This is a genomic window from Stenotrophomonas sp. 10L48, assembly GCF_056395105.1.
In genome coordinates, this window is record NZ_JBFTIX010000001.1 from 110,505 (window position 1) to 161,619 (window position 51,115).

62 protein-coding genes (2 of these 62 only partly in view) are annotated in these 51,115 nt (G+C 62.6%); 27 read left to right on the top strand and 35 right to left on the bottom strand.

Annotated elements, in window-relative coordinates:
• A protein-coding gene (locus AC1DCU_RS00550; protein WP_032976218.1) for a type IV secretory system conjugative DNA transfer family protein crosses the window boundary here: on the bottom strand, window positions 1-135 show its beginning. The gene continues 1,545 nt to the left of window position 1, outside the view; only the first 135 of its 1,680 coding nucleotides appear in the window; the start codon lies at window positions 133-135; the stop codon falls past the left edge of the window.
• A gap of 36 nt (window positions 136-171) precedes the next feature.
• The gene (locus AC1DCU_RS00555; RefSeq protein WP_025878723.1) at window positions 172-429 is read right to left on the bottom strand and encodes a hypothetical protein; all 258 of its coding nucleotides are present in this window, start codon (window positions 427-429) and stop codon (window positions 172-174) included.
• Window positions 430-551: 122 nt separating this feature from the next.
• On the opposite strand from AC1DCU_RS00555, the gene AC1DCU_RS00560 reads away from it, so the two are divergent.
• Complete coding sequence (locus tag AC1DCU_RS00560) at window positions 552-1,004, top strand: phosphohydrolase (protein WP_032976219.1); 453 nt, start codon at window positions 552-554, stop codon at window positions 1,002-1,004.
• Window positions 1,005-1,081: 77 nt separating this feature from the next.
• Window positions 1,082-2,290 carry an MFS transporter gene (locus tag AC1DCU_RS00565; RefSeq protein WP_032976221.1) on the top strand — a complete coding sequence of 403 codons (1,209 nt, stop codon included), beginning with the start codon at window positions 1,082-1,084 and terminating at the stop codon, window positions 2,288-2,290.
• A gap of 91 nt (window positions 2,291-2,381) precedes the next feature.
• Here the strand turns inward: AC1DCU_RS00565 and AC1DCU_RS00570 are convergent, their stop codons facing one another.
• Window positions 2,382-2,669: a barstar family protein gene (locus AC1DCU_RS00570; protein ID WP_032976222.1), complete on the bottom strand. Its 288-nt coding sequence runs from the start codon at window positions 2,667-2,669 to the stop codon at window positions 2,382-2,384.
• A 177-nt stretch (window positions 2,670-2,846) separates the two neighbouring features.
• Here AC1DCU_RS00570 and AC1DCU_RS00575 point away from each other — a divergent pair, with 177 nt between their 5' ends.
• From AC1DCU_RS00575 to AC1DCU_RS00590, 4 genes are all read left to right on the top strand, one after another.
• Complete coding sequence (locus tag AC1DCU_RS00575) at window positions 2,847-3,095, top strand: hypothetical protein (RefSeq protein WP_025878727.1); 249 nt, start codon at window positions 2,847-2,849, stop codon at window positions 3,093-3,095.
• Window positions 3,096-3,104: 9 nt separating this feature from the next.
• Window positions 3,105-3,281 (top strand): hypothetical protein, encoded by a 177-nt coding sequence (locus AC1DCU_RS00580; RefSeq protein ID WP_165780900.1) that lies wholly within the window; start codon window positions 3,105-3,107, stop codon window positions 3,279-3,281.
• A 144-nt stretch (window positions 3,282-3,425) separates the two neighbouring features.
• Window positions 3,426-3,695 (top strand): hypothetical protein, encoded by a 270-nt coding sequence (locus AC1DCU_RS00585; protein WP_032976223.1) that lies wholly within the window; start codon window positions 3,426-3,428, stop codon window positions 3,693-3,695.
• Window positions 3,696-3,823: 128 nt separating this feature from the next.
• Window positions 3,824-4,072: a hypothetical protein gene (locus tag AC1DCU_RS00590; RefSeq protein WP_032976225.1), complete on the top strand. Its 249-nt coding sequence runs from the start codon at window positions 3,824-3,826 to the stop codon at window positions 4,070-4,072.
• Between the two features lie 38 nt (window positions 4,073-4,110).
• Here AC1DCU_RS00590 and AC1DCU_RS00595 read toward each other — a convergent pair whose 3' ends face one another.
• Window positions 4,111-5,646, bottom strand: a complete 1,536-nt coding sequence (locus AC1DCU_RS00595; protein WP_032976226.1) for an FAD-dependent monooxygenase — start codon at window positions 5,644-5,646, stop codon at window positions 4,111-4,113.
• An 82-nt stretch (window positions 5,647-5,728) separates the two neighbouring features.
• Here AC1DCU_RS00595 and AC1DCU_RS00600 point away from each other — a divergent pair, with 82 nt between their 5' ends.
• Complete coding sequence (locus AC1DCU_RS00600; RefSeq protein ID WP_081794560.1) at window positions 5,729-6,433, top strand: TetR/AcrR family transcriptional regulator; 705 nt, start codon at window positions 5,729-5,731, stop codon at window positions 6,431-6,433.
• 11 nt (window positions 6,434-6,444) lie between these two features.
• On the opposite strand, the gene AC1DCU_RS00605 is transcribed toward AC1DCU_RS00600, so the two are convergent.
• Both AC1DCU_RS00605 and AC1DCU_RS00610 read right to left on the bottom strand, forming a co-directional pair.
• Complete coding sequence (locus AC1DCU_RS00605; protein ID WP_235189945.1) at window positions 6,445-7,023, bottom strand: hypothetical protein; 579 nt, start codon at window positions 7,021-7,023, stop codon at window positions 6,445-6,447.
• Between the two features lie 106 nt (window positions 7,024-7,129).
• Entirely contained in the window at window positions 7,130-7,411 is a 282-nt protein-coding gene (locus tag AC1DCU_RS00610) for a hypothetical protein (protein ID WP_032976229.1), read from the bottom strand.
• Between the two features lie 211 nt (window positions 7,412-7,622).
• Here AC1DCU_RS00610 and AC1DCU_RS00615 point away from each other — a divergent pair, with 211 nt between their 5' ends.
• From AC1DCU_RS00615 to AC1DCU_RS00645, 7 genes are all read left to right on the top strand, one after another.
• Window positions 7,623-8,297 (top strand): response regulator transcription factor, encoded by a 675-nt coding sequence (locus AC1DCU_RS00615; RefSeq protein WP_032976230.1) that lies wholly within the window; start codon window positions 7,623-7,625, stop codon window positions 8,295-8,297.
• Window positions 8,297-9,646 carry a sensor histidine kinase gene (locus tag AC1DCU_RS00620; protein WP_032976231.1) on the top strand — a complete coding sequence of 450 codons (1,350 nt, stop codon included), beginning with the start codon at window positions 8,297-8,299 and terminating at the stop codon, window positions 9,644-9,646. Before AC1DCU_RS00615 ends, AC1DCU_RS00620 begins: the two co-directional genes overlap by 1 nt.
• Before the next feature lie 321 nt (window positions 9,647-9,967).
• Window positions 9,968-10,390 carry a hypothetical protein gene (locus tag AC1DCU_RS00625; RefSeq protein ID WP_032976232.1) on the top strand — a complete coding sequence of 141 codons (423 nt, stop codon included), beginning with the start codon at window positions 9,968-9,970 and terminating at the stop codon, window positions 10,388-10,390.
• 136 nt (window positions 10,391-10,526) lie between these two features.
• Complete coding sequence (locus tag AC1DCU_RS00630; protein WP_282280519.1) at window positions 10,527-11,717, top strand: efflux RND transporter periplasmic adaptor subunit; 1,191 nt, start codon at window positions 10,527-10,529, stop codon at window positions 11,715-11,717.
• On the top strand, window positions 11,714-13,678 hold the full coding sequence (locus AC1DCU_RS00635) for a MacB family efflux pump subunit (protein ID WP_282280520.1): 1,965 nt from the start codon (window positions 11,714-11,716) through the stop codon (window positions 13,676-13,678). The genes AC1DCU_RS00630 and AC1DCU_RS00635 overlap by 4 nt, the downstream gene beginning before the upstream one ends.
• Before the next feature lie 90 nt (window positions 13,679-13,768).
• Complete coding sequence (locus AC1DCU_RS00640) at window positions 13,769-14,161, top strand: hypothetical protein (protein ID WP_282280521.1); 393 nt, start codon at window positions 13,769-13,771, stop codon at window positions 14,159-14,161.
• Between the two features lie 31 nt (window positions 14,162-14,192).
• The gene (locus tag AC1DCU_RS00645; RefSeq protein WP_282280522.1) at window positions 14,193-14,570 is read left to right on the top strand and encodes an EF-hand domain-containing protein; all 378 of its coding nucleotides are present in this window, start codon (window positions 14,193-14,195) and stop codon (window positions 14,568-14,570) included.
• Between the two features lie 45 nt (window positions 14,571-14,615).
• Here AC1DCU_RS00645 and AC1DCU_RS00650 read toward each other — a convergent pair whose 3' ends face one another.
• The 3 genes from AC1DCU_RS00650 to AC1DCU_RS00660 all read right to left on the bottom strand — a co-directional run bounded on the left by AC1DCU_RS00650 (window position 14,616) and on the right by AC1DCU_RS00660 (window position 17,176).
• A complete protein-coding gene (locus tag AC1DCU_RS00650; RefSeq protein ID WP_282280523.1) occupies window positions 14,616-15,941 on the bottom strand; it encodes a Smlt3024 family type IV secretion system effector in 1,326 nt (441 codons plus the stop codon).
• A 26-nt stretch (window positions 15,942-15,967) separates the two neighbouring features.
• Window positions 15,968-16,831, bottom strand: coding sequence for a Smlt3025 familytype IV secretion system inhibitor (locus tag AC1DCU_RS00655; RefSeq protein WP_032976239.1), 864 nt, complete (start codon window positions 16,829-16,831; stop codon window positions 15,968-15,970).
• Between the two features lie 129 nt (window positions 16,832-16,960).
• Complete coding sequence (locus AC1DCU_RS00660) at window positions 16,961-17,176, bottom strand: hypothetical protein (protein ID WP_032976240.1); 216 nt, start codon at window positions 17,174-17,176, stop codon at window positions 16,961-16,963.
• Window positions 17,177-17,352: 176 nt separating this feature from the next.
• On the opposite strand from AC1DCU_RS00660, the gene AC1DCU_RS00665 reads away from it, so the two are divergent.
• The gene (locus AC1DCU_RS00665; RefSeq protein ID WP_032976241.1) at window positions 17,353-17,712 is read left to right on the top strand and encodes a helix-turn-helix domain-containing protein; all 360 of its coding nucleotides are present in this window, start codon (window positions 17,353-17,355) and stop codon (window positions 17,710-17,712) included.
• 73 nt (window positions 17,713-17,785) lie between these two features.
• Here the strand turns inward: AC1DCU_RS00665 and AC1DCU_RS00670 are convergent, their stop codons facing one another.
• On the bottom strand, window positions 17,786-18,193 hold the full coding sequence (locus AC1DCU_RS00670) for a hypothetical protein (protein ID WP_442251183.1): 408 nt from the start codon (window positions 18,191-18,193) through the stop codon (window positions 17,786-17,788).
• 535 nt (window positions 18,194-18,728) lie between these two features.
• Here AC1DCU_RS00670 and AC1DCU_RS00675 point away from each other — a divergent pair.
• Window positions 18,729-19,160, top strand: a complete 432-nt coding sequence (locus AC1DCU_RS00675) for a hypothetical protein (RefSeq protein WP_235189947.1) — start codon at window positions 18,729-18,731, stop codon at window positions 19,158-19,160.
• A 129-nt stretch (window positions 19,161-19,289) separates the two neighbouring features.
• On the opposite strand, the gene AC1DCU_RS00680 is transcribed toward AC1DCU_RS00675, so the two are convergent.
• Entirely contained in the window at window positions 19,290-19,706 is a 417-nt protein-coding gene (locus tag AC1DCU_RS00680; RefSeq protein WP_032976245.1) for a hypothetical protein, read from the bottom strand.
• A gap of 308 nt (window positions 19,707-20,014) precedes the next feature.
• Here AC1DCU_RS00680 and AC1DCU_RS00685 point away from each other — a divergent pair, with 308 nt between their 5' ends.
• The 3 genes from AC1DCU_RS00685 to AC1DCU_RS00695 all read left to right on the top strand — a co-directional run bounded on the left by AC1DCU_RS00685 (window position 20,015) and on the right by AC1DCU_RS00695 (window position 21,980).
• Window positions 20,015-20,275 (top strand): DNA methyltransferase, encoded by a 261-nt coding sequence (locus AC1DCU_RS00685; RefSeq protein ID WP_425602690.1) that lies wholly within the window; start codon window positions 20,015-20,017, stop codon window positions 20,273-20,275.
• A 69-nt stretch (window positions 20,276-20,344) separates the two neighbouring features.
• Window positions 20,345-20,566, top strand: coding sequence for a helix-turn-helix transcriptional regulator (locus AC1DCU_RS00690; RefSeq protein ID WP_152543303.1), 222 nt, complete (start codon window positions 20,345-20,347; stop codon window positions 20,564-20,566).
• A gap of 223 nt (window positions 20,567-20,789) precedes the next feature.
• Window positions 20,790-21,980, top strand: a complete 1,191-nt coding sequence (locus AC1DCU_RS00695) for a tyrosine-type recombinase/integrase (RefSeq protein WP_442251182.1) — start codon at window positions 20,790-20,792, stop codon at window positions 21,978-21,980.
• A 35-nt stretch (window positions 21,981-22,015) separates the two neighbouring features.
• Here AC1DCU_RS00695 and AC1DCU_RS00700 read toward each other — a convergent pair whose 3' ends face one another.
• Window positions 22,016-23,131, bottom strand: a complete 1,116-nt coding sequence (locus AC1DCU_RS00700; protein WP_478014089.1) for a DNA cytosine methyltransferase — start codon at window positions 23,129-23,131, stop codon at window positions 22,016-22,018.
• A gap of 183 nt (window positions 23,132-23,314) precedes the next feature.
• On the opposite strand from AC1DCU_RS00700, the gene AC1DCU_RS00705 reads away from it, so the two are divergent.
• Together AC1DCU_RS00705 and AC1DCU_RS00710 are read left to right on the top strand one after the other, a co-directional pair.
• Window positions 23,315-24,673 (top strand): ATP-binding protein, encoded by a 1,359-nt coding sequence (locus tag AC1DCU_RS00705; RefSeq protein ID WP_442251181.1) that lies wholly within the window; start codon window positions 23,315-23,317, stop codon window positions 24,671-24,673.
• Window positions 24,666-25,610, top strand: a complete 945-nt coding sequence (locus AC1DCU_RS00710; RefSeq protein WP_442251180.1) for an O-methyltransferase — start codon at window positions 24,666-24,668, stop codon at window positions 25,608-25,610. The genes AC1DCU_RS00705 and AC1DCU_RS00710 overlap by 8 nt, the downstream gene beginning before the upstream one ends.
• 114 nt (window positions 25,611-25,724) lie before the next feature.
• Here AC1DCU_RS00710 and AC1DCU_RS00715 read toward each other — a convergent pair whose 3' ends face one another.
• Complete coding sequence (locus tag AC1DCU_RS00715) at window positions 25,725-26,192, bottom strand: hypothetical protein (RefSeq protein WP_442251179.1); 468 nt, start codon at window positions 26,190-26,192, stop codon at window positions 25,725-25,727.
• A gap of 166 nt (window positions 26,193-26,358) precedes the next feature.
• Between AC1DCU_RS00715 and AC1DCU_RS00720 the strand changes: the two genes are divergently transcribed.
• Window positions 26,359-26,658, top strand: a complete 300-nt coding sequence (locus AC1DCU_RS00720) for a hypothetical protein (protein WP_442251178.1) — start codon at window positions 26,359-26,361, stop codon at window positions 26,656-26,658.
• On the opposite strand, the gene AC1DCU_RS00725 is transcribed toward AC1DCU_RS00720, so the two are convergent.
• Window positions 26,644-27,258 (bottom strand): hypothetical protein, encoded by a 615-nt coding sequence (locus AC1DCU_RS00725; protein ID WP_442251177.1) that lies wholly within the window; start codon window positions 27,256-27,258, stop codon window positions 26,644-26,646. The two genes, AC1DCU_RS00720 and AC1DCU_RS00725, sit on opposite strands and share 15 nt — an antisense overlap.
• A gap of 64 nt (window positions 27,259-27,322) precedes the next feature.
• Between AC1DCU_RS00725 and AC1DCU_RS00730 the strand changes: the two genes are divergently transcribed.
• The gene (locus AC1DCU_RS00730; protein ID WP_442251176.1) at window positions 27,323-27,616 is read left to right on the top strand and encodes a hypothetical protein; all 294 of its coding nucleotides are present in this window, start codon (window positions 27,323-27,325) and stop codon (window positions 27,614-27,616) included.
• A 64-nt stretch (window positions 27,617-27,680) separates the two neighbouring features.
• Here the strand turns inward: AC1DCU_RS00730 and AC1DCU_RS00735 are convergent, their stop codons facing one another.
• Window positions 27,681-28,133, bottom strand: coding sequence for a BLUF domain-containing protein (locus AC1DCU_RS00735; RefSeq protein WP_442251175.1), 453 nt, complete (start codon window positions 28,131-28,133; stop codon window positions 27,681-27,683).
• Window positions 28,134-28,681: 548 nt separating this feature from the next.
• Between AC1DCU_RS00735 and AC1DCU_RS00740 the strand changes: the two genes are divergently transcribed.
• The 4 genes from AC1DCU_RS00740 to AC1DCU_RS00755 all read left to right on the top strand — a co-directional run bounded on the left by AC1DCU_RS00740 (window position 28,682) and on the right by AC1DCU_RS00755 (window position 30,795).
• Window positions 28,682-29,179, top strand: coding sequence for a YciE/YciF ferroxidase family protein (locus tag AC1DCU_RS00740; RefSeq protein WP_346585871.1), 498 nt, complete (start codon window positions 28,682-28,684; stop codon window positions 29,177-29,179).
• A gap of 107 nt (window positions 29,180-29,286) precedes the next feature.
• Entirely contained in the window at window positions 29,287-29,496 is a 210-nt protein-coding gene (locus AC1DCU_RS00745) for a hypothetical protein (RefSeq protein WP_442251174.1), read from the top strand.
• A gap of 100 nt (window positions 29,497-29,596) precedes the next feature.
• Complete coding sequence (locus tag AC1DCU_RS00750) at window positions 29,597-30,235, top strand: DUF6766 family protein (protein ID WP_340569628.1); 639 nt, start codon at window positions 29,597-29,599, stop codon at window positions 30,233-30,235.
• 29 nt (window positions 30,236-30,264) lie between these two features.
• Window positions 30,265-30,795 (top strand): cysteine hydrolase family protein, encoded by a 531-nt coding sequence (locus AC1DCU_RS00755; protein WP_442251173.1) that lies wholly within the window; start codon window positions 30,265-30,267, stop codon window positions 30,793-30,795.
• 70 nt (window positions 30,796-30,865) lie between these two features.
• On the opposite strand, the gene AC1DCU_RS00760 is transcribed toward AC1DCU_RS00755, so the two are convergent.
• The 20 genes from AC1DCU_RS00760 to AC1DCU_RS00855 all read right to left on the bottom strand — a co-directional run.
• Window positions 30,866-31,414: a DUF4376 domain-containing protein gene (locus AC1DCU_RS00760; protein WP_442251172.1), complete on the bottom strand. Its 549-nt coding sequence runs from the start codon at window positions 31,412-31,414 to the stop codon at window positions 30,866-30,868.
• A 1-nt stretch (window position 31,415) separates the two neighbouring features.
• The gene (locus AC1DCU_RS00765; protein ID WP_442251171.1) at window positions 31,416-32,714 is read right to left on the bottom strand and encodes a carbohydrate binding domain-containing protein; all 1,299 of its coding nucleotides are present in this window, start codon (window positions 32,712-32,714) and stop codon (window positions 31,416-31,418) included.
• Window positions 32,715-32,724: 10 nt separating this feature from the next.
• Window positions 32,725-35,562, bottom strand: coding sequence for a hypothetical protein (locus tag AC1DCU_RS00770; RefSeq protein WP_478013521.1), 2,838 nt, complete (start codon window positions 35,560-35,562; stop codon window positions 32,725-32,727).
• A gap of 6 nt (window positions 35,563-35,568) precedes the next feature.
• Window positions 35,569-39,300 (bottom strand): phage tail protein, encoded by a 3,732-nt coding sequence (locus tag AC1DCU_RS00775; protein WP_442251169.1) that lies wholly within the window; start codon window positions 39,298-39,300, stop codon window positions 35,569-35,571.
• Window positions 39,301-39,366: 66 nt separating this feature from the next.
• Window positions 39,367-39,534 (bottom strand): hypothetical protein, encoded by a 168-nt coding sequence (locus tag AC1DCU_RS00780; protein WP_442251168.1) that lies wholly within the window; start codon window positions 39,532-39,534, stop codon window positions 39,367-39,369.
• 55 nt (window positions 39,535-39,589) lie between these two features.
• The gene (locus AC1DCU_RS00785) at window positions 39,590-40,321 is read right to left on the bottom strand and encodes a hypothetical protein (RefSeq protein ID WP_442251167.1); all 732 of its coding nucleotides are present in this window, start codon (window positions 40,319-40,321) and stop codon (window positions 39,590-39,592) included.
• A 33-nt stretch (window positions 40,322-40,354) separates the two neighbouring features.
• Complete coding sequence (locus AC1DCU_RS00790; protein ID WP_442251166.1) at window positions 40,355-42,322, bottom strand: SPRY domain-containing protein; 1,968 nt, start codon at window positions 42,320-42,322, stop codon at window positions 40,355-40,357.
• Between the two features lie 3 nt (window positions 42,323-42,325).
• Window positions 42,326-42,562, bottom strand: coding sequence for a hypothetical protein (locus AC1DCU_RS00795; protein ID WP_442251165.1), 237 nt, complete (start codon window positions 42,560-42,562; stop codon window positions 42,326-42,328).
• Between the two features lie 56 nt (window positions 42,563-42,618).
• The gene (locus AC1DCU_RS00800) at window positions 42,619-42,990 is read right to left on the bottom strand and encodes a hypothetical protein (protein WP_442251164.1); all 372 of its coding nucleotides are present in this window, start codon (window positions 42,988-42,990) and stop codon (window positions 42,619-42,621) included.
• Between the two features lie 129 nt (window positions 42,991-43,119).
• Window positions 43,120-43,593 carry a phage tail tube protein gene (locus AC1DCU_RS00805; RefSeq protein ID WP_442251163.1) on the bottom strand — a complete coding sequence of 158 codons (474 nt, stop codon included), beginning with the start codon at window positions 43,591-43,593 and terminating at the stop codon, window positions 43,120-43,122.
• A 78-nt stretch (window positions 43,594-43,671) separates the two neighbouring features.
• Window positions 43,672-44,034: a DUF3168 domain-containing protein gene (locus AC1DCU_RS00810; protein ID WP_442251162.1), complete on the bottom strand. Its 363-nt coding sequence runs from the start codon at window positions 44,032-44,034 to the stop codon at window positions 43,672-43,674.
• On the bottom strand, window positions 44,031-44,534 hold the full coding sequence (locus AC1DCU_RS00815) for an HK97-gp10 family putative phage morphogenesis protein (protein ID WP_265951138.1): 504 nt from the start codon (window positions 44,532-44,534) through the stop codon (window positions 44,031-44,033). Before AC1DCU_RS00815 ends, AC1DCU_RS00810 begins: the two co-directional genes overlap by 4 nt.
• Window positions 44,527-44,859 (bottom strand): phage head closure protein, encoded by a 333-nt coding sequence (locus AC1DCU_RS00820; protein WP_442251161.1) that lies wholly within the window; start codon window positions 44,857-44,859, stop codon window positions 44,527-44,529. The genes AC1DCU_RS00815 and AC1DCU_RS00820 overlap by 8 nt, the downstream gene beginning before the upstream one ends.
• Window positions 44,856-45,278, bottom strand: coding sequence for a head-tail connector protein (locus AC1DCU_RS00825; RefSeq protein WP_442251160.1), 423 nt, complete (start codon window positions 45,276-45,278; stop codon window positions 44,856-44,858). The genes AC1DCU_RS00820 and AC1DCU_RS00825 overlap by 4 nt, the downstream gene beginning before the upstream one ends.
• A 3-nt stretch (window positions 45,279-45,281) precedes the next feature.
• On the bottom strand, window positions 45,282-45,713 hold the full coding sequence (locus AC1DCU_RS00830) for a hypothetical protein (RefSeq protein WP_442251159.1): 432 nt from the start codon (window positions 45,711-45,713) through the stop codon (window positions 45,282-45,284).
• A gap of 56 nt (window positions 45,714-45,769) precedes the next feature.
• Window positions 45,770-47,017 carry a phage major capsid protein gene (locus AC1DCU_RS00835; protein ID WP_478013520.1) on the bottom strand — a complete coding sequence of 416 codons (1,248 nt, stop codon included), beginning with the start codon at window positions 47,015-47,017 and terminating at the stop codon, window positions 45,770-45,772.
• A gap of 67 nt (window positions 47,018-47,084) precedes the next feature.
• Window positions 47,085-47,846 (bottom strand): head maturation protease, ClpP-related, encoded by a 762-nt coding sequence (locus AC1DCU_RS00840; RefSeq protein ID WP_442251157.1) that lies wholly within the window; start codon window positions 47,844-47,846, stop codon window positions 47,085-47,087.
• Window positions 47,809-49,113: a phage portal protein gene (locus AC1DCU_RS00845; RefSeq protein ID WP_442251156.1), complete on the bottom strand. Its 1,305-nt coding sequence runs from the start codon at window positions 49,111-49,113 to the stop codon at window positions 47,809-47,811. Before AC1DCU_RS00845 ends, AC1DCU_RS00840 begins: the two co-directional genes overlap by 38 nt.
• A complete protein-coding gene (locus tag AC1DCU_RS00850; RefSeq protein WP_478013519.1) occupies window positions 49,113-50,783 on the bottom strand; it encodes a terminase large subunit in 1,671 nt (556 codons plus the stop codon). The genes AC1DCU_RS00845 and AC1DCU_RS00850 overlap by 1 nt, the downstream gene beginning before the upstream one ends.
• A gap of 3 nt (window positions 50,784-50,786) precedes the next feature.
• Window positions 50,787-51,115, bottom strand: the 3' portion of a protein-coding gene (locus AC1DCU_RS00855) for a hypothetical protein (protein WP_442251154.1). The gene runs 52 nt beyond the window's last position; the window shows 329 of its 381 coding nt (coding positions 53-381); its start codon lies beyond the right edge, outside the window; it ends in the stop codon at window positions 50,787-50,789.

Sequence of the window (51,115 nt, forward strand, 5' to 3'; positions counted from 1 at the left end):
ATAGGTATTCCAGGTGAGCAACTTGGTATCCAGACCAAGCAGCAGCAGCGTCAGGTAACCGGAAAGCACGAACCCAAGCAGCAGGGTCGCCAGCGTGATGATGGCGATGAGCAGATACTTCTTACTGGACAACACCCGAATCCTCCATGATGCGCCCGAGGGCGCGACGGCTTAGCGGCGGCGTCGCTGCGACGCCTTCCTCCGCAGGTTGACTTCATTCTCCAGCCCGGGCTCCACGCCCTCTTCCCGCACCAGTTCCTCAAGGTACCGGCGCGCATCGGCCAACGACATCAGGTCGGTCAGACGTTCCCCACCGTCGACGATGACCGCATGGCCGACCACATCGCCGGGAGCGTACACCGGCTCGTGGGTCACCGCTACCAGACGGAAGCGGCCGCGTAGTTCGAGCTGATGGGTGTATTCCTGCATGTCTCATCTCCCTGATGGAATCCAGATGCCATTCCTGCAGCGTCCGATGATGCCTGCACGGCCGTGGTGGCGGCATGCAGACAGTCCGTACGACAATACACGCTTGCACCGGGGAGATCGCAATGGACTGGGTAGAACGTGCACGCATGCTGGCGGTGGAGGCCCATGCCGACCAGGTCGACAAGGCAGGGCACCCCTACATCGGCCACGTTGGCCGGGTGGCCGCTGCCGTGCGCGGCGATGATGAAGCAGAGGCGGTGGCCTGGCTGCATGATGTGATCGAGGACTGCCCGGCCTTCGCTGGGCAGGTGCAGGCCTTTCCCGCCCCGTTGCAGGACGCGGTCCGGCTGCTGAGCCGGACGCCTGCGGCGGATGCCGACACGTACTACGCACGAATTTCGGCGGATCCGCTGGCACTGAAGGTCAAGCTGGCCGACATCGCCGACAATGCCGATGAAGCGCGGCTGGCATCGCTGGATGCCGCCACCGCCGAGCGCCTGCGTGACAAATACCGACGGGCCTTGGCGGCGCTTGGCCAGCAGGCCACGCCGGCAGCACCACCCATCGAACACTGATTTACCCCCAGCCCGGCTGATGCCTGTTGCGGTGCAGCAGTACAATGGGGCGCCTCCCCGCCCCTTTGCGCCCCCGAATGAGCCCCAACTCCCCTCTGGCCGCTCGGCTGACGCCGCGCCAGCGTACCCTGATCATCCTCGCCCTGTCGTTGGGCGGCTTCGCCATCGGCACCAGTGAATTCGCCAGCATGGGCCTGATGCTGGAGATCAGCCGCGGCCTGTCGATCAGCGAGACGCAGGTCGGCCACCTGATCAGCGCATACGCCATCGGCGTGGTGGTGGGCGCTCCGATCCTGGCCTTCGTCGGCGCCAGCTTCCCGCGCCGCAAGCTGCTGCTGGCGTTGATGGGGTTCTATGCCGTCGGCAATCTGGCCAGCGCGTTGGCGCCGAACTACGGCACGATGCTGGTGGCGCGCTTCGTCGCTGGCCTGCCGCATGGCGCCTACTTCGGGGTGGCGATGCTGGTGGCGGCAGCGATCAGTCCGGCCGGCCAGCGCGGCCAAGCAATGTCGCGCGTGCTGTTGGGGCTGTCGGTGGCGATCCTGATCGGCAATCCGCTGACCACCTGGCTGGGCCAGCAGCTGAGCTGGCGTACCGCCTTCGCCCTGGTCAGCGTGTTGGCCATCGCCACAGTGGCGATGATCGCGCGCTTCCTGCTACCCGATCCGGATGAGGTGCGGACCTCGCCGATGCGCGAGCTGCGCGCATTCAACACCCCCCAGGTATGGCTGGCGCTGTCTATCGGTGCGGTGGGCTTTGCCGGCATGTTCTGCGTGTTCACCTACCTGGCACCGACACTCGTGCAGGTGACCGGCGTGGCCGAGTCGTGGATGCCGCTGGCAGTAGGCGTGTTCGGCATCGGTGCGATCATCGGCAACATCGCTGGTGGCTGGCTGGTCGACAAATTCCACTTCAAGGCCGCCGCCGTGGTGCTGGTGTGGTCGATCGTGATGCTGCTGCTGTACCCGCTTGCTGCAGAATCGGTGTGGACCATCGGCCCGATGATCATCACCGTGGGCACGATGGGCGCCCTGGCTGCGGTGTTGCAGACGCGCCTGATGGACGTGGCCGGCGAGGCGCAGACCCTGGCCGCCGCCTCCAACCATGCGGCGTTCAATACCGCCAATGCGCTCGGCCCGTGGCTGGGCGGCATGGCGATCAGCGCCGGCTTCAGCCCGGCCACCACCGGTTACGTAGGTGCGGCGACGGCGGTCGGCGGCCTGCTGCTGTGGTGCGTGTCGGTGATGCTGGAGAAGCGCAGGATTGCCATCGCCGGCAGCCGCTGAACTGCGCACGGTTCGTCAGCCGTCGCCCAGGCGACGGTGTTGCCCTGGAGGCAACAGGCAGCACCACGCTGGCAGCGGCTGCACACCGCACCTACCGCAGGCAATAGCTGAAGCGTTCGTCCAGTGCCATGGCCTCATCCTGGCGCTGCACCCGCTCAAGTACGTCGACGATCTGCTGGAAGCGAGGCCCCAGCGCCTCTCTGGAAACCTGATGGCCGTTCCAGGTCAGCTGCAGCGGGCGCTCGACGCTGGCACTCAGCAGATCCCAGAGGGCGTCGAGATTGTTCCCATAACCGCGCTCGACACCCAGTGCGAGCGCCAGCGTCTCGTGGAATGCCCGCTCGCTGTGGATGCGGTTGCCGTCCAGTTCGATGTCCATTGCGAGCTACTCCGTTGCCAGCGGCGAGTGGAAATTCAAACTGCATGCTATCCCAGCCGCATGCGCAGTCCTGAAGCGTAGCAGCGGACCTCGTTGACTTCGCCACCGCGCTGGCCTGACAGCCTCATCACGGTGGGAAAACGAGGATGGAGACACCTGTCTGCAACCGAGAACACCATGCCGGACACCGGCCACTTCGCCATCCATGCCTTCGAGGCCGCGTTCAATATTTCCGGCGACGTGGAGCGAATCATTTCGCTTACCGTGTCATGCCGTCATTGTGCGGAAATCACCTGCGCCCAGGATGCAAACCTGTTGCACCTGCCGGGCGGTACGCTGTTCCGTTGTGATGCCTGTGGCTGCCATCAGGCCATCAGCAATGCGCGCCTTTCGGACTGGCAACTGCCGCCCCTGCTGGGCGTATGAGGACGTACCATGCCGTTGACTGAAGAACAGTTCACCATCCTGCGCGCCATTGCCGATGCGCGCCCTGTAGGAAGCGATGCGGCGACGTGGGCCGTGAAGGAAGGCCTGGCGGTGCAGGCGGAAGATGCGGATATCGATCTGACCCCACACGGGCGCGACATGCTGGCCTCCCAACCGGCGCGCTGACCGGGCAGCACTGGCATTCAGCATGCACATGCCGTGGTGAGCTCATCACGGCATTTGCGCGCTGGCGGTGCGACGAACACGCGGCGTAGATCCGCCTTGCTGCAGAGTTGCGCACGCCAGCTCCCAAAGCGCGACACAGCCCTCATGCACCGCCAGCTTTCCCCCACCTGCCACGATGCGATTGCCCTGCGGGCCGGCGCGCTGGGCAGCGTGCTGGGCGTGGCGCTGTTCAAGGTCTTTGCGCTGTCTGCCGCAGCGGCCGGCTCGATGATGACGGTCGGGCTGTGGCTGCTGGGATGTGCACTGCTGGCGGCCTGGGCGTTGGCGGCCTGCCTGACCTGCCTGGCCTTGAGCCGGCGTGTGTTCGTGCTGATGCTCGCGCTGTCGACGATATTCCTGATCTGCATTGCCTGATTGGCAATCGCCCGCCTCTGAGCGTTCCCACAATTGTTACTCAATAACAAGTGCTGCCAGTCGGATTGCGCGTGAGCCAAGTCACGGATTGAATTCGATGGCCAGACCGGCCCTCTTGAGATCTCCCCATGCGCCTGCTGCAGCCCCTGCTCCGCTCCGCTCTCTGTTTCCTTGCTCTCGCTTCCATCAGTGGCTGTGCCACTTATGACGATTCGGCCATGCACGCAGCCTGCCAGGAGTCGCCGCATGTGAAGGACCTGCCGCCTGAGGTTGCCGCCCGCGAAAGCCGATGCAGCAAGAGCGTTGAGGTCTGGTCGAGCGAGCGCAAAGGCAGTGACCAGCCGCTGGACCTGAGCGGCAAGAAGAAGGATCTCTGAAAGATGGCGGCGCAGCCCTGCGCGGGCTGCGCCGGAAGTCAGGCAATCGCTTCCCTGCCAGCTGAGCTCGTCCATTCCTGTACCGCCCGCGCCAGTCCTGCCGCATCGGCGCCATCACTGGCCCAGGCGACAATGCCGTCCGGACGAACCAGCAGCGCCGACAGGCCCAGCGAATCGACAGCGGGCTGCGCGATGGACAGGATGCGGGCCCGTTCAACATCAACCGCCTCGCACAACGAGGCAGCAGCATCGAACACCAGCAGCACCGCCTGCCCTGCCCGCAGTAGTTCACCCATGCGGCGACCATCGACCAGCAGGAAATCCGGCGTGCTGCGGCCCACCAGCGGATGGGTATGGCCGAGGTCCAGCTGCTGGCCCACACCCCACACGCGCTCGGCGAGATACGTGGCGCCATCACGTGTTTCTGCCAGATCGGCGACGATGGCAGCCAGTGCACGTGAGCCCGCGCTTGGGCGCATCAATGCGACCTGCGCGCGCGACCATTCCAGCACGCGCGCGCCGATCGGATGGCGTTCGGCCTGATAGGTATCCAACAGCGCATCAGCTGCCTCGCCGCGCACGACGGCGGCGAGCTTCCAGCCAAGGTTCATCGCATCGCCCAGGCCCAGGTTCAGACCCTGCCCACCCAGCGGCGAATGCACATGTGCGGCATCGCCGGCCAGCAGCACGCGGCCACGACGATAGGCGGTGGCCTGCCGTGCGCCGTCGGTCCAGGTGGTGGCCAGATGCAGTGCGGTGATCGTTGCTTCGCGGCCGGAGATGCGGCGCAGCAGCGCCTGTGCCGATTCGCGATCAAGTGGCTGGCGGTGGCCCGCGCCGCCGTCGAAGTCGGCCAGGGCGATCGTGCCCGGCGGATTGAAGTTGCACATGCCCTGCGCGGTGGTGTGACGCCCCGGGCTGAGTACCGTCGGATCTTCCAGTTCAACACTGAGCGAGTGGCCGGTGAACTCTGGATCGGTACCAGCAAAGCTGAAACCGCACTGCTTGCGCACGGTGCTGCGGCCTCCATCGCAGCCGACCAGCCAGCGCCCGCGGAAGGCCTGTCCGCCCGCCTCGACCTGGACCTCGCCGGCCCCCATCTGCACGCTCTGCACGCCTGCACCACGCAGGATCACTGCGCCCAGCGCCTGCGCGCGCTCGGCCAGCACGGCCTCCAGCGCCTGCAGTTCCACCGCCATCTGCGTGCCGACCGGGCTGGGCAGGCGCCACGGCCAGCGACCGCTGTCGACGTTGTCCAGTGCAAACGGAATACCCGCGAAGTGACCACCCAGCTTGCGTGGCTGCGAGAGCCAGTGCGCGGTTCCCGGCGGCGGCGGGCCTTTCTCCGGCTTCAGCACCTGGCCGGCTGCCACCGCGTCCAGCAGACCGCGTCGGTCGAGCGCCTCCAGCGTCGGGGCATTCAAACCGCGCAGCCCGAACGGCAGGCGCTTCAGCGGCGAATCCGGCGAGGCCACCTGCTCCAGTACCAGCACCGCGCTTCCTGCCTGACGCAGTTCACAGGCCAGCAGCAGTCCCACCGGGCCAGCCCCGGCAATGACGACGTCGTACCGCATTGGCAATCCTCGTGAGCACCCGGTCGGCACTCTGGCGGCCTCAATGTTACACTCGGTGTACTTTTCCACAAGTGACCCGCCCATGCCCCCGCCACCCGGCCGCCGTGAGCAGCGCAAAGCCGAGACCCGACAGGCGATTTCCGACGTCGCCACCCGGCTGATCATCGAGCGCGGCTTCGAGGCGGTGTCAATGAGCGAGATCGCCGATGCCGCCGGGGTTTCGCGCAAGACGGTGTTCAACTACTTCGCCAGCAAGGAACAGCTGGTGTTCGACCGTGACGAGGAAGCGCGCCAGCTGCTGCGCGAGGGCATGGCCGCGCGCACGTCGATGACGCCGCTGGCCGCCTTCCAAGGACTGGTGCGGGAACTGCTGGACACCGGCCATCCGCTGCTGCGGATCAACGCCGGTGCGGCGTCGTTCTGGAAAACCGTGGCCCAAAGCGCCGTACTGGTGGCCCATGCGCGGCAGCTGCAGGCGCTGCTGACCGATGACCTGGCGCAGTTGATGGCTGAGTCAGCGGGGCGACCCGTCGGCGACGCCGACGCACGACTGGGTGCGACGATGCTGATGGCGTCGATGGTGGCCGCCTACGAACAGGGGCTGCGCGCCCTGTCGTTCGGCGGTGATCCGCGGCAGGTGATGGTGCCGCTGATCGTGCGCGGCGCGACGGGGACGCTGGTGGCATTGGCCAGCACACCGTATACCGACCCGGCGCAGCGCCAGTGCAGTGACATGCGGATCGGGGTGCAGGACCAGGCCCCGGCAACTACGGCCCGGGGCCCTTGATGGCAGATGTTTTACTGGACGTTGATCACCACATCGTCCGGGGCCAGGAAATTGCCGCTATTGCTGCGTGATGCCGAGATCACGTAGGTTCCGGGTGTTGTGATCGTGCCATTGCAATGCCGTACGGGCGTGGTGTTGCTACCATCGAGATTGCCGCTCGTCTCGCACAGCATCTTGCCGTTGGCAAACACATAGAAATTGCTGGTGCCATCCACCCTCCCGCCACCGGTGATGTAGATTTCCGAAGGCGAGCCGGCCACGCGTGGCAACGTTCCAACCTCGAATCGTGCCTTCACCGGGTGCGGCAACAAGCTGGGACATGTCATGACGAAACCGTCCCGCGAAAAGCAGACTTCAGCATGGGCTACTGCGGGAGCGGCCATCAGGGCCACGAGCAATACAGACGTTCTGAACTCCATTCCAGCGTCTCCAGAAGATCCCAGCGGAATCGCTGGGACCACCGTGGTAGCGATGATCGTGTTACAGGGGCATGAAGCAAAAGGAAAGAGCAGCGCTGCCCGCGAATGGCCGCGCCGCTGAAAGCGCCTGATATCGGGCATCTGCAGGAAAATGACGCGTCGTGCACCCATGCGTGCGGGATGTCCATCCATCCCTGCCAGATGATCAGCGCCGCGATGTGTCCGGCCCTGATCGTTCAGTCGGCGCAGGGAGCACGAAAGATGAGCGACGTGATCGTCAACCGGAGCAGGACACCAGCATCGAGCGGGTGACCATCTGGGTGGAGGTGAAGCCGTTCTTGTTGCCGACCGCGATGGCGTTGCCCTCATCGCCATCCTTGCTGAAGACCACGTAGCCACCGGGGCACATCTGCCCGGCCTTCTCGTAGCAACCGCTCCAGGAACTGGAGCCGCTGCAGTCGATGGAAACGCCACGGCGGCCATCCGGGGTGACGGTCATCTTGGCGGTGGTGCAGCCGGTCATCGTGGCGAGGAACAGCAGCGGAACGAACAACTTCATGGTGACTCCAGGGATGGGAACTGCGAATGGGCGCCAAGGCTGGAGCGCCTGGATTGCGTGAACCTTGCGCCGGACCTTCGGCTTCACCACCTGCCGCCATGGTCTTCCGGCAGATGCGGAGGCACGCCATGTTCACGCAATGTTCCTGTAATACGGTGCCGGCGCGTGCCGAACCGCCCTTCTGCGGCCTCTCCCTGCCCAAGCCCTGCTGATGCACATCCTGCTGATCGAAGACGAAGCCGAACTGGCCGCCACCCTCAAGTCCGCCCTGCAGCGCGAGCGCTATGTAGTGGACGTGGCCAATACCCTGGCACTGGCGCGGGAGGCGGCCCTGTGCGGCCTGCACGATCTGGTGCTGTTGGACCGCACCCTGCCTGATGGCGATGGCCTGGCGTTGATTTCGGTGCTGCGCGAGCGCAACCCCGGGGTGCCGATCATCGTGCTGAGCGCGCTGGGCCAGTTGCCGGACCGGATTGCCGGCCTGGATGAAGGCGCCGATGACTACCTGGCCAAACCCTTCGCGCTGGAGGAGCTGTTCGCGCGGATCCGTGCTGCTGGCCGTCGTCCAAGCGGATTGCAAGTGGAGTCCATCAGCATCGGCCGATTGGTGTTCGACCCCGCCTCGGGCGAGGCCAGTGTGGACGGCCAGCGGCTGGAGCTGCCGCGGCGCGAGATCCGGGTGCTGGCCGCCCTCGCACGGCGCCTGGGCCGCACCGTGCTGCGCGAATCCATCGAGATGGCGGTGTATGGCTTCGACGACGGCATCCATTCCAACACCCTGGATTCGCACGTCTCGCGCCTGCGCCGAAAACTCGCTGACGCCGATGCGGGCGTGGAGATCCACGCCATTCGCGGGGTTGGCTATCTGATGCGGGAAAGCAAGTGATGGCGCGTCGCCCGTCGTTGAAGCGACCGCTGATCGTCAAGACGCTGATCTACCAGTTGCTGGCCCTGCTGGTGGCCTTCTTCGCCCTGCTGATGGTGCTGGTTCGTGCCGACAGCGGTGGCTACTACACCATCCAGACCTTCGCACCGGTGGCGGCCGAGGCGGTGCACCGCGACCGCAACGGCGAACTGTACGTGCAGCACACGCCGGAGCTGGCCGAACTGCTGAAGATCGTCCCCGGTGCCTGGTTCATCGCCGAGGACGAGCATGGGCACCACGTCACCTTCGGTCATGTGCCACCGGCCTATGCCTCGCTGGTCGGCGCCCTCGATGGCATCCCCTATGGCGACCTGCGCGGGCGTGATCGCAGCGATGGCCTGGCCGTGGTGGTACGCCAGCACGGCGGACCGGCCGGCAAGCTGACCATCATGGCCCATGGCGAAACCGATTCACTGACCATGCAGATGGCGTTGGCCGCGCACATCATCACCCTGCCGATCTTCCTGCTGCTGGCGCTGGCCACCATCATCCTGACGCCGATCATCGTGCGGCGGGCACTGGCCGGTGTCGAGCGCATCGCGCAGGAAGCCCGCAACATCTCGGCCAGCCGTCGTGGCATCCGCCTGACCGAGACCGCGGTGCCGGTGGAGATCGCGCCGCTGGTGACCGCCGTCAACGATGCATTGGGTCGGTTGGATGAAGGACACGAGCGGCAACGCCGTTTCATCGCCGCAGCGGCGCATGAGTTGCGCACGCCGATCGCGATCCTGCGGGTAAAGATCGATGCCGCTGATGATTCGACTTCGCGCAGCTTTGCCGTTGAAGTCGCGCGTCTGGCGACCCTGGCCGAGCAGCTGCTGGACCTGCACCGCATGGAAGAGGACGGTCCAAAGGAAACCCTCAACCTGGCCCGGGTGGCCAAACGGGTGGCCGCCGATCTTGCGCCCCTGCTGATCCAGTCGGACAAGACGGTGGCGGTGGCGGTGGAACCACACTTCCCGGTGCTGGGTGAGGCTGGCGCGGTCGAACGGGTGATCTCCAACCTGGTGTTGAATGCCGCCGAGCACGGTGGCCGCCAGATCATCGTGCGGGTGCAGGGCAGCTGCCTGGAAGTGGAAGACGATGGCCCCGGCATTCCGGTGGACCAGCGCGAACGTGTGTTCGAGCCGTTCCAGCGACTGCGCCCACGCCAGACCGGTGCGGGCCTGGGACTGAACCTGGTGCGGCAGGTGATCGACCGTCACGGTGGCCATGTCACGATTCTGGATGCCCCTGGTGGCGGCGCGCTGATCCGCGTCGAATTCCCACAGCACCCGGGCGTTGTCTCTGCGCCATCGGTAGAGCAGTGAGGACGTCCGCACATCGGTGACTGCCGCCTGTCCGTGCGCTGCAGACAGCGATGACACGCAAGGTTGCGGCAATGTTCGCTGCGCAGCATCGAATCGATGGCATCTGCGCTGCCATCGCGTTCCATCCTGACAGGAAGCCTGCACGTGACCGAAGGAGTTCCTCCACCCTCCTCCTCTAGCCGATCCCGCACGACACCAGCCACATCCGGTTTGACCGCGGCTGCGTGGAATAGACGCTCGCATGCCGATCGCGCGCGCGGACTGCCGCATTGGCCACAGTGGCTGCGCGCGATACCTACTGCGAAGCGTCCGAACGTGCTGATGCGCCTTTTTGCCGCGCTGTTCCTGTTGCTGCCCGGCAGTGCACTGGTGGTTTCAACGCACCGCCATGCACACGCAGCACTGACCAGCGCAGTGCTGCTCTTCGTCGTCGCACATGCCGTGCTGCACGCGCTGTCCGCATGGCGATCAACTACAGCGCGAACCCTCCCTGCTGCTCTGCGCAACATGGACACGCATGCAGCGTGGATGATGCTGGCAAGCGCGTGGGTCCCGCTGGTGATACATCGCGTGCACGCGCAGCCGACCAGCACACTCGCTGCCGCAGGGCTGGTGATCGGCACGCTGTGCCAGCTCTGCAGCCTGCGCATGACATCCGACCGTCTGCGCAGCGCATTGCTGGTGCTGGGCAGTGCCTTGCAGTTCGTCGCCGTGGCGCTGGTCATCGCCATGGAAGTGACCTGACAACCACGACAGCGCCGCAAGGTTCACGCAATCCATCACCTTGAGACTCGACGGCCATCCACGCCCGGCACCCGGAGCGTGCATCTCTCCTGCCGCGAGGACCACCGATGACCTGCTCCTTCTGGATGCTGTGCGAATGAGCACAGCACCGCGTAAACACCGCCGACTGCTGATGACCGCCGGTGCCGTACTGTGCACTGCCATTGCCGTCTGGTTCTGGCTCCGACCGGCACCGCCGCCACCGCTGCAGCTCGCGCCCGTGGTGCGCGGAAACATCGAACAGGTGGTGGAAGCCACCGGCACCCTCAAGCCATCGCGACTGGTAAGCGTGGGCGCGCAGGTTTCCGGACGCATCGAAACCCTGTACGTGAAGCTGGGCGACAAGGTGAAGGCAGGTGACCCGATTGCCGACATCGACTCCCGTACCCAGCGCAATGCACTGCTGAGTGCGCAGGCAGCACAGCGCACCGCACGCGCCAACCGCGATGCACTGGCCACCGATCTGCGCCAGCTCGAACTGACCCTGCGGCGGCAGCAACGGCTGGTCGCATCGCAGCTGGTTGCCCGCGCCGACTTCGACGCGGCCAACGCCAAGGTGGAGGCAACCCGCGAACAGATCAAAGCGCTGGATGGGGAGATCGTGCAGCGGCAGACCGAGGTGGACATCGCGCAGACCAATCTGGAATACACCCGCATCACCGCGCCTACCGATGGCACGGTGCTGGCGGTGGTCGCCCGCCAGGGGCAGACGGTGAACGCGGTACAGAGCGCACCCACCATCGTCATGCTGGGCAACCAGGACGTGATGACCGTCTATGCCGAAATCTCCGAGGCCGACGTTGTGCACACCACGGTCGGCCAGGAAGCCTTCTTCACCATCCTTGGCGATGCGGGCCGCCGCTACAGCAGCACGCTGCGCGACATCGCGCCCGCGCCCGAATCGATCACCAACGAAGATGCATCCAGCCTCACGTCACCGGCGTTGTCCGCCGGCAGCCGTACCGCCATGTACTACAACGGCCAGTTCGACGTGGACAACCGTGATGGGCGCCTGCGCAGCTACATGACCGCCCAGGTACGCATCGTGCTCGGCCGTGCCAACAACGTGCTGACCATCCCCTCCGCCGCGCTGGGTGCGCGGGCCGGCGATGGCAGCTACAGCGTGCAGGTTCGCGGTGCAGACGGGCGCGCAGTGGCGCGGCGCATCGCCATCGGGCTGGATGACCAGATCCAGGTGGAAGTACGCAGCGGCTTGAAGCAAGGCGAGCAGGTGGTTCTGGCTCAAGCCGGCGACGAAGACGCCGCCGCACCCGCGCAGCCCCGATGAGCGCCCCCATGAGCGAGCCTCTGCTGAGCGTACGTGGGCTGCGCCGTGAATTCGCCGCCGGCGAGCAGACGCTGGTGGTACTGGACGGTGTGGACCTGGACATCCATGCCGGTGAACTGGTGGCCATTGTCGGCCAGTCCGGCTCGGGCAAGTCGACGCTGATGAACATCCTCGGCTGCCTCGATCGCCCCTCTGCCGGCGAATACCAGATTGCAGGGCGCCAGACCGCGCAGATGTCGCCCGATGAACTGGCCGAACTACGCCGCGAACACTTCGGCTTCATCTTCCAGCGTTACCACCTGCTGGCCGACCTGACCGCGCTGGGCAACGTGGAAGTGCCGGCGATCTATGCCGGCATGCCCTCCCCCGCGCGCCAGGCGCGGGCCGCCGAACTGCTGGCGCGGCTGGGCCTGAGTGAACGCATGCAACATCTGCCCGGCGAGCTGTCGGGGGGCCAGCAGCAACGCGTGTCGATTGCCCGCGCACTGATGAATGGCGGTGCGGTGATTTTCGCCGACGAACCGACCGGCGCCCTGGATACACAGTCGGGCAAGGAAGTGATGAAGATCCTCGGCGAGCTGCATGCCGAAGGCCACACCGTGGTGCTGGTGACCCATGACATGGCGGTGGCCGAACACGCCCAGCGCATCATCGAGATCCGCGATGGTCGGATTGTCGATGATCGTGCCACCGGTGCTGGCTCGGCAGCGGGCGTGGCGCCGACCGCGATGCCGCAACGCAACGATGGCATCGGCTGGCAGGCCGTGCGTGATCGCTTCTCCGAGGCCTTCCGAATGGCCCTGCGCGCCATGAACGCACACCGCATGCGTACCTTCCTGACCATGCTCGGCATCATCATCGGCATCGCCTCGGTGGTGTCGGTGGTCGCGCTGGGTACGGGCGCGCGTCAGGCCATCCTGTCCAACATCTCTTCGCTGGGTACCAGCACCATCGAGATCTATCCAGGCTCCGGCTTTGGCGACCTGCACGCGGCGCGGGTGGAGACCCTTACCCCGGGTGACAGCGTGGCCCTGGCCGGGCAACCGTTCGTGGACAGTGCCACCCCTGGCGTAGCCACCACGGGTACTGCGATGCGCGGCAACCGCTCCGCCAGCGTGCAGGTGCAGGGCGTCAGCGAACAGTACTTCCGCGTGCATGGATTGAAGCTGGGCGAAGGCACCTTCTTCGGCGCGCAGGGTGTGGCTGGCTACCAGCAGGTGGCGATCATCGACGCCAACACCCGCGCGCGCTTCTTCGCCGCAGCCGAGAACCCCATCGGGCAGACCCTGCTGCTGGGCACCGTGCCGGTGCGCGTGGTGGGTGTAGTGAAGAAAGATGCCGGCGCCGCCGGCGACGCCTCGCTGCTACGGGTATGGATGCCCTACACCACCGCCATGGCGCGGGTGTTGGGCCAGAGCCATGTATCCAGCATCACCGTGCGCGTATCCGATGCGATCAGCATGGAAGCGGCCGAGCAGGCCATTGCACGATTGCTGACCCGCCGCCACGGCAGTACCGACTTCTTCATGAGCAACAACGCGCAGATCCGCCACTCGATTGAACAGACCACCGGCATCCTCACCATGATGATCAGCTCCATTGCCGCCATCGCGCTGGTGGTCGGCGGTATAGGAGTGATGAACATCATGCTGGTATCAGTGACCGAGCGCACCCGTGAGATCGGCGTACGCATGGCCGTGGGCGCGCGGCGCAGCGACATCCTGCAGCAGTTCCTGATCGAGTCGGTGCTGGTGTGCCTGCTTGGTGGTGTGCTGGGCATTGGTGTGGCGTTGCTGCTGGGCGCAGTGCTGGCACTGGCCGACGTGGGCTTCAGCCTGGTGTTTTCAGCGAATTCAATCATCGCGGCGTTCGCGTGTTCCAGCCTGATCGGGATCGGCTTCGGCTTCTTACCTGCACGGCGCGCGGCGCAGCTGGATCCGGTGGAAGCGCTGGTCCGGTAATCACCGCAATTGACTGCGGTGACGGCAGGTTCGCGCAATGTCTGCGGTGTGTACTGCAGCTACCGACGATGTCCGCACAGGAGCTGGACGATGTTTCTGAAAACAGGAAGAAATGCGCTGCTACTGGCAGCAACCGCGCAGCTGCTGGTGCTGCTGCCCTACTCGGGCGATGCCCATGCGCAGCGTGGCGACCGCCACAACCCGCAGTGGAACCAGGACTATCGTGACCGCGAGCGCGATGACTGGCAGCGCCGCGAGCGGGAGCGTGACCGGGAACGCGAGCGCCGGCACGACGCCAAGACCACGGGCGTGGTGGTGGGCGTCGTGGGCGCGGCCGTGGTGGCGGGCGTGATTGCGGCAGCGGCGAAGCGCGAGCGGGAAACACGCGAGCGCGCCGATTACTGCATGAACCGCTACGGCAACTATGACCGCCGCACCGACAGCTATCGCGACCGCGATGGCTACACCTACCCCTGCCGCTGACTCCCTCGCTCAAGGACTACATGCAATGCATATGAACAAGACCGCCCTGTTGATCGCGCTGTGCGCCGCCCCGCTGCTTGCACAGGCGGCGCCAGCCGACCCGAAACAGGCCTATATCGATTCCACCTTCACCGCGATGGACAGCAACAAGGACGGTCGCGTCGACAAGGGCGAGTTTGCTACGTATCAGCAGGCACGCTTCAGCAAGCAGGCTGACTCGATCGATGCCGCGTTCGCTGCGATGGACAAGAACAAGGACGGAAAGATCAGCAAGGAAGAAGCGACCGTGGTGCCGGAAATCGCGAAGTACTTCACGGGGCTGGATACCGACGGCGATGCCTACCTGTCGCTGAAGGAAATGCAGCAGGCGATGGTGGCGGCGCAGACTGCCGACGCACCGGGGAAGTGACGGGTGCGGGGGCAATGGGAATACCCCACTGCCCCTTGCTGTGCACTATGCCAGGCGCATTGCCGGATGCTCGCGCACCTGGTTGTCCAGTTCCTGCTGCTGACGCTGGGACTGGGCCTGTTGCCGTTCTGCACTGGCCAGCTCCAGACGCTGCAACGACTGCTCTACCGGCGTCTGCACGGCCACATCGGTGGGCATGGAAGCCCTCAGGTGTGCCGGGTCGTTCATCTCGCCCTGCACCACGAACACGTTGCGGCCCGCTGGGCTGTCCGCCGTCTGCGCGCTGAGCAGCACATGGTCGGCACGGTCCAGGTTGTTCTGCCGGGCCAGGACCATCACGCTGGCGGTCAGACGTTCACTGCTTTCATCCGGCGTGCGTCCTGCTCTGGCATCGATGCCGGCGACATGCCCGCTGACCTGCTGCAGCAGACTGTACTCGGCGTGGTCCGGGCCAATGTCTGCCAGACGGGTGGGTGTGCGCTTGAGATCCGGCAGGCCATCTGCCGATGCGGTAAGCGGACTGCGGGTGATGGTTCGGTACGGATCTTCCGGGTGGAACTGGGTGGCCTTCTGCTGCCGCTCCAGGCGGACTTCGCGGGCATCGTTGAGTTCGGCGATGCGGGTCGGATTGGTGATCTCGCGCAGCGAACTGTGGCCGCCGCCGGAGGTGACACTGGCCCACTTGCCGTCCTTTTCAAAGTACAGCGCGTAGGAATTGAGGCCGCCAATGACGTTGGGGTCGACCGAGGAGCGGCCACCCAGGGCCTGGGTGACTTCATGGAACGTCAGCGTGCCGAGGTACTGGCTCCCCTTGCTCAATCCCATCTGGGTGATCGCATCGCGGCTGGTACTTCCCACCCGCGGGAGTCCGGCCCCATCGTTGTCGAGCATGTTGGTCCAGATCTGCTCCAGCTTCTGCGGGCCACTCTTTTCCAGTGCGGCCTGAAGGAGCACGCGGGGTGTCCAGCAATTGGGATCCAGGCGATGCTGCTCGAACGCACGGTCGTGCGCGGTCATCACATCCTTGCCGGGCAGGTTCAAGGCAAGATCCGGGCGCTGCTGCTGCGACCAGTACTGCCGCAACACGAGGTCCTGCTTGAGCAGACTCTGTCCGAAGGCTTCCCATTGCCGTTCACTCAACACCGCATTGGGGAAGCGTGAACCATCGTCGTGCTGCGTTCTCGCATGTTCCTGTGCGTAGCTGTTTGCCACCCGCCCGGGCAGGCTGTCGTTGCGCACAACGCCCAACGCCAGCGTTCCATAACCGTCTGCACCGGGAAGCTGCGAGAGATAGTTCCAGTAGAGCTCCCGGTTGCCCGAATCCGCATAGGCAGTGAGGATCCTGATGTCCTTCTGGGTCAGTCCACCCATGACTTACTCCTTGAATTGTCTTCGGATCACCTGGCCTTGGTGCGTGCCAAGGCATCCCGTACCGCGTCTTCCATGCGCTTCCAGTCCTTCAGGAATGCCCGCTTGTAGTTCAAGGTGATCGAGAGCTTGTTCTCGACATCCACGAAATAGTGCGTACATCCTGCCGCCACCGGGTCGTCGAGGTCGATGACCTGATCGCCTTCCAGGCGCACGCCATCACCCCGGAACGAGGTGGTCTCGCACTTTATGAATGTGGTGAGCTGACCATCTTCGTTGCGCGCAACATACCAGTCATCTTCATAGGCCGGGTTTCGAACAGGAGGCTTGCCGTAGCGGGCCTCGTAGTCCTTTGAATAGCGGGCCATCTTCTCTTCATCGATGGCATAAGGGACCAGCCCCAGCGTCGCTGGCCGGGCAATCCGCAGGTCCAGGCGTGCCCGTGGATCACCACGTTCCACCGATCCCTCCTCGGTGATGGCCTCGTTGGACGACAGTCGCGCAAGCGACGTTTCGATTGGAATCCTGTCGATGTAGTTCACCGCCACCGCGATCTCCTTGCGGAAATCATTGGTCCTCGGATTCGCCCGTGCGCCCGGCGCCGTCGGCTTCATGTCAGGCCATTCGATAACCAGCGTCACCCCCTCCCCCGGCCAAGGCGCAATCTGGCTGTCCAGATAATTGGCGGGGATGCGGAAGGTATTCGGCCCCAGCTTCACGTCCACGGGCGCGTCGGTGTAGGTGTGGCCGTTGAGGGTACGGCCGGTCTGCGTTGCGCCAGGCATGGCGGGATTCCTTTCGTGTTCGGTGGATGGCGGTCGTGCGCAGGCACTGGCGCTCACAGCGACGGCGATTGCGAGTGCCAGGCACCGGCCGGAGGACATCGGGTGCATCGGGCCATTCCATTGCGGGGTTTGGATCCACTATAGGCAAAGGCCGATCAACGGGACAGGAACGTCATCACTACCCGCCCACGATCAGAATTTTCCTACGCACCTCCATCGCCGTGCCAGTTGGCACCTTCACCGCCACTGCAGATCGACGTGGCACTGCGGGCAGGAGTGGTAGGCAGATGCCGGGCGGACCGCGAGTGCGCCCACAATGCCGATCAGTATCGACATGGCCAGCATCCCGGTGACGCCCATCAATAAGAAACCAACTGCACCGCCAAGCAGCGCCAGAAACGTGAAGGCCCACCCGGAGCTAGACCAATGCCCGCGGCCATTGCGGATGGCCATCGGTCCGCGGTATCCGCAGGCAAGGCAGATTGTCGATATTGTGCTGCCAGGCGGCGCTGGCCGCGAAGACGGCTTCATGCCCCACCCCCGCCTTACGATGCTACAAATAATGTAGCATACGGAATGGGGGTCGGTTGCCATCCTGTAGACCGTTACAGGATGCGCCCAGGCGGTTAATGTCCCCCACACCTCTCCGCGACCAGTTCACCAAGCGCCTCAAAGAAGCGCGCTTGGCGATGGGTATTTCCCAGCGTGAGCTGGGCCGGCGCATTGGCTTGTCTGAAGATGTGGTGTCCAGCCGGGTGACACGCTACGAGCAGGGCGCGTCGGAGCCGGACTTTGCCACTGCCGGAAAGATGGCTGCCGAACTGGGTGTTCCGCTGGCCTATCTTCTGGCCGATAGCGATGCACTGGCCAATGTCATTCTCGCCGCCGCTAGGTTGCCGCATGCAGAGCAGCGACGACTGGCGACGGAATTGAAAGAGCGGGCGAAGCGGTCGAGCGGCGCAGAGCAAGCAGAAAGCGACAGCGACTAGCACGGCGCTTGAACCGCAGGCATGGGGACCACGTTGGAAGTCCCCACCCTTCCCGTTGCGGCGCACCTGTGAATCAAGGGTCAAGATAGCGCTCTACCTGCAGCGACAGTGCTTCGCATGCATCAAACAGACCATCGACCATGGCCGCCGACGGATAGAAGCCCGGATCGTCGTTCTCCCGCGCTACGTGTGCGGCGTGCAACATGGCAGTGAGCGCGGTGATGCCCGATGCACTTCGAGTGGCCAAGGCCAAGTCGAAAGCACGACCGGGCGTGAGGCGATTTTCGGACCACGGTGTGCCGTCCGCACGATGGCCTTTGCCGTGGCCTTGCAGGAACGTGAAGAACGCAGAGGGAGGCGCGGACTCGGCGACATCGCTGAGTGCGTCTTCCATCTTTTCGGCGAGAGCATTGGGAAGATCGCGCACGGAATCGCCGAGCAGCGCGTGCAGACGGGGATAGTCGGGAAGCAGGTCAGACATGGCGGCAACCTCACGGTGTGGCCACCTGCAGATGCAAGGTGGCGGACGGTGCGGGTTGGCGTGCCGGATACATGACGCAAGAAGCCGACGGATCACAGGATCCCCACGCACCATCCGCCATAAACTGGCAGAGCATGCATTGTCGCGCATCATGTAAGTTCGAGACGCCAATCCCGGCCAAGGCGAGTACCTTGGCGCAACCATCGTCCACGCGTCCTTTCAGCAGATCGAGAGGGAAATGCGTCGCGAAGTGGTATCAAGACTTAGATCAGAGAGCATTGATCCCAAAACGTGAAAATCAACACCAATGCATTGTGCGGCCCGGGAGTTTTCGTCGACGCCATAGACCACATGATGCTGCGCGGCTGTCGCTCCTGCTGCTCATACGGGTGGATTCCGACAGCCAGTGATCGCGGCTTACCTTCGCCGGATTCGTGTAAAGTCACGCTGAAAGGTGCCACCCGCCTATCAATGGCGATTTTCTCGGGGGAAGAATATGCATTCCATAGCTGCAAAGCTCACAATGCGAGCGGCGATGATCGCTGTTCCGTTGCTGGCCGCAGGTTGTTTTATGCCCACCAAACAACCCGACGCAGCAATAGTCAAGCCGGCACCTGCAGATCGGGTATTTGCACTCCCCGACCAAGGCGCTTCCACCGGGAATGTGGTGGTAACCCGCGACATCGGCGCTGTTGGTAGCAAGTGTGCAATAGGCGTTATGGTCGATGAGCAGATGGCCGCCCATCTCAACACAGCCGAATCAGTCACCTTCGCATTGAAGCCAGGCCGGCACTTGCTGACGGTAACCGGAATTGACGGCCCCGGCCTGTGTTCATTCAATGCCACCAAATCCGCGCTGGCCAGACGCCGTTCGACCGAGATCTTTGTAGATGCCGATACAACGCGGAAGTACCGGCTAACTTTCCCTGCAGTGGAATCACCGCCGGTGATCGAGCCTGCTTTCTGACGACACTTTCTCGTTGCAGCACAAATGCAAACGCCCCTTTCGGGGCGTTTTTGCATTCTTGGCGGCCTACTTGCTCCAGCGCTTGGAACGCGTCGGCTAGACCTTTGTGACGCGACTATCGAGCGGGATCTACTTCCGCTCCATCGTCGGGCGACCGCCAGCAGGCCAGAGAATTCGGTAGACCAGCTCGTCGCCAGCAGCGATAGTCACATTCTGGAACGTTGAGACGTTCTGACAGAGACCGCCGCCGGCCTCAAGCTTCAGGAAATACGAGCCGGGCACCACGTGCATGCTGGCCGATTCGCTTGGCTTCAACGCAACGACCTTCTGATCATCAATCAGGATGTCGAACGAGCAACCACCACCTGCAAATCCTTTGTCACGGGTCACTTTGATTGTGGCCGACCGTTCGGCACTGCGATTAAAGTAGCTGGCGTCGTACACCCTACTGGCTGACACAGCTTTGGCGGTTCCGGGGGTGACTGGCGTCGAGGAGCACCCTGCGGCGAGCGCTGCAACGAATCCCAAAACAGCAACCTTCTTCATATGGCCTCCCTGTAGGCCTTCGAGTCTACCGGATGCGGTGGGACAGCAGGCGCCGATCAGCTACAGCGCGCCGAGCAAGAAAAGCGCTGGCATCTACGGCCGCATGCGCAGAGGAGGAGCCCAGCGCGGGTACCCAAAATCCAGGTACCGTCGACTTCAAGATGCGGCCAGGTCAACTGCACATCGACGAGGGCAGCGCAGCCCGCTTCTTCTATTGCGCTAGGGCAACCAACGCAGATCGCGGTGCCGGCCTGGACGCGTGCAAGAAGTCGCCCGCAGGCATGGTGTCCAGCACCAGTGGGCAGCAAATGACCCGCCGCGATGAGGGTGATCAGGTCGCCCCAAAAGGGGAACACCCCCCTACCCTGAAGCCGACCGATCTCACGCGCTACCTGTGCCGGCTGGTCACTCCAACCGGCGGCGTGGTGCTGGACCCGTTCATCGGCAGCGGCAGCACTGGCAAGGCCGCAGTACTCGAGGCTTCCAGTTCACCGGTACTGAGTTGGACCCGGACTATGCCGGGATCGCTGAGGCAAGCGACAGCGTTGCGCAACCTGGATTGCCGTTAGGAGCAAACGCATGAACACCGCCACCGAGCAGCTGCGCGCTGCGTTGGCCACGAATTGGAGGAGGACATCATGCCGCCGAAGAACACGCGCGAAATAACCGTCGCGGAACTGCACGCGGACCTGCAGCCGATCGAGGTTGTTGCCATCCGCACCAGCCTCGGCCAGTCGTGGATCTATCGCCGCATGAAGGAAGGCTCGTTCCCGCACTCATATAAGATCGGAGCGCGTCACGTATGGTGGAAAAAGCACATCGACCGCTTTGTCGCCGGCGAATCCACAGAATGTGGGTGAAAGCATGGGGCGAGCGGCGTAGACAACGAAAAGCCCCTATTTCCAGGGGCTTTTTGAAAAAACTGGCGGAGAGAGTGTCTGAATTTAGGGCGTTCCCTAGCTTCCGTGCACCTTCGTGAAACCAGTCTCAGCCCTTGCGCCAGCTAGGTTTCACCATCCGGGTTCGTTCGCAGGCTTTCGCGGGAAGTCGCGCCTGCTGGGTGGGTACATGGATGGGTAGGAAATGGGATTGAAGATCAATCGCCTGACGGCGAGACGGGTGGCCACGGTCACCGATCTGGGCTACCACGCTGACGGTGGCGGTCTATATCTGCAGGTGACCGCGTCCGGTGCCAAGAGCTGGGTGTTCAGGTATCGATTTGAGGGGAAGCGCCCGGAAATGGGCTTAGGCCCGCTGCACGTGATCGGCTTGGCCGAGGCGCGGGAGGCGGCAGCAGCCGCGAGGAAGATGGTACAGGCAGGTCAGGATCCACTCGCGGGTAGGCGAGCGGCGGCTGTCGCCACTGCCAGCATCCCAACATTCTGGGAGGCCGCCATGGCATATATCGCAGAGCGCGAAGCAGGATGGACCAACCCGAAGCACGCGGGCCAGTGGACCAGCACGCTAGAGACGTATGCAAAGCCGGTGCTGGGAGATCTGCGGGTGGATCGAATTGAGACCGAGCATGTCTTGGCCGTGCTTCGGCCAATCTGGACCACCAAAACGGAGACTGCCAGCCGGGTCCGGCAACGCTTGGAGGCAGTGCTTGATGCCATGACCGTGCAGAAGAAGCGCAGTGGGGAGAACCCAGCGCGATGGCGCGGGCACTTGGCCGTGATCTTGCCGAAACCCACTGCGGTGACCAAGGTGGAGAACTTCGCTGCCCTACCCTACACAAAACTACCCGAGTTCATGGCTGCATTGCGATGCCGTCATGGCGAGGCTGCGCGCGCATTGGAATTCACGATCCTCACGGCCGCTCGCACGGGAATGACCTTGGGCGCTGTTCCCGGAGAGATAGATCTGGCGGCCGCGACCTGGACTGTCCCTGGTGACAGGATGAAGGCGAAGACCGAACACACGATTCCGCTCCCGGCGGCTGCGATTGCGCTTGCAAGGCCACGCATGGGGCGCAACTTATTGTTCCCCAACGACCTCAGCAACCAGCCGCTCAGCGAAAACGCGATGCTGGCACTGCTTAAGCGCATGGGGTATGGCCATGTCACGGTTCACGGCTTTAGGTCGACCTTCAAGGACTGGGCAAGCGAGACCACCGATTTCGCTGACGATCTGTCCGAGGCTGCCCTAGCTCACCGGATTCGGGACAAGGCGAAAGCTGCGTACAAGAGAGGAACCATGCTAGAGAAGAGGCGCCATCTGATGGCGACTTGGGCATCCTTCTGTGGACAATTGTGGACGAATGCACCGGATTAGCAAGTGGCGCACAGCCTTCAGAACTCGCCGAATATTCACGTCTTGAGAACGCTCTTTCTAATCCTATTAAAGACCACTTCAGCGAGAACGGGAGGAACACTATTTCCAATTTGCCTAAACGCCTGCCACTTAGTCCTGTCAAAATGAAACCAATCCGGAAAACTCTGCAAACGAGCAGCTTCGCGGGGAGTGATCACGCGCGGCATTCTAGGATGAATTGGCCGTACAGCCTGAAAAGAGCCGCGATCCGCCCCCGTCCCAGCACGTAATGTCGGACAGAAACCATCCGGCCGAAGCCGTACAGACTTCGTCTTATAGTCTTGCTCACCAGGCCCCAAGCTGTCATACCTCATGCGCAGCTCAGCACTATGAACCGTTCCCTGATGATTTAGAACAATACCCTTATCCAAGAGCCGTAAGGATTCGGGACAACCTATTCCAACAGGGCGATCCCCCCTCAGTTTTTCTTGGTAGAGAGAATTGGCGACAGCATGAAGTCGAGCGCGGCCAGAGATATTGGCCTTCCAATCTTCTTCAACCGTGGCTGGAAGTCCGCGCAATGCGTGCCTCACCGTATTTATCCCTATGTGGCTGCCAAACGCATCAGTTCCCAGCGCGTGAACATTGAGACCACTTGCGCGCAACACTCCAACAAAAAATACACGCGTACGCGACGTGGGCGCACCAATATCCGACGCCCTAATCATAATAGGCTCGTGCAACTCGTAATCTTCATGCAGCGGTGCGAGCATGCCGTCCAGAACCTGCCTATTTCTATCGTGCAGGATTCCAACAACATTCTCCGCAACAAAAAAACGTGGGCGGGCTCCGATTACGAGCCTAACGAAATGGCCGAAGAGATTGTTTCTACTGTCGCCGGAATCTCGCTTGCCGATAACACTAAAACCTTGGCAAGGCGGCCCACCAATGATCCCATCCAGCTCCCCGTACTTAAGCCCCGCAGCATGAAGAAGGCCATTGGCGTCCAGAGCAGAGACGTCTTGATTCAAGTGGGCGACGCTCGGAAAGTTGCAGGCGTGGGCAGCAGCCGCGCGCGCGTCAAGCTCGACCGCTAGACGAACATCGAACCCGGCGCGGGCAGCTCCCAACGTCAGCCCACCAACACCAGCGAACAGTTCAACGACCTTCAAGAGACCCCCTGGTGTAGTAATGTCGATGAATTCTAACGCTTTTTTTTTGAGTTGTCGATCGGCCCGCTACATCCCTACCAGCCAAGACGCGGTCCATGTACCTGATCCCGTTGCGTTTTTACGGGGCCGGTGTAAGACTCCAGCGACCGGAGATTTGAAATTTCAAAGCCACAGGGGGCATGGATGAACGAACACTACGCAGACGCGGAGCCAACTAAGAAGCTCTTCATCGACACACTCGTGCGAGATGTAGACCTCATCTCCGCCATTGTCGACTTGGTCGACAACTCTGTCGACGGCGCTAGAAGAATCAGACCAAACGGTGATTTTCGAGGACTAGCGATCGAAATGACCATCGATGGCAGCCAGTTCCTTCTTAGGGATAATTGCGGTGGAATTCCACTGGATATCGCCAAAAATTACGCATTCCGATTTGGACGATTGACAAATCAGGCCCCTACCGTTGCTCATTCAGTAGGTCACTTCGGCGTGGGAATGAAGAGAACTCTCTTCAAGATTGCAAAGAAGTTTACGATCACGTCTCAAACTGACATTGACGAATTCGGCCTAGGCGTCGACGTGCTTGCTTGGGAGGACGATAAAGAGTGGAGCTTCCCTCTAAGCAATGTTTTTGTTCATAGCGCACCTCTTAGCAGAGTCACTGGCACGGTGATCCTCGTGGACAGCCTCAGGGAAGATGTTGCTCAGGAATTCGCACTAGGAAAATTCCGCGGAGAGCTGCGCGAGCGCATCCGCCTGGCACATACAGCCGCGATTTCCGCCGGACTCATTATATCTTTTAACGGCGAAATTCTATCAACCGTAGATTCGCTGACCATCAAGTCGTCGACCGAGATATCGCCCCACGTACGTCGAGGCACTTATAAGCTTTCCGGCGGAACGGTTGATTATACGTGCATCAGCGGCATATCCGACCGGGACAGCGAGAATGCAGGATGGTACGTCTTCTGCAACGGACGCCTCCTTCTTTTTGCCGATCAAACTGCACAGACTGGCTGGGGCGTGCATCCAGCCCCTTCATTCCATCAGCAGTTTAATTATTTCCGAGGGTATCTTTACCTCGAAAGCGACAATCCAGGATTGTTGCCCTGGAACACAACAAAGACAGGAATGTCGGAGGACCATGACGTCTTCAGAAGAGTGAGGAATGTCATGGCTGAGTCCATATCTGAGGTTACTCAATTCCTCAATCGGGTGCGAGACGAGGAGGCGAACCTTAAGACGGACGCAAACGCACCGACTCCGCTTAAGGACGCGATTACCAAGGCTAAGGCCTTGAACGTAACTAGCGAGCATCAGCAGCTCAAAGTGACATCCAAGTTTGCATGGCCAGCAGCTGCCCCGCGCCCAAAGACAAAGTCGGATACAATCAAAATCCAGTATTCAGTCGACCGATCCAAGCTAGAAGCCTTGCAGGAGTTTTTGAAAGGCGAGATACCATCCACAAGCGGCAGCGCGATTGGGCTTTTCACCCTGGAGGAATACTATTCACTTCATCTGGGGGATGGCCAAGATGAATGAGAAGCCTGGTTCTTTTACGAAGATTGATTATCGGGTGAGGCCCGCGAAGCAAATTGAGCGCCGAATGATCTCGGAGGCGCTCTCCTGCCTCATGAGGCTCGGCCCAATGGGTAATTATTGGTACGCAGGGATGGGGAGCATCTCGTTCTTGGACTTCACTATGATTCATAGGGCGCTTGGAATCCAAGAGATGCTAAGCATCGAGCATTCCAAGTTCGCTGAGCGGGTGGACTTTAACAAGCCTTTCAGCTGTATCCGCATCATTGAAGGCGAGGCTGAATCGGTATTGCCCGGACTAGATTACTCGACGCCAGGCATAATTTGGCTCGACTACGATGGAAAGCTGGACCTTGGCCAGCTAAAAGACTTGGGACTACTTGCGAAGAAGATGGCCCCAGGCAGTGTTTTTCTCGCAACAATAAATTGCGAATCTGGCAAAAACAGTGGCGCCGTTAAGAGTGAAGCAGATCGTCTAAAAAAGGCCGTCGGGGCTGCACTTCTGCCCGCCGGCTTTACGCCATCATCGATCGAAGGAGTGAAGTATGCTCGCGTCATCCGAGACATTGTGGATGCGCAGATCACCTCGGAGGCGAGTGATCGCAGAAAGATTGGCTCCGATCCACACCCCGTCAGTGTTCATCAATTTTTGAATTTCAATTATTCCGACAATGCAAGAATGTGCACGCTCGGATGGTTTGTTGATGCCAATGACGCTCTGACTCAGTGCGCATTTGATTCACTAGACTTCTACAGACCAAGCATAGACTGCTTTACCATTCAGCCTCCGGTCCTGACTCCCAAGGAAATTCGGCATCTTAATAATCAACTCCCTAAGACAGCGATCCCAACTTCACCGGGCCTCTCACAGGACGATGCAAAGAACTACACTAAGCTGTATCGATATTTCCCCACGTATTTCGAAGTACTAGAGGCATAACTCCGAGCCCAGCGCTTCGTATACACAAATAGCACGAACAGAAGGTCGGGATGCTGTGAAAATGGCTGATGCGGCCTGCGCACATTCTTGACTATGAGCGGATGCTGGACCCTGCTAAGTCCCGCTCCCAACCTTAGACCTAGGTTTAGTCACCGGCGGCTGGCGCGGCTGGAGCGCTTCCTTGGCCCGCTCCAGCTCCTTCGCCCCCGCCTCGGCCAGACGCCGGGCCTGCTGCAGCTGTTCGGGTGTCGGCGGCAGGCCAGGCAGCGGCGGTAGAGGTTCCCCCGGGGAACCGTCCACCATCCGAGCCACAGCAGCTCGCAGCCGCATCTCTGGGTAGAGCCTGGCCGCGCACCACCGCTCGGCGTAACGCTTGCCCTGCGCCATGCTGGCCGCCCGAACGTTCTTGGTTTCCCACATCTTCCGGGCATCAAGGTGCACCCGAACGCCGCCGTCCTTTGCGGGAGTTACGTTGGCGATCTGCCGGCCACTCCACCACAGCACCCAGCCCTCCCCCATCTGGACCCAGCCAGAGGGTGGCGGTGCTGAGCGGAAGCCTTGGTAGCCGTGCGAGGGGAGCATGGCCGAAAGGATACGGCTACGCGTCGCAGATGCTGCGAACCAGTGGACTTGCCTCGCACGCTAAACGCTTCAGCTCTCACCTACACGTTGCGCACCCTGTCAAGAGAAACATTCTTAACAATTTATATGTAGCATCAGGGCACCAGACGCCTTGTGATCTACGTACATGACCTCCCCACAAGTCTTCCGGATCCTGCGGATCAGACCCATTCTCCAACTCAACGGAACGATGGAAGGGATCGCCTCGCTGCAATCCAAATGCACCGCTTGCGGAGACGAATCCAGGATGTCCAAAGGCTGCGGCCTTGAAGAAGCAGAGGGTGGCTTCAAGCTCACCTGCCTGGGCTGCAAGGCAACCGAGATCCTGACGCTTGAAGTGGCCCTGGGCCATTGGCATGAACAGACGCGACGCGATCGCATTCTTGCCCTCGCGGGCATCGTCCCCGATGACCTAAAGCGCCCCTAGGTCCCGAACCACCGCCCGGCCTTCGCTCAGCGCAGCAACCAGAAGCCTGCCACCTGCAACCTGGCGGCCGACAGCCTGATTGAGCCACGCCGCCTGTAGCCGGCCCGCAGCCAGCACGTCTACGAGCTCGAAGCTGTCAGGGACGCGCTCCAACGGCTCGCCCGGAGACGCCAGTCCCCCAACCAGAGGCTGCACAACCGCAGGGATCGCACTGTCGTGTTTGGCATAGGCTGTTGCCACGATTCGCCCGTTCTTCGCTGACCACCCACCGAGTACGAGCTCCGTGCCGAGAGCAGCTCGAGGCAGGTCGGCCTCAACAGCCGCCTTTTCGTATGCGGGCCAGAGCTTGTCGATCACCAGCCCCAGCTCTGCCATCAATTGCTCCATCGTGAAGTCCGCTCGGAAGCTCGCCTGCAGCGCCAACTCGTATATGCGAAGGAAGAATTGAGTTGATCCGCGAGTGGCCAAGACCAGGTTGTGCTGTGGGATCAAAAGCAGCTTTGCCCCAGCAGATGGAACTCGGGTAAAGGCGTCTTCTGCCAGAGTGTCCACAGCTACCAAGAGCTGGTCAGGACGTAGAAGAACGTTGAGGATGCTCATAGCGCATGCCGAAGGGCTCGCGCTGACTATCTCCGCTATTCAGCCACCTGTCCAGAGGTCCGTCATGCGAGCAACAGATGCAGAAATTCTCCAACGCCTTGAAGCCTGCGAAGCAGACCTAGAAGCGCACCGCGGCTATCTGAAAGCATTCGAGTACGGCCTTCGGGCAACCGTCATAGCACATCCCGAACCCGGAGCCTTGTCAAAGATCTGGACGCAGTTGCTTCCTGGAATTGAGGAGAAGCATGCGACCGAGGGCGGAGCCCTCTACAAGGCCGCGCTGCAGCAAGCACTGGCAGTCCTCACCGATCAGATTGAAGCATCATGCGGCGCATCTTCCGCAAATGGGATCAATTAGCGCGCTGGAGCTCCTTGATTGACGCCGCAGCAGCACGGGGCAAACGCACCAACGAGGGACCGCCCTAGCCGATCACCGCGACTTGTTGCTGGACCGCGACCTGCAACAGATCCATTCCCGTAGCGTTGGGAGCGGTCGCATCTCCTCGCTGGAAGAAGCTGGTCCAGTCAGCACTCGCCATCCGGGCAAGCTCTTGCGATTCGACCGGTAGCCACCGCATTGGCCAGAATGGCAATCGCCGACGCCCTACCCTTCCTCGCTGCAACTCTACGAGGCCGGAGTGGCTGCTTGCGCCCACCACCCTGGAATAAGCAACGGATAGGCCATCTTCCGGTCCTTCCAGATACTGCAGAAAGCGCTCGCCATCGAAGAGAAGTACGCCAGTTACGCCAGCGTCTCGGTTGAAGCGGGCGGCATCGTCAATGATGGAGCACAGCCTTCCTTCCGTCTGGCCCAATCCATCTGCAACGATCTCTGCGACAGCCTCACTTGCGTACACCACGGCTCGGATAGGCATAGGGACATCTCCCTGCGGGGCTCTATACCCTATCAATACTTGCCGAGGAATAAAGTGACGTGCAGGTCGAAAACAAAACAGTTCAGGAACGTGCGAAAACTGAATTCGTGGACGCGTCACTAGGAGCCCTACAAATGCCTGACACCGGACTCTTCTACGTACTGGCTTTGGACTACGGCGCTGACGACGCCCGAATCGGTCACGTGAACTCGATCACAATTCGATGCAACCAATGCCACCATATCACTCGCTTGAACAAGAGAATCGAGCGCATCGAGGGAGGTACGGTTCTGACCTGCGGGAAATGCGGGGCGCGACAGGCTATAAGCAACGCTAGGTTGGTCGAATGCGATCACAGCTTGGGACATGCCAGAAGTTGAGATAGCGGCGGCGAAATCTCACCTCTCCAAACCGGCCAGAAGCTGATGAAGCGCTCAACCGATGAAGAGCATTTGGGGCCGGCGAACTCACATTAGGGTCACATGGTTTGCAACCGTCCTAACACCTTCTCCAATAGCCTGTCGCCTCCATTCCTTTGGAGAAAAGCGATGGCAATCAAGACTGCGGAAGATCTTTTCATCCACGAACTGTCCGACATCTACAGCGCGGAAAAGCAATTGACAAAGGCGCTCCCCCGCTTGGCCAGGGCATCCAGCAACCCCGACCTAGCCGCGGCTTTCGAACTTCACCTGGACGAGACGCAGGGCCAGATCGAACGTATCGATCAGGTAGTTGAAGTCCTCGGCATCCGCCTGAAGCGCATCAAGTGCGCAGCGATGGAAGGGCTGATCGAGGAAGGGAAAGAGATCATTGACTCCGTCGAGGAGGGACCGGTTCGGGATGCCGCGCTGATCGGCGGCGCACAGAAGGTCGAGCACTACGAAATAGCGTCCTACGGCACCATTGCCGCACTGGCCAAGCAGCTGGGCTACAAGGATGCTCTGCCACTCCTGCTCGAGACGCTCGAAGAAGAAAAGGCTACGGACGAAAAGCTGACAATGATCGCCAAGGGCGGCGGCAACCAGAAGGCCGCCGAAGCAGCGTGAGCCTGCATGGCGGCGTAGCGGTCGCTATGCCGCCAATTTTCGCCAATAGCGCAAGCAAGCACCGCGACACAGCAGATGCAGGTGCCCCCCCTTCTGGAGCACAGACAATGAACGAGAAAAAGTTGCAGGACGAACTGCCGTTCAACCCGACGACCGACGTTGACGACGCATCAAAAGCCCATACACCTGACGTGCGTCGCAATGACAAGGCCAAGTGGAAAGAGCACGACATGCCCGAGGACGGCGGCGGGCCCAAGGCCACGCCTGAAGACTATGAACGTCCTGACCCTGACCCTACCGGCGGCCATCGGGGCTAGGAATCATCACCTGCTACATGCTTGAAGTTCACCGCAAAGGCTATTGAGATCTCGTAGGCTCATCTTCGATTGCGTTCGAAAACTGGGCTAAAGGTGTGACATGTGGCGACGAAATGGGTTGTCCTTGGTTCTGCTCGGCTTAACTCTCTTGTTCATCGGAGGGCAGATAGCAACTGGCCTCAACGTGCACAATCAAGATCTCATTGAGCACGGCCGGGCGCCACTGGATCTCTGGAGCTACGTTGCCAGCGGTCACTTCATTAGTGCCACTTTTGAGAACTGGGAAAGCGAGTTCCTTCAGATGGGAATGTATGTACTCCTGACGGTCTCGCTGCGACAGCACGGGTCGGCAGAGTCGCGCCCCTTGGATCCGGCACAAGAGGAAGAACGGGTGGAAGCGGGGCCTACGCCCTGGCCAGTCCGACGAGGAGGATTGTGGAAGACCCTTTACGGCCACTCTCTTGCAATAGCCTTTGGTGCGCTATTCCTCATTAGCTTCAGTCTTCACGCAGTCGGAAGCTGGCGTGCTGAGCAAGTGGAAGAGCAGCTGATTGGAAGGCAGCCTCCCAGCTTCTTAGAGCACCTGGGCAGCAGCACCTTCTGGTTCGAATCAATGCAGAACTGGCAGAGTGAATTTCTGGCCGTCCTATCCTTGGTGGTGCTGACGATCTTTCTTCGCCAAAAGGACTCGCCGCAATCGAAGCCCGTACATGCGCCGCACGCTCAAACTGGAGACTGACCTTGGAGAGATCGCCAGGCAATACGGCATTGCTGATCATCGACATGTTCAGCCGCTTTGACTTCCCCGACGCAGCGCGCTTGGCACCGATCGCTGTAAAAGCTGCGACAGAGATCCTTCGCCTAAGGGAACACTGCGATTCAAACAACTGGCCGGTGATCTACGCAAACGACAACTTCTCGGACTGGAAGCTGGATTTCCAACAACAAGTCGCTCAATGCCTGAGGAATGGTGGCCCTTCAGCACGTATCGCCAAGCTCTTGTCACCAAAGCCCGATCACTACTTTGTCCTAAAGCCAAAGCACTCAGCGTTCCTCGCGACCCCATTACCAATCTTGTTGGCCAAGCTGGGTGTGCGTCGTCTCTGGTTAAGCGGTATGACTGCCGACTCATGCGTGCTGGCAACGGCTTTGGATGCCAATGCCCGCGAGTATGAAGTTCATGTCGCACTCGAGGCAACGGGGGGACAAGCCGCTAGGAAGCATCGGGCGTTACAAACACTGTCAGAATCGAAGGCGGCTGGCGTGGCGCGCGTTGCGTCGCTCCTTCGCAATAGCTGACTATTTTTTGGCACATGGCCGCAATCTGGCCGCAGGCCATGTTGTGGCAGCGTGATGGATGAGGTCGGAGTCAGTCCGCACCCAATCCAGCGACAGGTGGGCTTTCGTGCCCCAGGCCGGATTCCGATGGCCAGCCGCCCATCACGTCGTAGGCGTCCACGTCAGCCTGCGTCTGCAACTGCTCGATTGCGTCATGGTGCGCGCGCTCGGCGGTGAAGCAGGCCTGCACGTGGGCGGAGATGGCCAGGGCGATACCCTGCAGCTCCGGCGCGGTCAGCTGCACCCACCCACTTTGTGCCTTGAAGTCCACCGATTCCAGCCCGCCGAGCTGAATGGCCGACAGAACGCCGCTCAGGCGGTTCTGATCGTCAAGGTTGGTGCCGACTTGCACGCCTGCGATTGTGATACCACCAGTCTCGCGGTTCCAACGTTCCGCAGTTGCTGCAGCCAGCAGATCCGCTTTGACCTCGGCCAGCGACTTGGCAGGCATCACCGGCAGCGGTGTGTTGCCATCGTCCAGCCATTTTTCGTAGTCGTCCCACATCCAGTGGCCACGAGGGATGTTGGCACCTGTACCAATGCAAAGAATCATGTCGGGGTTTTCAGTGAGTTGGTACACGTTAGAACTCCGCGTCTGCAGTGAAGTGGAACCAGCCACCGAAGGTGCCAGCGTTGTTTACCCAATTGATTTCGCAGCCGCCTTCGCTCAGCCCGCGAACGGTGGGGACGCCGCTACTGTCTGCGTTGTCTGACATTGTGACTTTGTTCGGGTTGCCGGAAACGGCGCCGTACACTGTGACAGCCGGAGAAGTTCGCATGCTGACCGGGAACCGCAACGCATACGCCGTAAAGCTGGGTGAGTTGGTCCCGGAAATTTGCAGGCCCGTTGCAATCCGCCCGGGATCAGAGTTGGGCGTTCCTGCCTTGGTCGCCAAAGCGTAAGACTTAGAGTAATACCGCTGACACAGCAGCAATTCCTGTCCCACTGGGCGCCAGTCGTATTCGGTCGCCGTGGGGCCTTTCTCCATTTGCACTTGCGCCACTTCAAACAGGCCGGTTTGCCCGATCAACTGCCCACCAAACAGAGCTGGTCGGTCATCGGAGTAGAAGAACGTAAAGAGCAGGGCGTTACCGCCGCCCACCGTCTTACCGACGATTGAAGGCACGTCAAAGGTGACGCTGTACTTGGTGAACGTCGTGGTGAGGGTAATCACGTCCGGCGCAACAACTTGCACCAGCGCTGATCCACCACTACCGAAGTGCTGCTGAATCAGCAAGCCCACCTTCTTGCCCGCCACACCGCTGCGCATCCAGAAAGACACTGTGGCCTTCCCGCCTGCAAATGAATGCACACCCTCAATCCACTGGCCTACCCACGCCGATGTGACGCCGGAAACCACATTGAAACCGAGGAACCGCGTGGAATCTGGAATCTCGCCTGGGGTGGTTGAGCCAAGCCCCCAGTTACTTGTCACACCGGCCCCTGCTGAAGAGCAAATCCAACGGTCCGCCGTATAGGCTGCAGAGTTGGTGATGGTGCCAGGGTTGCCCCGCTGGTAAATGTCGAAGTTGCCATTGATGATGCGATTCTTGCCGAGGATGCGTGCCGACAACGAAGCATCAGCATTGGCACGCGCCGTTGCCTCAGCCTGCACTGCCGCGACGCGATCGGCGGTTTCCTTCGTGATAAGTGCGTGCTCTGCGTCGATTCGTCCAGCTAAGGCAGCATCGGCCGCAGCGCGCGCAGCGATCTCCTCGTCCAACCGCGCACCCGTTCCAGCTGTGCCACTCTCCAGCGCCTCCAACCGCTCTTCTGTCTCGGTGATGTTGGCGTTGTGCTTGATGTTGGCCGACCGTGTCGGCTCACCGAAGCGGCCATTTGGCTGCGGCGTATCAATGTCGATGTGTCGAAGTGCCATATCTGCTCCGTTACATTTCTACCGAGATCATCGATAGGCTTTGAGTGATGGTCTGCTGCTGGAACGTGCCAGACGTGTGCGTCACATCCTGGGCGGTGAACCCAGTGATGACGGCGCGGTACTGCATGGTTTCCGAGCTGGGGCTTGTGTCGTTCACGGTGAACGATCCACCCCAGTTCGATACGGCGCGGTCGGATGTGTCCGGCTCGTTCATGATGTTCACCGAGCCTCCGACGTTCAGCACCTGCCACAGCGTTTCGGCGTTGTTGCCGACCTTGCGGTAAATGTCGACGCGGGCTGTGTTCTGACCCGCCCCTGCTACGAAACCGGACGGGCCCAACGAGGTCTGCACTCGTTCATGCCGACGCGTAAAGCTCACGGTCACCGTTCGCACGCGGCCGTTGGTCGCAAACGGTCCATTCACCAGCTCGGTTCCGATGGTCTGCGTTGTCGTGGTCTGGACCGCGTTGCGCAGCACGCCTGCCGACAGCTGGCCACCGAAGTAGGCGCTGCCGTTGGCGTCCATCCACATCATGGCGTTGGTCTTCGACGCTGCGGCCGCGCCCACGTTGGGGCCAAAGTAGTCGATGAGGTTGTCACCGTTGGCACCGAAGCCGGGACCGATGATTCTCTGAGCTGCCCCCTTCCAGACACGCAGGTAGCCGTTGCGCCACTCCATGCCCTCGGCAGCGCCGTTCGGTGCCACGATCTCCATGCTGCTGGTCAGGAACCGCAGGCTGACCACGTTGCCGTCGTTACCCAGTTCCATACCACCAACCAACGGACCGTTGCCGCCGTCGGCGATCAGGTGCAGGAACGCTTTTGCCAGCACCTGCGCCAGGCCACCCTCGGTCTGCACGACCCGGGCTTCCATGCCCTGCACCACCTGCGCGCTGGCCTTGCCGTCCAGGTCGACGCGCACGCCCTGCAGTGACTCGGCCACCGCCTCGATGCCGTCGGCGTTCTGCTCGACCGATGATCGCAACTGCGAGACGGCTTCGGCCGATGCCTTCCCCTCCAGCTCAACCTGCACGGTGTCGATCCGCTGCGCCTGCGCGGAAACGTCAGTGGCCATCGCCTGCAGCTGCTGCGTGGTCAGGGCCTTGAACTGCCCGACATTTGCATCAAGCCGCACAACGGCCTCCGCGTTGGCTAGGTCACCCTCGGCAATGACCGTGTAGACCGTTTTGCTGCCGGCGAACACGTCCAAGTCGCCAGAGAAGGTGTCCTCATCACCGGCGTGATCCCCCTCCAGTTGCGCCGTCATCGAAGTGACGCGTTCCCCGACCGCACGCAGTCCGTCTTCTGTTTCCTCAACCTTGGCGCTGACCGTCTCCAGCGCTTCCACAGACGCCACCAGGCCTTCGCCGGCGGGCATGCGTGCCTTGACCAGCCGAATGGCCTCGGCGTTGGCGCTGTCGCCTTCTGCGCGCGCCTGGCGTTCCTCGGTGACGCTGGCCTCCGTTGCCAGCGGCCCATCGCCGACCGGCATCCGGGCCTGCAGGATCTCGATTGCGATCACCGCGGCCTCATCGGCGCTGACACGCGCGTCCCTTTCGGACGCGAACAAGCCGGTGGCCACCTGGGAGAGGTCTGTTCCCTCGTAGTCTCCGCGCAGCTGGGCCGCCAGGCTCTCCCGCTTGCTCGCCTCGGCAACGTCCCCCGCGACCCGCGCCCGGGCCTCCTCCTGCACCAGCGCCACGCCGGCACCCGGTGTCGGCCGGCCGATGGCCACCCAATCCACCAGGAAGTAGTTGGCCACCGCCTGCTCGTCGCCGAACTGCAGGCGAACCGCATCCACCTCGCCCGGCCACCAAGCAATGTCCGCCACGTCGACCGTGGCCACACCATGGTCATCCCACAGGGGCTGGGGGATTGGCGCCCGCTTGTCCACGTCCCAGTTCTGGTCCTCGGCCGTGATCCACTGCAGGTAGCCGTTCCACACCGGCGTGCCCACTCGCTTCACGCGCAGCTTGGCGAAGCGATAGGCGCTGCCGTCGATCTCCAACGCCGGCGGCGACTGCACCCATGGTGCCTCGGTGCCATTGGCCGGCCGCAGCCAGCCGTCGATCACAATGGGATCGGACCCGTTGCCGGTCCAGCCCTCGGCCGTTGTGTCGAAGTACCAGATTTTCCGGCTATCGAACTGCGTGCCGCTGCCGGCCACGATCTCCGACAGCGCGCGCGACAGTGATTCAACGTCGCTCTGGCGGGTTTCGGCCTCCAGCGTGATGGCGGCCTCGCGCGCCAGTCGCTCGTTGAGGTCGCCGTCTGCTCGGTGCTGCGCCTCCTGGGCGATTGCTTCCATGGCGTCCGACACGCCCTGCTGCCGCAGCGCCGCCTCGGCCAGCAGATCGCGTGCAGCATCGGCCAGCCCGTCGGCCCGGGCAGCGGCCTCGATTGCGTCCCCCTCGATGCGGTCGGCAATCTCCTTGGCCAACCGTTGCTGCTGCTCGATCAGGTCGTTCGTGGTCGGCGACGGCGTGGCCTCCACCACGGAACCAGAGCCCGGCTTTCCGCGCACGGTCGGGGTGATCCGAAACCACCACTTCGTGCCGCTGCCGTCGCTGTAGAGGTAACGGGTTTCGACGGTACGGTAAATCTCCGTCCACGGCCCCTGCGGGCTCGGCCCGCGCTCGATCACGTAGATCACCCCGGCCTGGTCGACCGGGTTCCATTCGATCAGCACACCATCGGCCACGGGGTTGGGAACAACCCCGTCCACCGGCGGCACCTCCGGCGGTCGATAGGCCACCGGGAACCAGGTCGAGTAGCGCGGTGCCGCCGGAGACGGGGACGGCAGCGCGCCCACGCCAATTTCAACCAGCGTGAGTTTCCTTGCCAGCATTGCGGATTACCTCGCGTATACAGCGTTGAGAGATTTGCGCAGCGCGCTGCTGCTGGACGTGCGGACGCCTTGGGTGGTGGTCGCCAGCAGATCCCGCAGCAGCTGGTTCTGCTCGGTGAGCAGCGCATTGCCCTGCTGCACTGCTGTGGTGGTCTGTGATTGCGCGTCCTTGTTCACCACCAGGTCGAACACGGCACGGCTGAAGTTGTCCGGCATCGCTTCGATTGCATCGGCCAGTTGGCCCATGCTCGTGCCATCCTCCTTGTCCAGGTCGCCCACCTTCATGCCGTCGATCAGGCCGGTTACCTGGTCATACAGACCGTTGTAGTCCTTGCCGCTGGCATAGAGGTTCCGACCGAAGCCCAGCGCCGCCTGGGCCGCCGACTGCGCGGCGCTGGTATCGCCACCGGCCACCGCCCGCTGCAGCTCCTTCATCGCCTGGCCCAGCTTCTCCTGGTCCGTCAGCGGCGACAGGTCACTGATCGACAGGCCGTACTGCATGGCCTTCTTGTCCTTGTCGATCTGCGCCTGCAACTTGCCCATGTTCATGGCCCGCAGGGCTTCGATCTTGGCCAAGTCCTCAGCGCGCGCACCGGACAGGCCCAGCGCCTTGGCGTAGTCGTTGGCCGACTTCACCTGCTGGCGGTAGGTGCGCTCGATGGTCAGCGCCTGCTGCTGGTAGCTCGACAGGTCGCCGGTCATCAGCTGCGTGGAAACGTCTGCCATCAGCGTGGCGTAGTTGCCCAGCAGCCCCGTCACCTTCTGGACCTGCGTGGCCAAGTCGGTGCCGGCGACGCTGGCCAGGTCCTGGAAGTAATCAACGGCCTTGTTGACCTTCTCCACCTCCATGCCGCTGAGGGCGCGGCCCAGCTCGTCGGCATTGCCCACGGCCAGTGCGATGGAAGCACTGAGGGCCGAGAACACATCCGACGCTTCGAAGTAGCCATCCAGCTGGCCACCAAACCCTGCCGCCCGCACTGCCTCGGTAAACAGGCGGTCCGTCATGTCGGCCAGGTAGGCTTCCAGCTGGGCCTTCGCTTCCGCCGAATCCGCCGACAGCTGCAGCTTGCCCAGCGACACCTTCACCCCGGCCAGTTGCCCGGAGAGATCCACGCCCAGCTGCTTTGCCAGGTCAGTGGCTGCCCCGCGCACCTGGCGAGCCGCCATGTCGAACGTGCGATCAATGCCCGGATCCAGCGCCCCGTACTGCGTCCACTTCTTGTCCGAGCGGAACAGGCCGCCCTTGGCCTTGATATCGGCGTAGGACTGACCGTTGAAGCCCCCAAATCCGTAATCGCCCGTGATGCCCTGCCCGGTCACCTTGGGCGCACTGCGGCCGAACAGCTTGGCGTGGATGCTGGAGCCCGACAGGATGGACGCCGTCTTGTCGTTGAAGCCCAGGCCGCGGAAGCCCTTGTCCGCCAGCCCGACGGCGCCGGCCGTGGCGATCTTGCCCGCCCAGCTCTCGCCGTTGGCAATGTCCCAGCCCTGATCGAACAGCTCGGCATTCTTCATCATGCCGGCGACGACCCAGCCGATGATCGGCACCGCTGCCGCAGCGGTCGATGCGGCACCAGCACCAGCCGCCGCGGTCCCGCTCGCTGCAGAGGCGCCGCCGCCGGCGAACGCAGCCACGTTGTTGCCAAAGCCCGCGAGGCTACCGGCACTGATTCCGCTGCTCGCAGCACCTGCGCCAGCGCTGAACAATCCCTGCCCCTTCGACAGCAGGCCGGCGATGTTGCTCAGGTTCTTGCCACCGGCGGCCGATCCGTTGCCGCCGAATAGACCCATGAGGCTGTCCAGGCTGAAGCCGCCACCCTTGCCACTGATCCCATTCATGATCTGCGTCTGGATCGGGATAATCAGCTTCTGCTTTGCGATCTCGGCAATCATGTCCCGCAGCCCGCGCTTCGCCGCGTTCTTGAGGCCATCCCACAGATCGTCGAATTTGCGCATTCCATCCACTGCAAAGTCGGCGAACGCATCGACACCGTCGGCTAGGCCAGAGACGATTACGTTGGCCATCGCCTCGACGTGCGCTGCGGATTCCTCAACCTGCAGCGACAGTTCCGCAGCAGCTGCTGCCGCCGCCAGCATGGACTGCTCGTAGTCCTCGTAGCTGGCTGCCCCCTTGGCCAGCGCCAGTGCCTCCTTGCTGCCGGCCGCCTCGACTGCCTTCTGCAGTTCGTCGCGCATGTCCTTTTCGTTCACCAGCTGTCGGCGATACAGCTCGCGGGCGCGCCCAACCTTGCCCAGCATGACCAGCTCAGTATCGAACGTCGCCAGCAGCTGCTCAGGCCCGGCCATAGCCTTTTCAACTTCCGCAGCGACTTTGGCGTACTCCACTGCGCTCTGGCCCATGAGCACATTGGCGTCGGCCTGGGCAATGTTGCCCTTGGCCAGCAGCTCGTTGTACTCGGCCATGTTGCCAAGGTGTTTAGCCATGGCCTCGGCCAACGGCCCCTCCATGGCGCCGGCGGCTTCTTGTGCTTGCTGCCTGTAGCGTGCGATTTCCTCGGCGCGGCGCTTTGCCTCGTTGTCCGATCTTTCTCGATCAGACTTCCCAATATTTCCCGTAGGCTTGTAGCCAACCGAGTTCGACTTGAGGGCGGAATCAGGCAGCATCTGCCCGTTGTCAATCAGGGTGACTTGGGGCCCATATCGACGTGTCAACTCGCGCTGGATGCGAAGGCGCTCTGCAAGAAGCCGCTCAGCTTCCTTGTCGCGTTGGGGAGAGGGAGCCTCGACCGTGAGCAGCAGTCGGCGCCTTGCGCCAAGGTCGCCCATCTGCTCATTGAGCGCATCTTCTGTAGCGCTACTGAGAGCACCTGGAGCGGCACCCTCCAAGGCCTGAAGTTCCGCCATGCGGCCAATCAGATTGACGATCTGAACTGCACCGCTGGCCATCTCGCCCGTAAGCTCCGCGACCCAACGGGTGACGCTCGCGAACGCATTCCGCGTCTGCTGCGAAGCCATGAACTCTGTCAGGTTGTTCAGCTCGGGCAGCAGCTCCTCCGCGACACTGACCTTGAGCCCCTTCATCGCAAGGTCCGCTTCCTGCGTGATCTCGCGGAGGCGAACTGTCGCTTTCGACGTGTTCCCGTCAATGATCGCCCCCGCTGCTGCGGCGGCATCGCCCCACTGCTTGAACCCGGCACTGCTGTTCCGCAGGAGGGGAATCAGATGGGCCGAGTCACTGGCGATGGCCTCCATGTAGGTGACCATTTCCGATTGCGAAAGGTTCGCTCGCTCCAGGCTATTGAAGAACAATCCAAGTGCATCGGGACCTGAAAGGGTTCGGAACTGCTCAGCCGTTACCCCCGTGCGCTTGGCAATGTTCTCGAAGAAGTCGGCCATCGCGCCGCCGCCCGTCTGGACGTAGTCGCCGATCTTGTCCTGCACATCCTTGAAAATGTCCGCCAATTTCTCATGACTAATTCCGACCACGTTGGCACCCGCAGCCATACGTTGGAAAGTCTCTGAGCTACTGCCCGAGAGGGATGCAAGGCGCTCGTACTGAACTCCGAGTTCAGCCACCTCACGTGTCCAGGCTACTGCCGCCGCGCTTGTGCTCGTGATGCCTGCCGAAAGAGCCAAACCAATGGCCGTGCCAGCCTTCTTGGCAATAGCCTGCATGCGGTTCATCGATTGCTCGAACTGCCGAGCGGCTTGACCGGCGTCCTTTACAAAGGAGCCGGTCTTCATCAAAAGATCGACGGTGAGTGTGTAAAGAGACATTGCGGCTCCAGAAACGAAGAAGCCCCGCTCATGGCGGGGCTTTAGGTGGGCGCCGGTAACTCCGGCCTATCTACCCATGATCTGCGATTGGTGGCGCTCAGCCTGAATGACGCGAGCCAGCGCAACCAAGAAAATGCCGAACGCGATTGCGCCGACCCCCATGGTTGCCTTGGTGAGCATCAATGCTCCGGCCAATGCGGCCAAGAGCCCAAGAACTGTCAGCAGGATGTACATCGTTCCCTCTCTGCTTTGATTGTCCGGGAATGATGCCACTGTTGGAGGCTCTCGGTCAGGCGGGCACCTCTTCGAACTCCATGTATCCCGTGAAGTACTGTCGGCTAATGTTCTCCGCGCTCGGTAGCTGAGTTGGGTAGCCGTACAGCGCGGATCGCGCTGCCAGCCTCAGATCCAACGCCTTTGTTGCTATGTCCCTGTACTGAGGGACCACACAGGAACGGCGGCGCCCGGCCAGCGCCGCAGCGACTGTCTCCCAATCGCCCCCCGCCAGCCCGCCGCCCCGAACAACGTCGGTAGCCCGGCCCGAAAAGCTGCAGGTCAGGCGGCGGTACACCGCGCCGGGAACAGTGTTGACCTGACCGCCCTTCGTTCGCGTGTGAGCGCTGGTGTCGATGGTGGCGACACCCCATCCGTCGCTGATACCAACGTCGACAGCCTGGAAGATCGCAATCTCGCCGATATCGACGTTCGTCACCGTTGCGTCGATCTCCACCGACACAGTCGCAACAGGCACCTGCGCCTGTGGAAATAGCCACGCGCACACGCTGCCGTCAGGGAGCCGCGTGGTTGTGCCCACTGCGCCTGCAGCACGAACCTCAACGCCAGGAGGGACGTTCAGACCCAGCGCTGCCACGATCCCTGGCACGACAGCCTGTGCCAGCGTGACCGTGACAGACAACGGCCCCGTCCTGCGGATCCGGCTGGCGCGACCCGGCTTGCCATCGAACAACGCTGAGCCCTGATCGCTACTCAGCCACGTTCCGCCGGCCAGCGTCACGGTCACCGCTGCAGGCATTCCAAATCCGATAAGCACGTTTCACCCCCACAAGGTCAGCACCACATCACCCGTGGCTGGGTTTCGCTCAACTCTGCGCACCAGCACCGGCTTGCCGTCGGCCAGGCCGTACCGGCTGTAGGTCAGGCGGCCAATCTGCCCGGGCAGCGGCGCAAGTTGCTGATCGCCGCGGACGGTGACCTGATAGAAGAAGCGCTGCCGCTCGTAAATCGCCACCACCCGGTCGATTTCGGCCTGGGCATCGGCTGCCCGCCAGAACAGCGAGATCACCGGATCTGCTGCGTCTGCCCGGCGGTAGTGAGCGTTCAGCGGGCCCGCAGCGAATACCTGGCCGCGATAAAGGGCGGTCAACTCGTCGCGCCGCGCCTGCGGAACGTCGACCACATCGGTGACCAGATCCGACGCACCGAGAGCCTGGGCATTCGGCCTGTAGGCCATGCGCCGCGTCAGGCTGGGTGCGTCATCCGGCACGCCCACCAGGTCACTGGCCATATCGTCTTCGGTCAGCTCGAACGCCGGCACGCCCTGGTAGCTCTCCGGCGCCACCACCCGAACGAACCGCAGCACCCCCGTCGCATCTTGGTAGCAGCCCGTTCCGTAGCTCGGCAGAATGGCGTTGAGCGCATCGCGGCCCGTGATCGAGGTTCCCGCGTAGTAGCCGACCCCGGCGTAACCCGAGGCCGCATCCACGGCAGCGCAGTCCGCTGCCGACCATGCCCCCATGCTGAGCCGCCCCATGATCTCGGCGACCGCCACAGACAGCGTGGCGGGCGCCATGCCGCCCCCCACGCTGGACAGGTCAACCACAACCGGCGTCACTGGCGGAGACTTCATCAGCAACTGCTGGCGATCCGGAGCCACCTCGAACGTCCCCGGCTCCATCAGGTCGCCGCGATCCATGACGGCGTCGACGTAGACCGGGCCATCCGCCAGGAACATGGACGTGGCATCAGAGTTGCCGCCGGCCGCCGGCACGCTCGCCACCGCACCGATCACAACCGGCTGTGGCTTCCATGCCAGAGTCGCGACATTGGGGAGGAAGACGCCACGGTTGATGGGCTGGCTCAGGTAGTCGTGTGCATCACGCAGGTGCAGCGTCTTGCTGCCGTCGTCGTTGATCTCGATCTGATCGATCGCGCAACGGAACACCGGCACTGCGTCTGCGAGCATGGCGGTCTCATCGACCATCAGAATGCGGACCGATGCGCCGGAACCGCCCGAAAGGGCGAGGCCGTCAAGCATGCCTTCGCTATCGACCACAACGCACTCGGCTGCCGCCGTCTGCGATACCGGATCACCACCCCACGGCCAGAAACTCAGTTCCTGCACCAGGTTCACGCCCTCGGCCACCAACCCTTCGTAGCGGGCATTTGCGGGGCTGTCGCCTGGAGCCGAAAGCCAGTCGGCATCAGCAAGGCGAGTGGCAGAGACTTGCGCCTGATCCAGCCGCCACCCGGCAATAGCTGCATCACTGCGCGCGCCCCACTGCCCGGCGTTGACCGCCAGGCACAGGCCGCCCGCTTTGGTGGCCGCCAGAGACGCCGCAAAGTAGAGCGGCCCAGCCAGCAGCAAATCCCGCTGATGCACCATTGCCCCATTGAGGTAGAGCTGCAGGCGAGACGGGCCACCAAACACCACACGTAGCCCGACGATATCGCCCTTGGCCACTGTCGGCAGTCCAGTGGCAATTGCGCCGATTCCTTGAACCAGCCGACCGGTCGCCAGCTCCCACCCGATGCCAGCACCGTTGGAACCTGGCGACTCGTTGAGCGGCGCGGCTCCAGTTACAAACCCGACGACCGCCGCCAGATCGTCATCGCCCCACGCGGCGAACTCGACGCCCACCGTTCCGCTACCGAGCGCGAAGTCGGAGCGCGCGCACCTGTGCGCGTCCGCGGCAGCGGTAGTTGCGAGCGTAAGCCCGCCGTCGCGAGCTGCGAGCAGAGGGCCAATGGGAAGCGCTGCGAAGCGCCCGAAGGTGTCAGCCATGGGTCATCCAAGGGAATCGAACCACTCCTGCGCCTCATCGTCGTCAGAACGAGGCACCAGGGCGTCTAGGAAATGCTGCATGCCGCGCTTGGTTCCGCCTTGGCTGTGTGCAGCTGTGATGTACGCGATGAATGCAGCAGGCTTCTGGTGGATGCTGACTGGGTCGATGGGGTTGCGCTTGTGGAACTCCCACCACCACAGGAACTCCCGGCGCGACATAGTGGATCGCAGCTCCGCCACCGTGCGATGCAGATGGCCGGCAAGGACATGCCAGAACCAATCCTCGCCGCGCTGCCTTAGCCGTTTCCCGCTTCTTCCCGCAGGGCGTCAGCGTCACTTCCGAAGCCTGCGTGCTTGAGCGCAATGGTCTGCAGACTTGCCGCCACCTTCGGCTTCAACTCGCCGGCCTGCTTTTCAGTGAGTACCCGCTTGCCGCTCTCATCGCAGATCGTGGCCGCAATCAGCTTGGCACGGTCGGCGGTGCTCCACAGCTGGCGGAACTCGGTATCCGGCAGCGCGCGCACAAAGAACTCCGCCTTGGTGCCGTCCGGCAGTTCGATGGTGTCCGGCTGCACGTCCTTTGCGGCGAACAGGCCGGCGCTGGTGAACGCCTGAAGGATGCTCACCGTTCCTGCCAGGGCTTCGCTGTTGTCGTTGGTCTTGCTCATGGGCCGTTTCCTTGAATGGCGACAGGGCTCGCGGGCCGCGCACGGCTAACACGCGGAGGATCCGCGCGCCCTGCCAAAGAGAAGGCCCACCGAAGTGGGCCGAAGAGGGAGAAGGCGCCGTTATGCCGATCAGGGCGTCGGGCGGTGGGTGGTGACTGCGCCCGAGCCACGGATCGTGATCGTGGCTTTCCACACGTCGTTGTCCTGGCTGGTGACGGCGAAGTTCTGCACGAAGCCGTCGAACTGCTTGGACAGAACTGTGGTCGGCGGGGTGATCTTGCCGGCCACTGCCACCGGCTTCTCCACGCCCTCGGTCTCCGAGAGCGGCGCGGTCACCAGCCAGTTCACGACGGCGCCGGTTTCGTGCAGCTGCTCCATCTTCTCGTGATCCACGCTGTCGTAGATGATCTCGATGCTAGTGCTGCCGGTCTGCTTGCGGCCAGCGACGAACTGATCCCAGTCGTCGTCGTAGTCGGAAATATCGATCTCCGAGGCCTGGCCATCCGGGAAGCCGACCGAGCGCAGGCGGGTCACCTTGATGACCTCGGCCGCGGCAATGGCGACGAACAGTTGGGAGTGCTTCGACTTGATTACCTGTCCCATAGGGGTTTCCTTACGTTGTGCCCGTCGCCGGGCATGAAAAAGGCCCCTTGCGGGGCCGGTGGATTGCCGTTGAGTTGGTCAGCGGATCTGCAGCAGTCGAACATCGAAGGAGATGCCAAACGCGCCTGTATCGTCGTCATCAGGCGGGGGGTTGTAAGACTCGATGCTGCCTACGGTCTCGACAGCATCGCGAATTGCCACTGCGGCAGCATTGGCTTTGGACGTCGATTTCCCCCACACCGTCAACCGGACACGCCATCCATCGGTCGGCGGTCGCTCGGACAGCAGGTTGGTTGGCGATCCGCCCACAACGCCCCAGGTGGCGTAAGGCAATGCGGTGTCCTGCGGCGCAGTAGAGGGGAAAACACGGACGGGATCACCAAACAGACTTCGCACGGCCTCGTCGCCCTGCAGCAGCTGCTGGATAAGCGGCACCATCATTTCCACCCCCTTGCCTTCATTACCCGGTCGATAGCCGCGCGGGTCTGGTCGACAATCAGCTGCGCCGCCTGGGGCCCGTTTGCCTCGGCGGCTGGCGTCAGGAACGGCTTCGCAGCCATCTTCTTCGTGCCAAATTCCAGATAGCGCCAGTAGCTGGCCCAACCTGCCTGCACGTAGACTTTGCCAACCCGACGCTGCCGGCGGTTTCTCTTGGTGTTGGCGTACTTCGCACGCTTACCCGTCTTAACGCCAACGGTGAAGTACTCGCCACCTGGCCCAACGCCGGCCCTGTTGCGATTGCGCGCATTGGCCCTGCGTACCACGATCTGTGTGGCCAGGAAGCCACTAGCACGCGGCACTCGCGCGCGTGCCGCATCGCGGATCAGATTTCCGCCCCGACGCAGCGCGGTCTGCAGCGGCTTTCCCTGCAGCTCGACCGGCAATGCCTTCAGCGACGACAGGAGCCCATCAAGGCCGTGGATCTCGATCTGCTCAGCCATCGGATAGCCCCGCGTCTACCATCAAGGTAATGTGCCCCCGCGCCGTGGGATCAGGCAGGACAGCGCGGATTGCGTAGCGCTGGCCGTCAAACACCGCGCGCATTGTGTTCAAGACACCAGGCAGATACGGAATTTCCATGCGTGCTGTGACCTGGCCGTGCTCAGCCGATGCCGCTACGAATTCGCGCCCTGAAAGCGGCACCACCTCCGCCGGCACGTCTGCCTGCCAGTCCACCCACTCCAACTCATCGCCTCCAAGCGGATCCCGCACGGGTTCTTGCACCTGCAGGGCAATGCGATGGCGATACTTGCCGGCCCGCCTCATGGCAGCACCCGACGGTATGGGAACATCAGGCGATCCACGGTTGGATTCTCGACACAGGTCGCACCCACCACCAATCCTTCGCGATTGGCGTAGAGGTCGCCCAGCGTCAGCAAGATCGCAGCGCGCAGCGGCCCTGGCATCGGTCCCGGGGTAGTGGTGAAGAGAACCGGATACTCCCCGGCAGCGCTCGTCACCGTCGCCGGCTCAATGGGGAGAGGCGATTGCCGCTGTCCCACTGGCGTCCATTCGTAGGAAGCCTCCACCAACGCATAGCCGGTATTGCGCTCCACGGACTCGCGAGCAGCGGCAATGAACGCCCCGATCAGGGCGTCGTCGGCGTTATGGATTACGACAAGATGCGCCTTCGCTTCACTCAGCGACACAGGCTCCTCGGTCGCCGGGCTCACCGTGCGCAGCATGGGCTACTCCTCCGGCGTTGCCGCCTTGATCGCGTTGGGATGGGTGTCGATCAGCCCGCCTAGGCGCAGCGCCTCGGCGTGGGCCGCATCGACTTGGATTACTTGGCCAACCTTGCCCAAGTGGTTGTCGCTGAGCACCAGAGCCGCCACGGTCTCACGCTCCGACGGCTGCGGCGGCTGGTCCGGCGGCGACGCGGCGCTCTCTGCTTCGGCCGCGCCGCCGTCTTCGCCCAAGCCGTCGACCACCTGGCCGGCCTCGCCGATGACCACCTCGGCGCCGCCGGCACTCGGCAAATCCGCATCGCCGGTCAGTTCTTCGGGCTTCTCACCGGTGGACGCGCCAGCATCAACGACTACCGGGGCCGTGACGGGCGCGCCAGCCTCGGCCGCGACAACTGGCGCAACCCGCGTTGCGGTGTTCTTCTGCTTTGCCATGATCGTCTCCGAGGGACGCCCCACGCGGGGCGCCCCTCCGTTCGTGGTCCGGGCGTTTAGGCCGCGGCGCCGTGCTTGAAGGTCTTCAGCGCACCACCCACATCAACGAGGTTGCCGCCGGAGCGCATCCACGCCATGAAGCCCACCTGTCCCTTCTTGACGTAGGCCGAGTCGTTGAAGCGGAACAGGGTCACCGCCATCACGTCGCGGATCTTGTAGTAGCTGAAGTCGCCGAACGCGATGGACGTGGCGCCGGCCGCCGGCGCCGGGGCGTGCTGGTTGATCTGGATATCGCGGTTGAGCAGGCGATCCGGCGCACCACCCGGATTGCCCTGCTCGTAGCCCGGCACGAAGATCGGCCGCCCCTGATCGTCCTTCACCTTGCGAATCAGCTTGAGCATGTCGTCGTGGAACATCCACTTCGCCAGCGCGCGATAGGCAGGGTCGACGCTGTGCTCCAGATCCACCAGGTCGTCATAGGTGATGATCGGGAGGGCCGACACGGAACCGATCTTGCCGACCGAGGCCGCGGTGAAAGCACCCATTGGCTGACCGGTGCCGCTGCCGACGGTGTAGTTGCGATTGGTGATGCGGCCCAGCCGGGTCTGCAGCCGCTTCTCGATGAAGCCGGCGATATCGGCGGTGCTGTCCTGCAGCAGCTCCCACGGCACGGTCACCACCTTGGAGCTGTACTTGTAGACCTGCAGGCCCTTGGTGCCGAAAGCCACATCCTGGTCGGTCGCGGACTGGTTCTCGGCCACCAGCTCGCCCTCTTCCGAGGTGCCGTCGCTGGTCGGGTACTGCATCGGCTCGCCGCCGGCAGTGCTGAACACGTCGGCCACCTGGCGCATGCCGCCGTAGGCCTTGAGGGATTCCAGGATCTGCTCAGCCAGCGTGGTCGGAACGGTGTAGCCACCCTGTTCCGGGTTCACGGCCGGGTTGCCCGACATGGCGGCGTTGACCTGCTTCCAGTCCTCGGCGTTCAGGGCGCTGTCACCGCCGCGTGCCCAGCGGTCGAACAGCCGCATTTCGTTGGACAGCTCCCGGCCACCACGCGTCGCCGAGGTGGCGTGTTCGCGCACGCCCTGTTCGCGCAGCGCCTCGTCGGCCGTCAGGTCCATGACCTTCTGGTGGCGCTCGATGGCCGCATCGATGCGCTCGATCTCGCCGACGTTCTCGTCGTACTTCTTCTGGTTCTCGGGGGTCCACTTGTTGCCGTCACCGGTGCTGGTGTCCAGCAGGTTGCGGGTTTCCTTTGCCAGCGCGGTACGGCGCTCCCGCTCGGCCTGAATGTTGAAGGGCATTGGCTATTTCCTCTGGTCGAAAAAAAACCGCCTTTCGGCGGTCGGAGTATCTGCGGGCGGGAGTCGCTTACGCAGCGGAGCGTTCCAGCAGCGCCAGACGGCGCGACAGGTTGGCTTTGTGGGCCGCGGCGGCAGCGCCGTCGTCGGGTTCGGTCTTGCGGTTGGCCAGCGCGGCCGGCGCGTTGTCGTAGGCGGACAGATCCCAGGTGGCGGAGGCCTTCTTCTTGCCCACGACCTCGACAACCCGGTCAGCGAACCCGTGTTCCTTGGCTTCGTCAGCCGTGAACCAGGTCTCTTCGTCCATCCACTGGACGATCTGCGCCTCATCCTTGCCGGTGCGGCGGGTGTAGTCGCCAGCCAGGCCGGTATCGATCTTCGCCAGCAGCTCGCCGGTCTTGGTCATGTCCGCCTTGTTGCCGACGGCTACGGTCCAAGCGTTGTGGATCATGAAGCCGGCACCCTGGCTGATCTCTACCTCGTCACAGGCCATGCAGATGCCTGTGGCTGCCGAGGCAGCCAGCCCGTCAACGTGGGCGATGACAGTCGCCTTGTGCTGGGCAATGGCGGTCATCATCGAGCGGGCTGCGAATACATCACCGCCGGGTGAATCGATGCGCAGGTGGATCACGTCTGCGTCTATGCCGGCCATGGCTTGGGCGAACATCGTTTCGTCAATGTCGCCCCACCACCCGCCGATAACGCCATGCAGGTAGATCGTGGCTTCCTTGCCTTCCGTGTCGGCCCGGATGGGCTTGGATTGGCTGGCGTTATTCTTGGCCAGCTGCAGCAGCTTAGGAATCGGCATCGTCAGGGTTCCTTTCAGGGTCATCGCCGCTGGGCTTTGCCGGTGGCGCGGGATCTTTCGGTTGGTAGAGCTCGTCGCCACCCTCGATGGGCGGCAGGTTCTTGAGGCGGCGGACCTCGTTGACGACCATCCAGCCTTGCGTTCCGGGGCCGCCCAGCGCCTTGCTGAAGTACTCAGCCTGCGTTTTCGAGTCACCGGCCATGAACATGTCCACGTTGTGCTCAACGAAGTAGCGCGGCGTACGGAACAGCTTGCGATTCAGCTCGTCCTTGATCCGTTTCAGGTGCGGACCCAGCGTGTACTTCACGAAGCCGATGCCCATGCTCTCGATGCCACTGCCCCAGCTGGTGGACTTGGTCGTCTCGCCGATCATGTGAGGCGGAACACCGAATGCACGCGCCACGTCGATGACCTGCCACTGCCGGGACTCCAGCAGCTGCTGGTCGACGGCGGACATGGTCAGTTCCTTGATATCGAGCCCTTCCGTCAGGATCAGAGGTATGCGGCGGTTTCCCTGCGTGCCTCCATACTTCTTGACCCAGGCATCGCGGAAGTCATCCTGCATCGCCTGGTTCATCTTGTTGGTCGCCGTGATGGCCACCTCCGGCTTACCACCTTCGCTGAAGAACTTGCCGGCATGCTCATCCCCTTGGATGGCAATGCCGATGCCGTTCCGGGCCCCCCACTGGATCACCGACATGCCGTGCACGCCGTTGAATCCGAAGCCGGGGAAATGGAGCACGTCGTCCTGGTCAACGGTGAAGTACCCGTCCACGTCGTGGAACGTGTACTGCAGGCGCGTCGGTTCCCGTGGGCTGGCCTTCTCCTGCTTGAGGATCATCACTCTGTCGCGGGGCCAGGGAATCAGCCCGGTCGCCACGCCGGCGCGGTTGCGCGTCACATAGGCAACTCCATCACCGCGCAGCAGCATCTGGCCGACGATGAACTCCCAGCCAGTGGCGCTCGACCAACCGGAGGAAAACTGCTCGTTCAGCATCCACCAATAGTCGTGCTCCGCCCGCTTGCGGTGACCATCCACCCGCTCAAAGATGGGCAGCGGCAGCTGGGCAATCGCACCGGCAAGCAGCGAGACGGCAGCGAACACCGCCGAGACCCGCATCGCGGATTCCGGGCTGACCACCGCTCCAGAGGCGGTCGTCGGGTTCCCGAACACCTCGAACATTGCCGGGCTGGAGGATTGGATCACCTCGCCATCGACCAAGTTGCTGATCGTCGGCTCGATACGGTCGCGGGCATCGGCCCGCCGGTTCTTCTCGAATAGTCCGAACATCAGTCGATCACCACGAAGCCTTGTTGGGTTGTGCCGGTGTCCCGCGCCTGCATGGCGCGGCCCATGGCCATGATTAGCGCCACCGCGCCGTCGATCTTGCTTTCCATCTTCTCCTTGCGCGGATAGACGTGCTCCTTCGCGTCAAGGCGCGCAACCACGTTCCCCATCATCCAGGTCATCGCCGCGTTGCCGTCATGCCACAAGCGACGTGAGAGAATCAGCGCTTCCACTTCCTTCATCGGCTCAGATAGATTGCGCACGGACTGTGCCATCTCGACCACCGGCAGGCTTTCCTGCTCCAGCCTCGTCATGAGGTACGCCGCCTGGGCTGGATCGAATGCGATATCCCGCACGTCGATGCCGCGTGCGGCAAGCTCCTTCAGCTCTTCTTCGATAAAGGCGTAATCGGTCATGTTGCCGGGGGTGGAGACGATCAGCTCGTCCAGCAGGAAATGCTGGTACTTTTCGTTGTCCTCCACGGCCGATTCCGGCACATAGAACCTCGGGATGACGTAATAGCTGTCGTCCTTCTCGAACAGCATCACGACTGCGGCCACGTCCAGCTTGGAAGCCAAGTCAACGCCGATCCAGCAGGGGCACCCGGCGAAGTCGTCAGTCTCAAACGCCCGCTTCTGCCGTTGCCACGCCAGCATGTTCATCCACGCGAGCTTGGCGCCCACCCAGTCGTTCAAGTGCTTGGTGCGGAAAGCGCTCTGCTTGCTCGCTGACCGCTTTGCTTTGGCCAGCTGATCGAGCAGGAACTGCTCGAACACAGACACGCCGTAGTTGGGGTTAGCTTTGCGCAGGCTCGCCGGGTCGTCCCAACGGTCGCCCTCATCAATGCAGTAAATCGCGGCGAACACCGTTTCGTCGGTGACCTCGCCGCGCAGGATGCGTATCGCATCGCCCCGCATTTCGAAGCAAGGGCCGGATAGATTGGTGCCGGCTGTGGTGATGATCGACAGCAGGGGCTGCTCGCGCGCGCCCATGCCCGTTTCCATCGCATCGACCATGTGGTCGTCGTCGTGCTCGTGGTACTCGTCCACGAGCGCAGCATGCGGGCTCGAACCGTCGCCCGGCTTGCCGATCATCGTCTCGAACTTCGACATGTCCTCCATGACGAAGAGCGGGCCGGGGTTCTTCGGGTTGCCAGCCTGCTCAATGCCGAAGCGCGAGCGCAGCGCCGGCAGCTTCTGGACCATCTGCCAGGCCGGCCGAAACACCTCGAAGGCCTGTTTCTCGCTGGTGGCGCCTGAGTAGACCTCGGCACCTGCCTCGCCGTCTGCGCAGAACAAGTACAGGCCACGGGCAGCCAGGCGAAGCGACTTGCCGTTCTTGCGCGGAATCTCCTCGTAGGCACGGCGGAAGCGCCGATGCCCCGTCTTCTTGTGGATCCAGCCGAACAAATTGCACTCAATGAAGCGCTGCCAGGGCTCAAGCACCAGCAGCCGTTTCTGCGCCGCCCACTTTCCCTTGGTGTGCGGCATCTTCTCCATGAAGCGCACCGCACGGTCTGCCTTCTCGGCGTCGTACTTGTAGGGCCAGTCGGCCCCCTTTCGCTTCAGGTCATCGAGGAACCGCTGGCAGGCCAACCGGATGAACTCGTTGGCAATGATCTTTCCCGCCGTCACGCCCTTGGCGTAGGCCTTGGCTGATTCGGTCGGGGTCATGGATCAGAACTCGTCGAATGGGTTGCCCTCCGGGGTCTTCTCGGTCCCCAGCTTCTGGCGGTCCGCCGGGGTCAATCCCAGGCGCGCCAAGCAGCCGATCAGGTGGGAGTACTTGGCCGCGACGAATTCGCCGGGCTTGGCACGGAACTCGGAAAGCAGCGAGGACGCCACTTCCATGATGAAACGGTCGGCACTGGTGAGGACGCCCGGCAGGGCGCACTTCTCCAGCTCCTTCCAGACCACTGAGGCCTCTGCCGACAGATGACCCGGCACCTTGCCCAGCGCCTTCCCCGTCTTTGGCGCCTCGGTCTTGTACCGCTGCGGGTTGCGCT

Excerpts from the sequence above, each read along its gene's own strand:
- AC1DCU_RS00695 (WP_442251182.1), top strand. The coding sequence starts at position 20,790 with ATGGGATTGAAGATCAATCGCCTGACGGCGAGACGGGTGGCCACGGTC.
- AC1DCU_RS00685 (WP_425602690.1), top strand. The coding sequence starts at position 20,015 with ATGACCCGCCGCGATGAGGGTGATCAGGTCGCCCCAAAAGGGGAACAC.
- AC1DCU_RS00640 (WP_282280521.1), top strand. The coding sequence starts at position 13,769 with ATGTTTCTGAAAACAGGAAGAAATGCGCTGCTACTGGCAGCAACCGCG.
- AC1DCU_RS00690 (WP_152543303.1), top strand. The coding sequence starts at position 20,345 with ATGCCGCCGAAGAACACGCGCGAAATAACCGTCGCGGAACTGCACGCG.
- AC1DCU_RS00790 (WP_442251166.1), bottom strand. The coding sequence starts at position 42,322 with ATGGCTGACACCTTCGGGCGCTTCGCAGCGCTTCCCATTGGCCCTCTG.
- AC1DCU_RS00600 (WP_081794560.1), top strand. The coding sequence starts at position 5,729 with ATGCCCCCGCCACCCGGCCGCCGTGAGCAGCGCAAAGCCGAGACCCGA.
- AC1DCU_RS00585 (WP_032976223.1), top strand. The coding sequence starts at position 3,426 with ATGCACCGCCAGCTTTCCCCCACCTGCCACGATGCGATTGCCCTGCGG.
- AC1DCU_RS00735 (WP_442251175.1), bottom strand. The coding sequence starts at position 28,133 with ATGCCTATCCGAGCCGTGGTGTACGCAAGTGAGGCTGTCGCAGAGATC.
- AC1DCU_RS00615 (WP_032976230.1), top strand. The coding sequence starts at position 7,623 with ATGCACATCCTGCTGATCGAAGACGAAGCCGAACTGGCCGCCACCCTC.
- AC1DCU_RS00665 (WP_032976241.1), top strand. The coding sequence starts at position 17,353 with ATGTCCCCCACACCTCTCCGCGACCAGTTCACCAAGCGCCTCAAAGAA.
- AC1DCU_RS00725 (WP_442251177.1), bottom strand. The coding sequence starts at position 27,258 with ATGAGCATCCTCAACGTTCTTCTACGTCCTGACCAGCTCTTGGTAGCT.
- AC1DCU_RS00835 (WP_478013520.1), bottom strand. The coding sequence starts at position 47,017 with ATGCCCTTCAACATTCAGGCCGAGCGGGAGCGCCGTACCGCGCTGGCA.
- AC1DCU_RS00630 (WP_282280519.1), top strand. The coding sequence starts at position 10,527 with ATGAGCACAGCACCGCGTAAACACCGCCGACTGCTGATGACCGCCGGT.
- AC1DCU_RS00780 (WP_442251168.1), bottom strand. The coding sequence starts at position 39,534 with ATGTACATCCTGCTGACAGTTCTTGGGCTCTTGGCCGCATTGGCCGGA.
- AC1DCU_RS00570 (WP_032976222.1), bottom strand. The coding sequence starts at position 2,669 with ATGGACATCGAACTGGACGGCAACCGCATCCACAGCGAGCGGGCATTC.
- AC1DCU_RS00680 (WP_032976245.1), bottom strand. The coding sequence starts at position 19,706 with ATGAAGAAGGTTGCTGTTTTGGGATTCGTTGCAGCGCTCGCCGCAGGG.
- AC1DCU_RS00670 (WP_442251183.1), bottom strand. The coding sequence starts at position 18,193 with ATGTCTGACCTGCTTCCCGACTATCCCCGTCTGCACGCGCTGCTCGGC.
- AC1DCU_RS00675 (WP_235189947.1), top strand. The coding sequence starts at position 18,729 with ATGATCGCTGTTCCGTTGCTGGCCGCAGGTTGTTTTATGCCCACCAAA.
- AC1DCU_RS00800 (WP_442251164.1), bottom strand. The coding sequence starts at position 42,990 with ATGAGCAAGACCAACGACAACAGCGAAGCCCTGGCAGGAACGGTGAGC.
- AC1DCU_RS00745 (WP_442251174.1), top strand. The coding sequence starts at position 29,287 with ATGAACGAGAAAAAGTTGCAGGACGAACTGCCGTTCAACCCGACGACC.
- AC1DCU_RS00705 (WP_442251181.1), top strand. The coding sequence starts at position 23,315 with ATGAACGAACACTACGCAGACGCGGAGCCAACTAAGAAGCTCTTCATC.
- AC1DCU_RS00830 (WP_442251159.1), bottom strand. The coding sequence starts at position 45,713 with ATGGCAAAGCAGAAGAACACCGCAACGCGGGTTGCGCCAGTTGTCGCG.
- AC1DCU_RS00595 (WP_032976226.1), bottom strand. The coding sequence starts at position 5,646 with ATGCGGTACGACGTCGTCATTGCCGGGGCTGGCCCGGTGGGACTGCTG.
- AC1DCU_RS00730 (WP_442251176.1), top strand. The coding sequence starts at position 27,323 with ATGCGAGCAACAGATGCAGAAATTCTCCAACGCCTTGAAGCCTGCGAA.
- AC1DCU_RS00575 (WP_025878727.1), top strand. The coding sequence starts at position 2,847 with ATGCCGGACACCGGCCACTTCGCCATCCATGCCTTCGAGGCCGCGTTC.
- AC1DCU_RS00765 (WP_442251171.1), bottom strand. The coding sequence starts at position 32,714 with ATGGCACTTCGACACATCGACATTGATACGCCGCAGCCAAATGGCCGC.
- AC1DCU_RS00850 (WP_478013519.1), bottom strand. The coding sequence starts at position 50,783 with ATGACCCCGACCGAATCAGCCAAGGCCTACGCCAAGGGCGTGACGGCG.
- AC1DCU_RS00740 (WP_346585871.1), top strand. The coding sequence starts at position 28,682 with ATGGCAATCAAGACTGCGGAAGATCTTTTCATCCACGAACTGTCCGAC.
- AC1DCU_RS00770 (WP_478013521.1), bottom strand. The coding sequence starts at position 35,562 with ATGCTGGCAAGGAAACTCACGCTGGTTGAAATTGGCGTGGGCGCGCTG.
- AC1DCU_RS00645 (WP_282280522.1), top strand. The coding sequence starts at position 14,193 with ATGAACAAGACCGCCCTGTTGATCGCGCTGTGCGCCGCCCCGCTGCTT.
- AC1DCU_RS00710 (WP_442251180.1), top strand. The coding sequence starts at position 24,666 with ATGAATGAGAAGCCTGGTTCTTTTACGAAGATTGATTATCGGGTGAGG.
- AC1DCU_RS00655 (WP_032976239.1), bottom strand. The coding sequence starts at position 16,831 with ATGCACCCGATGTCCTCCGGCCGGTGCCTGGCACTCGCAATCGCCGTC.
- AC1DCU_RS00555 (WP_025878723.1), bottom strand. The coding sequence starts at position 429 with ATGCAGGAATACACCCATCAGCTCGAACTACGCGGCCGCTTCCGTCTG.
- AC1DCU_RS00805 (WP_442251163.1), bottom strand. The coding sequence starts at position 43,593 with ATGGGACAGGTAATCAAGTCGAAGCACTCCCAACTGTTCGTCGCCATT.
- AC1DCU_RS00825 (WP_442251160.1), bottom strand. The coding sequence starts at position 45,278 with ATGCTGCGCACGGTGAGCCCGGCGACCGAGGAGCCTGTGTCGCTGAGT.
- AC1DCU_RS00715 (WP_442251179.1), bottom strand. The coding sequence starts at position 26,192 with ATGCTCCCCTCGCACGGCTACCAAGGCTTCCGCTCAGCACCGCCACCC.
- AC1DCU_RS00660 (WP_032976240.1), bottom strand. The coding sequence starts at position 17,176 with ATGGCCATCCGCAATGGCCGCGGGCATTGGTCTAGCTCCGGGTGGGCC.
- AC1DCU_RS00650 (WP_282280523.1), bottom strand. The coding sequence starts at position 15,941 with ATGGGTGGACTGACCCAGAAGGACATCAGGATCCTCACTGCCTATGCG.
- AC1DCU_RS00720 (WP_442251178.1), top strand. The coding sequence starts at position 26,359 with ATGACCTCCCCACAAGTCTTCCGGATCCTGCGGATCAGACCCATTCTC.
- AC1DCU_RS00580 (WP_165780900.1), top strand. The coding sequence starts at position 3,105 with ATGCCGTTGACTGAAGAACAGTTCACCATCCTGCGCGCCATTGCCGAT.
- AC1DCU_RS00560 (WP_032976219.1), top strand. The coding sequence starts at position 552 with ATGGACTGGGTAGAACGTGCACGCATGCTGGCGGTGGAGGCCCATGCC.
- AC1DCU_RS00605 (WP_235189945.1), bottom strand. The coding sequence starts at position 7,023 with ATGGGTGCACGACGCGTCATTTTCCTGCAGATGCCCGATATCAGGCGC.
- AC1DCU_RS00820 (WP_442251161.1), bottom strand. The coding sequence starts at position 44,859 with ATGAGGCGGGCCGGCAAGTATCGCCATCGCATTGCCCTGCAGGTGCAA.
- AC1DCU_RS00565 (WP_032976221.1), top strand. The coding sequence starts at position 1,082 with ATGAGCCCCAACTCCCCTCTGGCCGCTCGGCTGACGCCGCGCCAGCGT.
- AC1DCU_RS00845 (WP_442251156.1), bottom strand. The coding sequence starts at position 49,113 with ATGTTCGGACTATTCGAGAAGAACCGGCGGGCCGATGCCCGCGACCGT.
- AC1DCU_RS00610 (WP_032976229.1), bottom strand. The coding sequence starts at position 7,411 with ATGAAGTTGTTCGTTCCGCTGCTGTTCCTCGCCACGATGACCGGCTGC.
- AC1DCU_RS00590 (WP_032976225.1), top strand. The coding sequence starts at position 3,824 with ATGCGCCTGCTGCAGCCCCTGCTCCGCTCCGCTCTCTGTTTCCTTGCT.
- AC1DCU_RS00635 (WP_282280520.1), top strand. The coding sequence starts at position 11,714 with ATGAGCGCCCCCATGAGCGAGCCTCTGCTGAGCGTACGTGGGCTGCGC.
- AC1DCU_RS00810 (WP_442251162.1), bottom strand. The coding sequence starts at position 44,034 with ATGATGGTGCCGCTTATCCAGCAGCTGCTGCAGGGCGACGAGGCCGTG.
- AC1DCU_RS00750 (WP_340569628.1), top strand. The coding sequence starts at position 29,597 with ATGTGGCGACGAAATGGGTTGTCCTTGGTTCTGCTCGGCTTAACTCTC.
- AC1DCU_RS00775 (WP_442251169.1), bottom strand. The coding sequence starts at position 39,300 with ATGTCTCTTTACACACTCACCGTCGATCTTTTGATGAAGACCGGCTCC.
- AC1DCU_RS00815 (WP_265951138.1), bottom strand. The coding sequence starts at position 44,534 with ATGGCTGAGCAGATCGAGATCCACGGCCTTGATGGGCTCCTGTCGTCG.
- AC1DCU_RS00840 (WP_442251157.1), bottom strand. The coding sequence starts at position 47,846 with ATGACCCTGAAAGGAACCCTGACGATGCCGATTCCTAAGCTGCTGCAG.
- AC1DCU_RS00625 (WP_032976232.1), top strand. The coding sequence starts at position 9,968 with ATGCGCCTTTTTGCCGCGCTGTTCCTGTTGCTGCCCGGCAGTGCACTG.
- AC1DCU_RS00620 (WP_032976231.1), top strand. The coding sequence starts at position 8,297 with ATGGCGCGTCGCCCGTCGTTGAAGCGACCGCTGATCGTCAAGACGCTG.